The sequence below is a fragment of the uncultured Thiothrix sp. genome, from assembly GCF_937873765.1.
Lineage (GTDB): Bacteria > Pseudomonadota > Gammaproteobacteria > Thiotrichales > Thiotrichaceae > Thiolinea.
Window position 1 is genome coordinate 1 of record NZ_CALMZC010000058.1, and the last position, 57,671, is coordinate 57,671.

Here is a 57,671-nt window from a genome sequence, read left to right on the forward strand (position 1 = left end):
AAGGACTTTTGACACAGCATGGAACACCATGAAACACTTGGGCAATTGGTATCCGAGCAACGGTGTTCTGGTTTGGTTTTCTGGTCAGTACTTTAGTCTATGGTAGTTTTGTTCCTTTACTAGCTCTCTTATCTTATGAAAAGCGCTATCAGATTCTGGTGGGTTGGTGTCGCTTTAATGTCTGGTGGTTAGGGGTGACCTGTGGTGTTCACTATGAAATCAAAGGCTTAGATAATATTCCGACCGACCATGCGGCTATTTTAATGGCGAATCATCAGTCAACTTGGGAGACTTTAGCCTTCGCGACAATTTTTCCGCCACTGACTTGGGTTCTAAAGCAAGAATTAATGAAAATTCCTTTTTTTGGTTGGGGTTTACGTTTAATTAAGCCTGTTGCGATTGATCGTTCAGCTGGGAAAAGTGCGGTCAATCAAGTCAAAAATCAGGGTAAAGAGCGCTTAGATGAAGGTATTTGGTTGGTAGTATTTCCAGAAGGGACTCGGGTTAAACCGGGCGTTAAGGCTCGCTATAAAATTGGTGGCGCAGTGATGGCTGTCGATAGTGAATATCCGGTTGTACCCGTAGCGCATAATGCAGGTGCTAGTTGGCCGCGCCATGCTTATATTAAAAAACCGGGCACGATTACAGTCAGTATTGGTGAACCCATTCCCACTGTTGGTAAACAGCCTGAAGTTTTAATGCAAGAAGTAGAAACTTGGATTGAAACTGAAAAAACGAAATTAGTTTTTCATTGACCTAAGGTTCAGCCAATTAATCTCATTAATTGACTGATGATTTAACGACAGAAATTTTACTGATTGCGCATATGATCCGCGGTGCGCGCAAATGCCATTTTTAAAGCACGATTCAACGGTGAATCCGTAATTTGCTCATCGAGAGCCTGATTCATACACAGCAACCATTGGTCACGCATCTGAGAGTCAATAGCGAAGGGCAAGTGGCGTGCTCTTAAGCGTGGATGACCATAAGCGTTTTCATATAAAGGTGGGCCACCCAGCCAACCCGATAGAAACATAAACAATTTATCGCGTGAACTTTGTAAGTTTTCTGGGTGAAGTTTACGCAATTCCCAAGTTTCAGGTTGGGTATCCATCAGGTCGTAGAAGCGGTCGACTAAGCGACGTACTCCGGTTTCACCGCCCAATAAATCATAATGGGGATTAGTTAAATCAGTCATAGCGTGGTTAAATATGCAGATATGAAAAAATTCATGAATTTAACACATGCTATCGGTATAATCCGCATCCTTAATTTTCTTTGAGTAATTAGTTGTGATCCAAAATCTCCGCAATATAGCGATTATTGCGCACGTTGACCACGGCAAGACAACGCTGGTGGACAAATTGCTTCAACAATCGGGTACGCTAGATGCGCGTGCTGAAGTTTCCGAACGTATGATGGACTCTAATGCGTTGGAAAAAGAACGCGGGATCACCATTCTTGCGAAGAATACAGCTATCCGTTGGACTAACCCTAAGGATGGCGTGACTTATCGGATTAATATCGTCGACACTCCCGGTCATGCTGACTTCGGTGGCGAAGTCGAGCGTGTATTGTCGATGGTTGATTCGGTGTTATTGCTGGTGGATGCGGTTGATGGCCCGATGCCACAAACTCGCTTCGTTACTCAGAAAGCTTTCTCTCACGGTCTGCGCCCTATTTTGGTCGTGAATAAAATTGACCGTCCCGGTGCACGCCCGCATTGGGTCATGGATCAAGTGTTCGAGCTATTCGATAATTTAGGTGCAAGTGATGCCCAGCTAGATTTCCCGGTGGTGTATGCCTCTGCGCTGAATGGTTTTGCTGGTATGGATGAAACCGTCAATAGTGGTGATATGACGGCACTATTTGAAACGATTCTTGAGCATGTACCAGCACCCGATGTCGATGTCGAAGCGCCTTTCCAATTACAGGTCAGTCAGCTCGACTATAATCCCTACATGGGTATTATCGGGATTGGTCGGATTAAGCAAGGCAAGATTAAAACCAACACTCCAATTAAAGCCATTGATATTAATGGCAATATTCGCAGTGGCCGTATCTTAAAAATTCTTGGTTTTAATGGTTTAGAGCGGGTTGAAGTTCCAGAAGCACAAGCGGGCGATATTATCGCTTTCTCTGGGATGGATGAGCTGTATATCTCGGATACTTTATGTGACCCGAATAATGTTGTCGCATTGCCGCCGTTAAAAGTGGATGAGCCAACCATTAGCATGATTTTCCAAGTGAATGATTCACCATTTGCTGGGAAAGAAGTGAAAACTGGCACGTCTTCACGCCGCTTGAAAGAGCGTTTAGAGCAAGAACTGCTGCATAACGTTGCATTACGGGTTGAGCCAACCGATGACCCTGAGAAATTTAAAGTATCTGGGCGTGGCGAGCTGCATTTAGGCATTTTGCTGGAAAATATGCGCCGTGAGGGCTATGAATTAGCGGTTTCGCGTCCACAAGTCATTATTCGCGAAGTCGATGGCGAGAAATTAGAGCCTTACGAAACCGTGACGGTTGACCTTGAAGAGCAACATCAAGGCAAAATCATGGAGGCTTTGGGCTTGCGTCGTGGCGATCTGAAGGATATGTCTCCTGATGGTAAAGGTCGTGTGCGTTTACAATATATCGTACCTTCCCGTGGTTTGATTGGTTTCCAAAGTGATTTCATGACCATGACTTCCGGCACTGGTTTGATGTATCACACTTTTGATCATTATGGTCCATATAAGCCAGGTTCAATCGGTCAACGCATCAATGGCGTATTGATTTCTAATGCGACCGGCAAAGCATTAGCTTATGCCATCTTCAACCTGCAAGAGCGTGGACGGATGTTCATTGGTCATGCGGAGGAAGTCTACGAAGGCATGGTGATTGGTATTCATAGCCGTGATAATGATTTGATTGTCAATCCGCTCAAGGCTAAGCAATTAACCAATATTCGTGCCGCCGGTACCGATGAGAACTTGATTCTAACTCCACCGATTCGCATGACTTTAGAACAAGCCCTCGAGTTCATTGATGATGATGAGTTAGTAGAAATCACTCCGCAAAGTATTCGCGTGCGTAAACGTCATTTATTAGAGCATGAGCGCAAACGTGCAAATAAATCAGTAGAAGTTGCTTAAGTTTTTAAGCGGTAAGTTGATTGAAGAAAGCCTGCGAAAGCAGGCTTTTTTATTTTGTAAGTAATAAATACTCCTGATATAGGGCTGGCCGCATAGCCTTGCTATACTATTTTAATCTATTTATTTAGGTAAACTTGTATGAAAAATTTAGTTCTCTACACCAATCCCCAATCACGTGGGCGCATAGCCCATTGGATGATGGAATAGTTAGCTGAGCCATATGAAACGGTATGGCTGGACTATGCAACTAGCATGCAGGGACTTGAGTATTTAGCGATTAACCCGATGGGCAAAGTACCTGCTTTAACGCATGGCAAGGCAGTGGTTACTGAAACTGCGGCGATTTGCGCCTATTTAGCGAGTCAATTTCCTGAAAAGCAGCTAATGCCTGCTAACTCAGAAGGCCAGGCAGCTTTTTTCCGCTGGTTATTTTTTTGCAGCAGGTCCTTTAGAGCAAGCGGTCACTGCAAAATCACAAAATTGGTCGGTTGCACCTGAGCAAGAAGGATTTCTAGGGTTTGGTAATTACAGCAAAACGATTAGGGCGTTAGCGAATGCTTTGCAGCTCAGCCCTTATATTGCGGGTGAACACTTTAGTGCAGCGGATGTTTATGTGGGGTCACATCTGAGTTGGGGGATACTATTTAATTCGATTGAAGCGCAGCCTGTCTTTGAGGATTATGTAGCACGTTTAACGCTGCGTCCAGCTTTCATTCGAGCGAATCAAATCAATAATCAGTACATGCAAACCCAAAAAGTTTAATACTTTGTTTGCGGTGCTAGTGCATCGGCCTAGCACCTCATTTTATACTGATTTACTTGCGATTTAACTGCGCACTCAATTGCTTAATATCATTTTCAGATAAAGTCCCTGCGGCTTGGCGCAATTGCAAAGTACTTAACAAATAGTTATAGCGGGCAGTTGCATAATCACGGCGGGCTGCAAATACATCGCGTAAGGCGGTGAGCACATCGACCGCAGTGCGCGTACCCACTTCAAAGCCTACTTTAGTCGCATCAGCAGCCGTTTCTGCAGCCGCTAAAGCACGTTGTTGAGCTTTAACTTGGCTAACAGCAGACTCAATGCTCAAATAAGCACTGCGTACTTGTTGTTCGATTAAGCGTTCTTGATAATCATATTCTTGCTGAGTTTGGCGGAACTGATGTTGAGCTTGACGAATTTTCGAGTCTTCCGCACCACCTTGATACAGCGGAATATTTAATTCCACTCCCATCTGTGCACCTAAAGCACGTGGATCTAGGGCTGAGCTACTGCTTTCAGTAATACTGCCCGTCTGGCGTGCATAAATATTTACCACGGGATTGCGTGCACTAGTCCGCTGAATTTCGATTTCTTTTTGTGCGACTTCAATCGCTTGGCGAGCCGCTTGTAGGGATTTACTAGAACGCTTTGCCATTTCTACCCACGCTTCCATACTTTGCGGCTTAGGAATGGTTAAGGCGAGATTTGGCTGTGCACCTAATAAATCTTTATACGATTTCCCGGTTAACACGCGCAAATTTTCGCGTGCAATATCCAAGTTTTCTTTGGCTGCGATCTCACCTGCCAGCGCAAGGTTATAGCGTGAATCGGCCTCTTTGACATCGGTAATCGCTGAACGCCCGACATCAAAGAAGGCTTGAGCTTGAGCTAATTGACGCTTGATGGCATTTTTTTCAGTACTGGCAACCTGCAGATTTTCTTTCGCTAATAAATACGAAAAATAAGGTTGAGCTACCCGCAAAATTAACGCTTGGCGCTGAGCATCTAGTTGCATGCCAGCTTGAACGATTTGGGAGTCGATCTTATCAATCTGTGCATCTAAAGCACGGTTATAGACTGACTTGGTGACACCTAGAGTATAAGTACTTGTGAAGCCATTACTATTTTTGGTAAGACCATCGTAAGGCGTGTACTGCTCACTAAAATTAGCGTTCGCATTAAAATTAACTTGTGGCTTTTTTGAAGCCAAAATTTGTGGCTTATTTTCTAAAGTCGCTAAATAGCTGCTTTCTTGAGATTTGAGTTGAGCATCATAGGTTTTGGCTTGCTGATAGACTTGAAGGAGTGTCTCTGCTTGAGCAGGAAGCACCCCTAATAGATTCGCTGCTATTATTGTCGTCAAAAATACTCTGTTCATGGTCTTTCCCATCTTAAATAGGCTATAAGCCCTATTGCTCAGCATTATAACGGTTTAGCACGGGTTTGGTTTGATCTTTAATAAATAGGTATTGAAGGATCGATTTCGCGGGCCCAACGGTCAATCCCTCCAGTGAGGTTAATGGCTTGGAAGCCTAAGCGCTCTAATAAATAGCAAGCATGTGCACTGCGAATACCGTGATGACAAATGACTACGATGGGTAAATCCTTACTTAGTTCATGTAAGCCATAATTAGTGAGCTGACTTAGAGGCACTAACTGTGAGTTTTCAAGATGCACAATTTGGTATTCCCAAGGCTCACGCACATCCAATAACTGCACTGCATGTGCTGCAGTGTTTAATTGTTGGGCTAAGTCTCGGGGTGTCCAATTTTGCATAATTAAAACTGAAACTGTGCGGTTGGTTCAGTGCCATCTAAGGCTTTAAGGACGGTTTCAAATAAAACTTGTCGATTAAATTGGCTATGATCTTCGCGGGTAATCACCATAGCTTGCATGGTTGGGGCAAGGCCCACAATCACAAATAAGCGTCCCCCAATCTTTAACCGTTGTTCAAACCCGGTGTGATACTGTGGGATAGAGCCAGTCACGGCAATCACATCATACTGTTTGCCGGGATTTCCCTCCCATCCGTAACCTGCATCATCGATATAAAGATTAAAATTGTTAATATCTACTGAATAAAGGTTTTTTTCCGCTTGTTGGGAGAGATCCGCATACACATCAACACTATCAACGTGTTTGCCCATGTGTGCGAGACATGCTGTAACAAAGCCACTGCCGGTGCCAATTTCAAGGCATTCGTCATTGGGCTGAACATCAAGGTCTTGTAGCATACGTGCCTCAATACGCGGAAACATCATAGATTCACCGTGCCCGAGTGGAATCTCAATGTCGGAAAACGCCAGATTCTGCCATTGCGCGGGAACGAATTTTTCGCGAGGAAGAAACCTGAAGGTATTTAAAACGGTCTGATTTAATACAGCCCAGGGACGAATCTGCTGCTCCACCATATTAGTGCGTGCCCGATCCAGATTCAGGTTCATTAGAAACTCCCTAATGATGCAAATAATGAGCCGTTTAGAGTACGTGTTCCCTGTTGAGGCTGCAAGTGATCAATGTACGAAAATAGTAATGCTTTAGCGAGGTGAATCATGAACTGGGTTAGCTCTGGGGGGGCTGGTCTATGGTTGGGCTTATTCTTGAGCGTTAGCACCGCAGACCAAGCCTTATTGCTGCCAAAAGTCCCTACTGTAGTAGTGACTCATGCAAATTTTGTAGCCTGCAAGGAACCACGCCCAGAAATCTGCTATGAAGTTTACGCGCCAGTCTGTGCGGTACGCAAAGTCCAAAGGCAATGTACTTTAGCACCTTGCTTAAATACAGAGCAGAAGACCTATGCCAATGATTGCCAAGCTTGTTCTGACCACAAAGTCCTTGGTTTTGCACAGGGTGGTGAGTGTTCATAGCTTTAAGAATCTAGGATCACTACTGAAACGCTCAGCAGTCTGTCTTAAGGCTGTGCAGTATTCAGTGCTTGTCGCTCAGCTTCATTAAGTAACTTGCGTAAATTCCGCAAAGTAGTTGCTTGGCTATTTGGTAGCTTCAAGGCTTGTTCAGCAGTTGCTACTGCATGTTTATACTCACCTAAGCGTAAGCTACGTGAAGCATGATAAAAGCTAGCTTCGGCGGGTTGATTCGCCTGTTGGGCTAAGCGCTGTGCGGCTTCGAAAAATTCTAAACCAGTGGTTTCAGTGAGACGCAATTTGCTCAGGGTCTGCATCGCCAGTGCAGTTTTATTTTGTCCTAACTGACTTTCCGCCAACACTAGATTTAAAGCAGCATTCGTAGACACCTGACCAGCAAAGCTTTGTAAGCGTTGCTCTGCTTCAGTATAGCGATTTAAATCATTCAAAGCTTGAGCTTGTAGGACAGTAGTAGTGACTGAACTAGTATTAAGCGTAGTGGCTGCAGTAGGATTACCTGAACGCCACCTTTGATAAGCTTGGGCATAATTAGCGGCGCTACCTTTGAGATTATTGGCTGTTAAAGGTGCTGCATTTTGCCCCGTAATAATTCTTAGCTTCTCACGGGCAAACACATAATCAAAACTATCTTGTGGTTTACGCTTAGGGAGTTGATTGACTAGGCTACGCGTATCGCTCAAACGATCAATTGACATCGGGTGTGTATATAAATATTTGGTGAGATCACCATACGTATTGCTTTCACTACGTTCTAACTTTTCTAAGAAATAGGGCATCGCTTCTGTATTAAAGCCTGTATTTGCTAGTGTTCTTAAACCCACTCGATCTGCCTCCGCTTCCGCCCGTTGGCTAAAGACAATCTGCTGATGCGCTTGCATAGCTAAAGTGCCAGTGACAATGGCTTGGGCAGCATCTGGGCTTTGGCTTGCGACCGCTGCACCTGCTAGAACGCCTAGACCCGTCATTAAGGGGCTATTTTTGCCTTCCTCCTGCATTCGAGCGAGATGCCGTTGCGACACATGCGCTATTTCGTGAGCCATGACGGCGGCTAATTCGCTTTCAGATTGGCTGCTAAGAATAAGACCAGAATTGATCACAATCACACCACCTGTGAGTGTATAGGCATTCACCACATTATTTTTTTCAATCATAAAATATAATTTGCCGCTATTAGGACTACGATTGGCGAGACGTTGGCCGAGTTGATTAATCCAATCCACTAAAGCTGGATCTTCAACGAACGGACGCCGACTACGTAACTCCCGTAATAAACTTAGGCCAGCTTGTTGTTCTTGCGCAGTGCCTAAGTCACCAGCACTACCAACAATATCGGGCATTTCAATTTCAGGAATTTTTAAATTTAAATCAGCGGCATAGCTCGAAGTGGTCAAGACAACGCTACTGGCTAAGAGAACCGTTAAGAGCATAAGTCGGTTTAACATGATGGTGATTACCTAGATCGCTCGTTTGTATCATTACACTATAGATGACACTGCATATTTAGTTGCAAGCGGCTAGCTTAGCAGTGGGGCTTGACTTGACAAAAAACACCTATTATTAGAATATTATTATAATTTAATGTTTTGTTTTTCAGAGAGTCTTATGTACGGAATTAGTGAAGTTGATGCAGCAGAATTGAAAAACATGCTCAATAATGGCGAAAAATTGCGCTTGGTGGATGTGCGTTCTGAAGCGGAATTTCAGCAAGGTATCATTGAAGGTGCAGAGTTTTTACCTTTGCATGTCTTGCCGCTACGCATGAATGAGTTAGCAGGCGATGAGAAAGTTGTACTTTATTGCCGTAGTGGAGCACGCTCTGCACAAGCTTGCATGTACCTAAAGCAAAATACCGGCATTGATGCAATTAACCTACGCGGTGGCATTATTGGCTGGTACCAGTCGGGTTATCAGATTGTACGTCCTGCCGCTTAAAGCCTTGGGTTTTAATAGGTAGCTTGGAGAGGAGGGTTTCCGCAGCTAGCATGATCGGAAGCTCAAGGTGGAAATAAGAGGAATGAGTTATGGCAAAGAAATTAGCAATTATTGCAACGAAAGGTACTTTAGATTGGGGGTATCCTCCTTTCATTTTGGCTTCAACAGCCGCTGCACTCGGCTATGATGTGAAAATTTTCTTCACATTTTATGGCCTGCAATTATTGAAAAAGGATATGAAGCTTGCAGTGACTTCTCTCGGTAATCCTGCGATGCCGATGCCATTTCCTGTTCCAGTCATCCTGCAAACTTTACCCGGTATGCAATCGATGATGACCACCATGATGAAAAAGCAAATGGCCGGCAAGGGTGTGGTTGACCTGAGTGAATTACGCGAGCTGTGTGTTGAAGCTGATGTTAAATTTATTGCCTGTCAGATGACGGTGGATTTATTTGACATGGAGTATTCTGAATTTATGGATGGGGTTGAATACGCGGGCGCCGCCTCTTTCTTAGAATTTGCTGGTGATTCAGATATTTGCTTATTTATCTGATCGGCCTGCATTAGTTTTATTGTATTAGAGATAAGAAGCCGGGCTTGATGTCCGGTTTTTCTTTTTTAGCAGTCTTGCTGTTAAAGTATCTAGCTAAATCTGATCTGGGGTTATTCATGCAAATTACGATTATTAGCGGTAGTCATCGTCACCATTCTGAAAGCGAAAAAGTCGCTAAGCATGTGCAAACCGTGTTAACTGCACGAGGCATTCATGCTGAGATTTTTAGTTTAGCGGGAAATCCTTTGCCTCTTTGGGATGAATCGATTTGGGACAATAATCCAGCATGGAACCAAATTTTAGCACCTTTGTCAGTCCAGCTAGCAGCAAGTGATGCTTTTGTCATCATCACGCCTGAATGGCATGGACAAGTGCCCGCAGGATTAAAGAATTTTTTCCTACTCTGGGGGCAAAACGAGCTTGCGCATAAGCCAGCATTAATTATTGCTGTGTCATCCTCGACGGGTGGGGCTTATCCTGTAGCTGAGCTGAGAATGAGTAGTTATAAAAATAATCGTATTTGCTACCTTCCAGAGCATATTATTATACGTCAGGTTACCAACGTGTTGAATGAAGACGCCAGTACCAATGACCCAACAACTGATACTTATTATCGTAAGCGGATTGATTGGGCTTTAGGCATTTTAGAGCGTTATGCACAAGCCTTAGCACCTGTTAGAGCAGCAGACGGTTTATTTAATGAAGAATTTCGCAATGGGATGTAAACCATTGATTGCAGAGGCCTAGTTATGCTAAAAGCAGGTAAAACCCCTCAAATAGTGCTGAATAAGATCGGGAAATTTGATTATTTCCATGATGAGCATCATGCAGTACGGCGCAATGAAATTCGCTGGCTGGTTGAGGAATTTACCGAAATTCCCATTGCCCATTTGCCGCCTTCTTTAGAAGGTTTCACCATTGTGCAATTGACTGATCTGCATTTACGCCCTTTTACGCAATTAGAGCATATTGAACGTGCCGTGGTGCGTACCAATTTACTCAAGCCAGATTTAGTGGTTTTAACCGGTGATTATGTCTGGCATGACGAGCAAGATATTTTAGATTTAGCCCCAGCACTAGCTAAATTAAATGCACGCTTCGGTTTATTCGCGGTCTTAGGTAATCACGATATCAAAGCGAATGCTGCTTTAATTACCCAAGCTTTTGAGCGCAATGGTATTAAAGTACTGTGTAATCAAGGTTTGGATATTCAAGTTGGATATGATTGCTTGCATTTAGCGGGAATTGATGATGGTTGGCTCGGCAAGCCGGATATTAAGGCCACGTTAGCTGGGCATCGGGGTAAGATACCCGTTGTGCTGTTGGCGCACGAGCCGGATATGATTGATTGGTACGCAGATGATACAAGAATTTCACTGCAGCTTTCAGGCCATACGCATGGTGGGCAAGTACAGGTAAAGCCGGGGAAACCTTTTATCCGACCTTATTTGGGTAAAAAGTATGTTCAGGGTTTGTATCGGGTCAATCAGTCTTGGGTGTATACCAGTCGTGGTCTTGGGACAACTGGCTTACCGATAAGACGCAATTGTGCTCCAGAAATTACGCATCTCACTTTGGTGAGTGGGCCGACAACTACCATCCAGACAGCGGCTTGATGCGCTTGTCCGAAGAACCTTTGTGAGCGACAGGGGTTTCTTTAGACTGAGCATTAACCTTAATGGTCATGGTGCGAGTCAGCCAGAATCTGTCGGTAGATAGCAGTCTTAGATTATTCGTGGGCTTGCTAATGTGATTAGCTGACCTTTAAAAAACATAAATAAAAATAGATAAAGAGCGACGCGCGTGAATACGTCAGATCCAAACCAAGTTAATCCAGGTCGCGACCTGTCAGGCCTGAAGGTACTCATCATCGACGACAGCAAAACCATCTTGCGAACTGCAGAGGCTTTGCTATCTGAATGCCAATGCTGGGTAACAACCGCTTCTGATGGTTTTGAAGCCTTACCAATCATTGCTACCTTTAAGCCAGACGTCGTCTTCGTAGATATTATGATGCCGCGTTTAGATGGTTATCAGACTTGTGCCCTCATTAAAGCCAATCGTAATTATCGAGACATTCCAGTGATTATGCTTTCTAGTAAGGATGGTCTATTCGATTTAGCACGGGGGCGTTTGGCGGGTTCTGATAAGTATCTAACCAAGCCATTTACTCGCCAAGATTTGCTATCCACAATTTACAGTCATGTGCTGCCACATCTCCACGCTACTAAAGAGAAAGCTGGGGATGCAGCCACTACGCGGGAGTAGTCAAGAGTGGCCAAGCACGTGCTGATTATTGATGATTCTTTGACAGAGACTCGAGTTTTCAAGTCCCTGCTAGAACATCATGGTTATAAGGTCAGCATTGCATGTAATGGGCAAGAGGGTATTGAGGTTGCACGTGTTTGCAATCCAGATCTAATTTTAATGGATGTTGTTATGCCCTTAGTGAATGGGTTTCAGGCAACCCGTGAATTGAGTCGAAATCCAGATACTAAGCATATACCTATTATTGTATGCAGCTCTAAAGACACTGAAACAGATCGACTGTGGGCGCTACGGCAGGGTGCTAAGTCTTATCTGATTAAGCCGGTTAAATTACCGCTGCTTTTGGAGACAATCAATAAGTACTTGGCTGAAGGGTGAGATATGGCCAGTCCTTATGAGTTGCTGATTGGTTTGGCTTTATTAAGAGAGAGAAAGCGCCAGCTTGAGGCAGATCAACAACAAGGGCCGATTCAAGCGTGGTCAGCGTTAGTAGTAAAAATAGGCTCTTGGCGCTGTGTAATGCGTCAAGATGAAGTCGATGAAGTAATAGCACCCAGTAAGTTAACTAAAGTGCTAGGTACACCGAATTGGATGCTAGGTATTGGTTACTTTCGTAATCAGTTACTGAATGTTTTAGATGGGCGTATGTTGTTTCTCGGCCGTTCCAACGGTTCGGTCAATCAGTTATCAGCACGTATCTTAGTTGTACAAGGGCAAGAAGAATGGTTTGGGATTAAGGTGGACGAACTGATTGGAATTCGGCACATTTGGTCTGATAGTGCTGAAATCAAAGCCCTAACTGACAAATTAAGTATTTGGCGTTCTTTTGCGACTCAATGCATTGTAATGAATGGCGAAGTAATGCCGATCTTACAGGCAAGAGCTTTGATGCGTGGTTTAGAGCAGCAGTGTTCACCTGAACTCTCCGCTGTAGCAGTTTAATGAGCGAGCTTGAATATAAGAATTAAGAACAAATGAATCATTCAATGCAACTCTCAAATATCTTTTTTACTGGAAAAATGATTTGGGTTCCGATTGGCCTGCTGTTATTTAGCATCGTCGGCATGATCATTTTTTTTCTAGTCGCTTCATCTTGGTTTGATTATCAACAGACCATGCACATTGGCATTTTAGGCTGCTTTATTATTCTCTTGAATATTCTCTGGGTCACTTATCTGTTTTACCGCTTTTATACCCAACAAACCGCTTGGAGTAAGGTGGAGTCAGAACAGCAAGAGTCGATTATGTGTTTACTCGATGAAATGAGCACTCTAGCAGAAGGTGATTTAACTATTCGTGCTACTGTGTCAGAAAATATTACGGGTGCAGTGGCTGACTCAGTAAATTATGCAGTTGATGCACTGCGCGAACTGGTTATTAAAATCGATGATACCTCTGGGCGGTTGACACGTTTTGCACAAATTGCCGATAAGCGCATTTCACAGTTGTCTCAAGCCAGTACTCGGCAGTCTGAAGAAATTTCCATGGCATCTTCAGCGATTGCGGCGATGACCCATTCGATTCATAAGGTTTCGCGTAATGCCGCAGCCTCTACTGAAGTTGCACGGAAATCGCTGGAAATTTCTCAAGCTGGTGCGCACACAGTACGCAGTGCTATGAGCGACATGGTAACGGTACGTGAACAAATTCAAGCCACCTCTAAACGAATTAAGCGTCTGGGCGAAACCTCACAAGAGGTAGGCGATATTGTGCGTCTGATGAATGATATTGCTGAGCAAACCAATATCTTAGCTTTAAATGCTTCTATTCAAACCTCATCGATGTCTGGGGGGAGGCGCAGTTTTGAGCGTGTGACCGATGAAGTCCAACAATTGGCACAGCGTTCAGCCGAAGCGAGCCGCAAGATTGATTTATTAGTACGTGCAATTCAAACCGACACTCAAGAAGCAATTGCCTCGATGGAGCAAACTACTGCTCGTGTGGTGACCAGCTCGCGGAATGCTGAGTCAGCAGGAGCGGCTTTGGATGAAGTTGAAGAGGTTTCTACTAGTTTAGCACGCTTGATCGCGAATATTTCTGATGCTTCCTTTAAGCAAGCGGATATGGCGACACGAGTTACCAGTACCATGCAATCAATTCAGGAAGGTACTCTACAAACTGAACAGTTTAGTAAAGAAACCACCGAACTTGTTGCTAACTTGAACGAAACTGCGAATGAATTACGGCGTTCGATTGCCGACTTTACTTTGAATAAAGCCGGGTCGACCAAGTAGAAGGCAGAAAATGATGAGCAATAATAATGATTATAAAAAAATGCACAGACGTATGGGGGCGCAAGTCGCATGATTTCTGATAAATCGAGTCTAGCTAGTCGTCTGGGATGGGTACTCGGAGAAACTGAGAAAGTCTTAACCGAAACACGTCAATCATTTTCTACCTATGTGAGCGATACAGCTCTACCTAGTTTAGAGGCAGCTATTGGCAAAGCACGGCATGTCTTAGGTGTACTAGATATTCTAGATACCGAAGGCGCTTATATGTTGGGGCGTGAAATCGTCCTGTTGATGGAGGCGATCCGCCAAGAAAAAGTTAAGCACTGGCAAGAAGCCTGCACGATTACAGCGGATGGCTTGTTACAGCTTTCTGAATATTTGAAGCATTTGCGTGATGGCTATGCAGATTTGCCCGTGATTGTCTTGCCTATGATGAATAACTTGCGAGCTGCACGTGAAGCTGAGTTATTGTCTGAGCATTTGGTGTTCCTTCCAGCCGAAGGGGTGGTCACAAATGAGCAAATCGGTACTGATAAATATCTGTCTTTGCCGGCTGATAAATTAGATCAAGCCACTAAACGCTTACGTTTTTATATGCAAAAGGCGTTACTAGGCTGGTTTAACAATGATCGGCCTGCCTTCCATTTACAGGCCGCACGTAAAGTGGCTGTCAACATGATTACTCTGCATGAAAAAGAACGCTTGCGTGCTTTATGGTGGGTGACGAGTAGTTTATTGCAAGCCTTAGAGGAAAATAAGCTGGAAGACAGTGCTGCTGTTAAATTACTAATGGGGCGTATGGAGCGGGAAATTCGGCGCTTTGGTGATTTGCAAGAAACAGCCTATAACGCATCTTTACCTGACGAGCTACTAAAAAACCTACTGTATTACGTGGGGTTAGCTGAAGAAAGTGACGGTACTTTAGCTGCGGTGAAACAGGCTTATCATCTTGATTTGTATTTGCCTAAAGGTAGTACTCTTCAAGAGTTGCGCACTTATTATACTAAACCGGGTCGCGAACTCTGGCAGGCTGTTTCCGCCTCATTACAAGATGAGTTAGCTTTATTAATGTCACAAGTAGAAAGCTTGGGGCTGCGTGAACATCCGACGGCTCTACTCGGCGACATAGCGAAACGTACGGGTAGTTTAGCACAAACCTTAGGCATGTTAGGTTTAGGTACAGTGGCGGATCTCACTGATAAAATTGCTACTGAGCAACAGACGGTGGTCGCTGCTGATACACAGGTAAGCTCGGAGTTTTTAGAGCGCATGAGCGAGCACTACATTAAGTTGGAAAGTGTTCTGCGTGAATATGCTGAGACTGGCTATGATCTTACCGAAGAAATTTTCTTTGGAGAGGGGCAAAGTGGTAGTGAGTTGGGTGCAGCCCGTGAGGTTGTTCGCACTGCTTTAAGCTCTTTGGCTAAGGCTCAATCAGAATTAGCCGCTTTCCATCAAGAAGAAGGTAATTTTGCGCGTTTGGATGAGATTTCCAAGATACTACGTAATATTTCTGGAACTTTAGAGATTCTAAATCATCAAGAAGTACAGCCATTGGCTCAGGGTATAAAAGCTTATTTAGCTAAAGATCTGCAAGCTTCTAAGCGTAAACCTGCTGTAGAAGAAATCCACTGTGTTGCGGATATTATGACACTGCTGGAGGCAGCTCTATCTTGCATGAGTAATAATGAGGATCATTTACCTCTCTTACCAGTTGGCTTTGGCAAATTGCAGGAGTTAGATACTTACACTAAACTTGACCTAGTCCATGAGTCAGATTTGATACAAGCACAAGCTGAGTTCGATTATAAAAAAAAAGCGAAACAGCAAACCCCATCAACTCTTTACCAGAAGCTACGCAATCAGCGCCTGCTGACCGAGGTTTAGAGCTAACTGAACCGAATACCAAGCCCGTAACCTTAGAACCACCAAAAACTAACCACAGCAGTACGGGTTTATATGACTCGTCAACTTTACGTGAGAAAGTTGGCGACGACATTTACGAAATCTTCGTTGAAGAAATCACAGAAATCCAAGCGAATTTCCAAGAGTGGATTCCTAGTTGGATTGGACAACGCACACTTTCTGAATCCTTAAAAGAAATTCGCCGCGGCTATCACACTTGTAAAGGTAGTGGGCGCATGGCGGGTGCTTTAGCCCTAGGTGATTATGCTTGGGCATATGAACGCATGCTCAATCAGGTTTTAGAGAAAACTCTGCCTATCAATGATCGCTTATGTAATCTATTAAATCAGTCTACGCAATACCTAACTAAGCGCTTAGATTTCTTCTTAACCGCTGTGCAAATCGACGATGACGCCAAGGCTGAAATCAAAAAGGTTGAAGATTTCATCCGTGATCCAAATATGATGGTCAATGCTGATCCAGATTTGTTGCTATTTGACTCTATTATTCAACTGGAATCTAAAGATCCAGCGAATGAAAAAGAGCAGATAGTTTCTGAAATTGCCAATTCAGATTTTATTATTAAGGCAGACGAGGTAGTCGATGAAACACTATCAGCTCACCTAGAATATGATGATAATTTCTTAAGTACCAGCATTGATGATGGATCAGAGTCTAGCTTCTTAATAGCTGTTGATGCTAGCGCAGTTGATGAGGCCATACCCAACTTACCATTAGAGTTATTAGATAAATCAATAGAGTCAGAGCCTACAGCTACCCACAATCTAGATACCTTAGCGTGGCTCACACCGACTAATCCAAATGAATCTATTCCAGAGACGATAGAGACTGCTCCAATAGCTTTAGATACCTTTGATGATCAAAATGAAAATCAATTGGTCTGGGATTTGTTTCGTGAGGAGTTACCTGAGCAGTTGCAGAAGCTTGATCAATGGCTGCAGGTGTTGAATGCTAAGCCTACAGATTGGGAGGTCAGACGCTCTTTAGAGCGCGAGTTGCATACCTTGAAAGGCGGAGCACGCATGGCGCGCTTAATGGATTTAGGTGATTTAGCACATCAGTCGGAAACCTTATTAGAGAAATTAGGGCGGCATGCTAGCCCGGAAGAAGTAAAGGCTAAATTCCGCGTCTTACAAGATTTAGTGGATCAAATTAACAGCTTGGCCGAACATTATATGGCTTTGGATACGATGCCAACTGAGCAGAGTCCAGCTAAATTAGTGTCGACATTAGTTCAGCCAGATCAAACTGAGTCAGCTATAACATCGGCCGCTACTAAACTTGAGTCAACTAAACTACACACTTCGACTCCGGTAGAGTCACTGTCTAAAGCAGATGATACTCAAAGCCCCGACGCTTACTTGAATGCACCAAAACTTAGTGCGCCTGTTAAAACTTATGACAGCCTGCTAGAGCGTTTACTGGCTGAGAAAGCACAGACACTACCGGACTTGACGGTGTTGACTGATAAAAAGTCTGAAACCAAACAAGCTACACCTAGTTTAAATGAGGATGCCAATTCAGCCCTTGCTCAAGAGCAAATTCGTCTGCCTGCCGTTTTCTTAGATAAGATGATTGATCGAGCTGGCAGTTTGAACATGCAACAAAATGCTCTCAGCGAGCGCTTACAGATTATGACCGATGATGTAAGCGAATTTAGTCGTACTGCCGCACGTTTAAAGCAGTTGTTACGCTCTTTAGAGTTAGAGACAGAAGCACAAATTCATGCAGGTTATCGCCAGTCAGTCGCTGCGCAAAATAAAGGTGCCGATTTTGACCCACTGGAAATGGATCAGTATTCCGAGCTACAACGTCTGTCCCGTGCTTTGGCAGAAAGCTTAAATGACTTAGTGAATATCGAGGCTGACTTAGGAGTACAACTGCGCAATAGCAGTATGGTACTAAAAGATGCACTCAGCTCGAGCCGCTACTTGCACCAAGATTTATTGGAAACTCGCTTAGTAGAAGCAATGGTGATTGTGCCACGCTTAAAGCGAATTGTACGCCAGACCTCGACTGAGCTAGGGCGTGAAGTCAATTTAGACATTGACGGTGAAGCTTTTAAGCTAGACCGTCATTTATTACAGCGCATGACAGCACCGATTGAACACTTGTTACGCAATGCTGTTTCGCATGGGATCGAGACACCGCAAGAGCGGACAGTTGTAGGCAAGCCACTACAGGGACAAATAACCTTAAAAGTCTTCCGTGAAGATACAGAAATCATTTTCCAAGTCCAAGATGATGGACGTGGCTTAAATCGTAAGCGCTTAAGGGCTAAAGCTGAAGAACTCGGTTTAGTTAAGCCGCAAGATACCCTCTCTGATCAAGATACCATGCGTTTAATTCTACGCCCTGGTTTCTCGACCGCTAGTTCCTTAAGCCAAATTTCTGGGCGCGGGGTAGGTATGGATGTGGTGAGTTCTGAAGTGAAGGCTTTGGGTGGGCATCTACAAATCATCTCCACGGAAGGGCAGGGAACTTTATTTACTATGCGTTTACCCTTTGCGATGGCTGCCAATCCGGTTCTATTTGTGGGGACACAGAGCCAGACCTATGCACTACCCTTGGGCTATATACAGGGCTTAACACGTTTAGACTTGAACAAAGTACGTGAACATCTGGATCAAGCCGATAAATATATCGCCTTTAATGGACAGGACTATGTAGTACGCTATTTAGGGGCTGTTTTAGAGCCGGGTACGCAATTAGTCTTACAGGATGATCATGTTTATCCTGTAATTTTTGTGCGTACCAGTGGCAGTCATTGTATTGCATGGATTGTGGATAAAATTTTTGGGCGGCGTGAGGTCGTTTTACAGTCGTTAGGTAGGTTGTTCAAAGAAAGTCGTTTCTATTCTTCTGCAACGATTACCAGTGATGGTGAAGTAGTACTTTTACCAGATATGGCTGATTTGGCCTTACGTGTTAGTGGTTCAGCTAATCCTGCTCAGACAAGTGAGTCAATTTTTGTCACTCCTACTCCAGAACGCCATGAACGCCCACATATTTTAGTGGTGGATGATTCTATCACCGTACGTAAAGTCACCGAAAAGCTGTTAATTAGTGAAAATATGTTGGTAGGTACGGCTAAAGACGGTTTGGAGGCACTAGAAATTGTAGAAAAATTCGATCCTGATTTAATCCTCATGGATATCGAAATGCCACGTATGGATGGATTTGAAGTGCTAGAAACAGTTCGCCAGAACCCTGTTTGGAATCATGTGCCTATTATTATGATTAGTTCGCGTACTGCTGAAAAACATCAGCAGCGTGCTGAACAGTTAGGTGCAAATAGTTTCTTAGGCAAACCGTATCAAAATCAAGAGCTAATGGCTTTGATTCGGCGTTACTTAGCATTAAATCCTAATTGGACTGAGGAGATGGCCGCATGAATAGTAAAAAACCCATGATTAAATGTGCGGTCTTGCGCTTACAACATGGTAGTTTGATTGTGCCATTTAATTTGATTGCTGAAATGGTCACCGTTGATCATTTAGAAAACTCGGATATGCCGGGGATTTTGGGTTGGCTAAGTTGGCTGAATCGTCCCGTGCCGGTTGTTTCATTGGAGTCGCTGTGTTTGTTAGGTGAGGGGAATATTGAAACGGCTAGTAACTGCTTAATTCTACACACAGTATCAGACTGTGAGGATTTACCTTTTATTGCTTTGCAAGTACAAGGCGGCTTACAAACGGTTGAGATCAGCGAAGACACTTTGCGTGATGATTATAGTGGTAACACTCAACGCTGCCCCTATGTCGCACGCCAAGTACGGATTTCGCAATTAGTCTGTTTAATTCCAGATTTACCTGCGCTAGAGGCTTCGGTAGTAGAGATTTTGGCTTATACCTGATTCACTAATAACACTGACATGACTAAAGCCAGTACTACAACAATCACAAAGGCGGATTTCACGGGGCTGGCTTTGGTTTGTTGCTCCATATAGGCCACACGCTCAGCAGCATTACGCATGATTTCTATCCGTGATTTTACATGGAAAGTTTCTGCTTTCTCAAAGACGGCATTCCCACCACGTAAATTAATCAAGGGGATCAAAATATTAATATTAATATGCGCCATGATGGCATTTTGTGTTGGGCTATCAAAGTTAATCAGCATCGGTGGTTTGAACATAAACATCTGATCAATCACCGCCGCTTTCATTTGATCTTGAGCTTGACTAATCACAGTACGATTATGCTTAAGAGCACGCTCCAGTTCTTCAAGGCTAGCACTCATGGGTGGAGTACCCGTTTGGACATAGTAATCTTTGCCTAAGATATTAACTTTAAGAGTGCCCACATAATTAGAAGGTTGGGGCGCATTATCCTTTTTCTCGTCGCTCATACTCGTGACAAGCCTGCCCTATACTATTTTTAGTATCAATATTTAGCGCAGTTAACGTACCACCCCACACGCAGCCTGTATCTAGCGCTATAAAATCATGCTCCTGATAATACCCTAAAGTTGACCAGTGCCCAAAGCAAATTGTATAAGGAATAGGCAGACGACTAGGATATCGAAACCAAGGTATTAATTCTGGTTGAGACTGACTAACTGTTATAGGGTTCAATTTTTGTTGAAACTCTAAACTTGCATCTGGCAAGCAATAGCGCATCCGCGTAAAAGCATTGAGACTGTAACGGTCTTGTTCTTCCTGAGTATGACACGCGCGCCAAGCAGTCGGTTTATTACCATAAGCCAGCTCTAGCCAAGCTTTTGGATTTTCTTGCTGTAAAGCTTGTTCTAAACGACGCGCTTGAGTTTGTGCAGTCGCTAAATCCCATTCGGGGGAAATCCCCGCGTGAACTAAAATTGCTTGTTTTGCTTCATCAACATGCATAAAAGGGCGTTGGCGTAGCCAATCAATTAATTCGAATAAATCAGGCGCATCCATTAATTTGCGCAAGCTTTTATGTGGTTCTAACAAGCCATAAGCGGCAGCAATCAAGCTAATATCATGATTGCCTAATACACTAATTGCAGCATTTTCTAAAGAAAGCGAGCGCACAAAGCGCAGCGTTTCTAAAGAATGTTTACCTCGATTGACTAAATCACCTGCAAACCAAAGTTGATCTTGCTTGGGGTTGAAACGAATTTTGTCCAATAGGCGTCGCAAAGGTTCATAGCAACCTTGAATATCACCAATAACGTAAGTGCCCATTATCGAATTCTTAATAATTAAAGGTAGAAATGAAAAAGGCGCTACTGAGCAGCGCCTTCTTGCTTAAGAGACAGCTAAATTATTCGCTGCTGCCCAAGCTCATCAAGAACTGGACAATATACCAGAAAATTAAGGCAACGCTTGAGAACAAACCTAAAGACGCTGCGACATATTGTTCGCTATTATATTCATGGATAATTTGTGAAGTTTGATAGAGCATCACTACACCCGCAAAAATCACCATTGCACCAAAGAATACTAAGCCTAAACTAAAGCCGAAGATAATGCTGGCTAAGATTAAACCTAAAGCTACAAAGCCACCAACTGTGATGAACGGGGCTAGGAATGAGAAGTTCTTTTTAGTACTAAAGGCTGTAAAGGTAATCCCACCTGCAAGCATTAAGGTCATTAAGCCAGCACTCAATAGAACGTTTGAGCCAGTGGCAGCAGTAAATTTTAGTGCCATATAAATCAGCGGCATAAAGACAATTGCTTCAGCCACCACAAATAGACCTAAACCCGCATATTGCATGCCACGGGAAATGGCTGAATGTGCCCAACGATCAGCGATATAGGACACACCCATAAATAAAGCCATTACTACTAGCCATGACCATTTACTACCACTGAGCATGCCGACGAAGGATTCAGCGACACCAGAGCGAATCAATAAGGCTTCCAAAATCGTGAAAGCTAAAATAGCACCTCCCAAATGTAGATAGGTGCGACGGATAAAGCCAGCGCGTTCGGCTTCCGAAGCCTGTGCGACGACTAAACCAGTTCCTGTATCAAAATAAGCCATGTCTACTCCTTTAACTGTTGCCAATAGTTATTCTACTAAAATTATCAAAGACATTATTACAAGCGAATTTCCATTGCGCTAATTCCCATACCTGATAATGTCTGTTTCCAACGGTTAGCTATGTTTGGATCGTTGGTAGGGCCTAAACGTACCCGATACCAACGCTCACCTTTAATTTCCGTCGCTTCCACACGGGTATTTAAACCTTTCTGACTCGCTAGGCGTTGAATCTGATTGGCTTGCGCCTCAGATTTATAAGCACCGAGTTGGTACATCAACTTGCCACCTGTGGTGGCTGACTTTTCGATAGTAGCGACTTGCTCTGGCTTAGATGCTTCAATTTCAGCAAGTTTTTCTTTCGGTACAGGTTTTTTTTCTTCAGTTGATATTTTAGTAGTCGCTCCATCGGGATTATCTTCATGTATACTAATAGGCACTGACATTTCCAATTGTGGCAAGACTGCATGGTAGCTAAAGCCCGGACGATTATCTGTATTCGCTGGCTTATCTGCTAGGCTATTTAAAGCGTTGGCGTTGTTGGGTGTTGTGCTAGCCAGCGTGGGCGTTTGGCTAGTACCCGGCGCAGCTGCTGACACCACAGGTGTATTCGGACTCATTAATACATAAACTACTGCACCTGCTAATAAGCCGACCGCAATCCCACCTAAAACCCAGCTAATCCCATATTGTGAAGAAGCAGTGGCCTCTGTTATTTTGAAATCTTTAGTCATGATCATAATTAATCCATTAGTGGCGCAGTGAACTTACGCAATCCTGAGGTTTAGTTAATGTATTGTGGCAAAAAGTCCATCCAGCATTATGATAATTCTACAGGATCTATGTCTATAGACCAGCGAATGCTTTTTTGGTTTGGGCTGTTTTTTTCTTGGCTAGTTAAATAAGTTAAACAAATATGACGTAAATGACGGTTTTCTGCTTGAACCAACAGTTGTGCTCGATAGCGCTCTGCACGTTTTTCTAAGGGAGCAGGTACTGGTCCCATAATAGATACCCCTGTTTGGCTTGGAATCACTGCACGTAACTGCTCAAGATGCTGCAAAGCTTGCTCCATTTCAGCGGCTTCTGCGCGAATCAAAGCTTGGTAACTAAATGGTGGAAATTGCCAACGTTTACGTTCTTCAATTAATTGCTGCGCAAAAGCTAAATATCCACTTTGGAGTAAAGTGAGCAACATCGGATGCTGCGGCTGGGTGGTTTGTAAGATGACATGCCCCGGTTTGTCACTACGTCCTGAACGTCCAGCTACTTGCGTGAGCAATTGCCCGAAACGCTCCAAAGCGTGGTATTCCGAGCTTAACAAGGCTGCATCTACATCTAAAATAACTACGAGGGTTAAATTGGGAAAGTCATGCCCCTTTGCCAACATTTGTGTACCCACTAGTAGCAAGCGGTCAGTGGTACGTACAGTTTCTAAATGCCGCTCGAGTGCGCCTTTCCGACTAGTGGTATCTCGATCAATTCTCACAATGGGTGTTTCAGGAAAATATTGTTGTAAAACTAGCTCAATCCGTTCCGTGCCATGCCCTTGAGTCATCAACTGTGGATGATTGCAAGCAGGGCAGTGTGATTCTGCGTGTTCATCCGTGCCACAATGATGGCAAATTACGCGGCTCTTACGGGCATGATAAGTCATATTTGCACTACAAGCGGGGCAGTGTGCTAACCAACCACAGGCTGGGCACAGCAACATCGGCGCAAAGCCCCGCCGATTAATAAACAGCATCGCTTGCTCATTACGCTCTAAGGTGCGCTCTAGCGCTTGCAAGGTCAGCTTACTTAGACCTGAGTGCAAATGCTGTCCGCGAATATCTTGTACTTCTAAGCTTGGTTGGCGTGCTTTTCCCGGACGCTGTTCGAGGCGGAAATAGTGATAACGTCCCTGCTCAGCATTATGCAAAGTTTCTAAAGAAGGCGTGGCAGTACCCATTAAAATCGGAATATTCAGCATCTGCGCGCGCTTAATGGCTAAATCGCGGCCATGATAGCGAAAGCCTTCCTGCTGCTTCAAGGAGGTATCATGCTCTTCGTCAATGATGATCAGCCCTAAATGAGCAAAGGCTGTAAATACTGCTGAGCGTGTACCAATCACAATATCTGCTTGTCCGGAGCGCGCTTCCATCCATGCTTGCAGGCGTTCAGTGTCATTTAAGCCTGAATGTAAACAGCTAATGCGCTGCTCAGGGAAATGGTCTGTGAAGCGTTGTACTAATTGTGGGGTTAGACCAATTTCGGGAACGAGAATGAGAGTTTGTTTATGGCTAGCCAAAGCGTCTTCAATCAGGCGCAAATAGATTTCAGTTTTGCCGCTACCCGTCACTCCATGGAGCAAAGTCGGTTGGGGGTTAGGTGCTTTTATCCAAATCCGACATTGTTCAAGGCAGGTGTTTTGTTGCTGGCTGAGTTCAAGTTTAGGTGTCACTGTTCCCAAATAAGGTAAGCCAGCTTGTGACAGACTGAGCTGTTCTTGAACTAAGCCTTTGTCTATCAAGGCAGCTAATACTTGGCGCCACCCATCGCCTACATGGGTATGAATCGTACTAGCTGAACAGGGAACATTTTGCTGAATCAGCCACTGATACAAATCTGCTTGACGTTTAGCGCGCTTAAGTTGACTACTCGCTGCCGATTTATGGAGCGCTTGCCAAGTCATGGTTTGAGGTAACGGTTTGCCATCACGCAAGGCATTAGGGAGTGCAGTAAACACCACCTCACCAATCGTATGCTGATAATAGCGTGTAGCCCATTGAATAAGCTCTAGTAAATGAGCATCCAATAAAGGCTCTCGATCCAATAAGGTCTTAATCGCTTTGAGTTTGTATTGGTTAATTGCCTGTTCATCTGCTAAGCCTAAGACCACGCCAATACTACTACCATGCCCTAAGGGCACTGAGACGCGACAGCCTAAAAGGTCGATAGGGTTAGTAGTTGGATGAACATAAGTCAGTAAAGTCCGCAGCGGCCGAGGGACAGCGATGAGTAGTTTTGCTTCCATTAGCTTATTTTACAGGATTGCCTACGCTGTAGCGGAATATATTTTTTGGTGCATACCTTTGTGTCAAAACGATGACAAATCCTTGCTGTATAAAGAAAATTAAGGGTTATGCACAGAACCTGTGGATAAGTCTGTGGGTATCTTGCGGATAGTCTTTTGCACCGTAGGAGTATCATAGGTGTTAACAGATTGATTAAAAATTAATCAATTTATTTTTAATCATAAAATCAAATACTTATAAATATTCTTGTTCGATAATATTGGCTAGAGCTTTGATGTTAAAGAGCTTGACAAGTGGATAGTTTCTTCATAGTAGGGTGTGGAAAACTTTTAAAAAAGTACTTGCAATTTACTAGAACTGCTGTTCTAAGCTAGCAATCACTTGTAAGCAATCACCCATTTTTATTAAAGAAGGTACATGTCGAGCCATTATAATGCCACCACGTGGTGCATAATAAGACTGAGGTTTTTGATCCGTGCGCTCTATTACGTGAATGCGCGCAATTAATTGGTCAACCTCTACCTTTTCTCCTAAAGACACACAAGGTTCTAATAAACCCTGATGCTCAGAAAATACATAACTATTTTGATTCATCACTAAATGTTGGCTAGCGTTTGGTTGCGGAAGGGCTGATTGCCTGAGAATGCCTGTATGGATTAAGAAGTTTTCTACTCCTTGTTTGGCGATAGCAATTGAATAGGGATTAGTTGTACCGCCCCCACCTAATTCAGTAGAGACAAATACTTTTCCCATCGATTCAACTTGATGGTCATACATGCCACGCGTATCCTCTAACAACTTCAAGGCATAAGGTGCGCCAAAAGCTAGCATGGCGGCTTCACATTTAGCTTGCTGTTGTTTATCGGCTAATTCATGGCAAGTGGCAAAAGGTAAAAAGTCGAGTGTTTTGCCCCCTGAATGAATATCGAGCACATAATCCGCCATCGGTAATAAAATCCGACTGAAGTAATCTGCTAAAACCTGAGTGACTGAGCCATCGACTTTACCCGGAAAAATCCGATTCATATTTAACTGATCGAGTGGTGAAATGCGCGTGCCCGCTTGAAAAGCAGGATAATTCATCGCTGGAATAATAATAACTCGACCCTGAAAGCTAGCTAAATCAGTACGTTGTGTAAAATTATATAAAGCAATAGGGCCTTCATATTCATCCCCATGATTCGCACCAGTCATTAAAGCAGTGGGACCTGAGCCATGTTTAAACTGCACAATAGGGATTAGAAGTGCTCCCCAAGCAGAGTCATTACGTGAATAAGGTAAGCGCAGAAAACCGTGCTGAATGCCCTCTTTAGCAAAATCAATGCTGCTTTTAATGGGGTGATCAAGATTACTCATTTATTTTACTAATAATTGCCGTGGTACATTCGCCAAACATCGACCGCCTTGCTCAGTCACGGTAATGCTTTCAGTCATTTCAAAGCCCCAATCGTCAAACCACATGCCTGGCATAAAATGGAAACACATGCCTGCTTGTAAAACAGTTTGATCATTTGTGCGTAAGCTCATCGTGCGTTCACCCCAATCCGGTGGATAACTCATGCCGATTGAATAGCCACAGCGATTGTTTTTATCATAACCGTGCTTTTGTAAATGTGTAAAAAAGATTTGTGCTAGCTCACCACAGGTATTACCCGGCTTAAACAGTGGCAGAAGTAGCTCAATACTATCGCCGATGACTTTTTCAATATCGCGGTATTTAGCGGGTGGCTCGCCAAAATAAAGCGTGCGCGAAATCGGACAATGATAGCGATTATGTGCACCGGCTAATTCTAGGAACATACCATTGTCTTGCTCGAGGTGAGTGCCATCCCAAGTTAAATGGCAAGCAGACGCCTCTTCACCCATGCCCATCAGCGGCACAATCGCAGTGTAATCGCCATAATATTCTGGGGTTCCCCAAGTGCCTGCATGCAAAATCTCTGCAGCTAGCTCATTTTTACGCATACCCGACTCTGCGACTTGCATAATCCGCTGGTAAACTTGTTCAATCACTTGCCCCGCACGCTGCATATAAATGATTTCTTGTGGCGATTTAATGGCGCGCTGCCAATTAACTAAGCTGGTTGCATCTTGGAATTGAGCATCAGGCAGTGAGTGTGTAAGAGCTTCCATCGCACGTGCTGAGAAATAGTAATTATCCTTCTCGACACCGATTTTTCCTGTATGTAACTGACGTTGCTTAAGTATGTCGGCTAGGTATTCCATCGGATGAATATCCGGCGACTGTACATAATGATCAGGGTAAGGAATCACTTCACTCTGCGGCAGATCAGTCGTTAGATAGGCTGTTGGCGCATCAATCCCGCGCCCAAACCAAAACAGCTCACCATGACTGCCAATCACTACACATTGGTGTACGTAAAACGACCAGCCATCAAAACCAGTGAGCCAGCACATATTGGAAGGGTCAGAGACAATCAGCAAATCAAACCCTTGTTGTTCCATGGCAGAGCGGGTTTTGTTTTGGCGAGCTGCGTATTCATCCTTCTCAAAGCGACGGCGGCTTTCTTTCATGATGTGATCCATGTTGTATACATATAATATTTTTAACGGATTAAATTCTAGTTTTCAAGTCTATTTTTCCATGTTATTAATATATTTGTATACAATTTAAGAGTGATCAATTTTATGACTGAAATGCCCAGTACCACTTCTGAAGCAGAGCAGCGCTTTCAATGGATTTACCAGTCACTACGCTCGCGGATTATCTTGCTTGACTATGAGCCGGGTACACGCCTGTCAGAAGAGCAACTGGCCAAAGAGTTCAAAGTAAGCCGCACACCGATTCGACGTGTGTTAAATCGGTTAGAAGTAGAGGGTTTGTTAGAAATTCGCCACGGTGCGGGTAACTTTGTCACTGAATTGAGCATGCCGGAATTATTGGAAGTGTTTGAGTTACGTATGGAGTTGGTGCGCTTAATGGATGTACTGGCACCAAAAGCTGCGACGGAAGGTTTGATTCAGCGTTTACATAACTTACAAACCGCTTGCTTAAGTATTGCTAATGATTCTAACCCGAAGCGACGCTTTGCAGAGGTGAATGTCGAAGTATTCTTAAGTTTTATGGATTTGGTGGGGAATCAAGCGCTACGTGAAGTCCAAGAACAGTTATTTTACCGTACCGCACGCATGTGGCCGTATTGGTTGGATGAGAAAAATGTCCGCCATGAAGCGGAGTTCTTACATGCTGAAATCAGCGAAGCCTTGCGCTTATTAGCAAACAATCATTACCCCTCATTTGGGCATCTTTATCGTTGCCATTTAGCGATGGCTTGCCAGCGGCTCGCAACAATGCAAACCACAGGAGTTTAATTATGGATCAACAGCTACACGCCGAACTGTCGGCTTTAGATCGCGCTTATACAATGCATCCGTCCACACATTTAGCGCAATTTGCGCGTGGGGAAGCACCGAATCGGATTATGGTCGGTGGGCAGGGCGTATATGTGGAAGATAATACCGGCAAGTGTAGTCTCGATGGTTTTGCGGGTCTCTACTGTGTGAATATTGGCTATGGTCGCCAAGAGGTGGCTGAAGCAATTGCCCACCAAGCCCAACAACTCGCTTATTACCATGCTTATGTCGGCCATTCGCACGAACCACTGATTCGCTTATCCGAGCGCATTGTGCGCCAAGCAGGGATGGGTATGCAGCGGGTCTATTATGGCTTGTCCGGTTCGGATGCGAATGAAACTAATATCAAACTGGTTTGGTATTACAATAATATCCTCGGTCGCCCACAGAAGAAAAAGATTATTTCCCGCCAGCGCGGTTATCATGGTTCTGGCTTAATGACCGGTAGTTTAACGGGCTTGCCAGTGTTTCATAATGCCTTTGATTTGCCTTTAGATCGAGTGTTGCACACGATTTGCCCACATTATTATTGGAATGCGCAAGAGGGTGAAACTGAAGAGGAGTTTTCGGAGCGCTGTGCAGCCGATTTGGAGCGCTTAATTCTTGCTGAAGGTGCAGAAACGATAGCGGCATTTATTGCCGAGCCTGTGATGGGCACAGGTGGCATTATTCCACCTCCTAAAGGTTACTGGGAAGCGATTCAGCCGATCTTACAGAAGTATGAGGTGCTGTTGATTGCAGATGAGGTCGTGACCGCTTTTGGGCGCACTGGACGCTATTTCGGCTCACATACTTATAATATCCAACCCGATTTAATCACCATTGCTAAGGGGCTAACTTCTGCGTATCTACCACTGTCTGGAGTGATTGTTGGTGAAAAAGTTTGGAAGGTGTTGGAGCAGGGCACTGATCAACTCGGTGCTTTAGGGCATGGCTGGACGTATTCAGCGCATCCGGTTTGCGTCGCGGCGGCGCATGCGAATTTAGATATTGTTGAGCGCGAGGATTTAACGGGTAATGCACGTGAGGTCGGTGCTTATTTGCAAGCCCAGCTACGCGAGCAGTTTGCTGATCATCCTTTAGTGGGGGACGTGCGTGGTGTGGGTTTATTAGCGGCTTTGGAGTTTGTGGCTGATAAGAAAGCTAAACAGCGCTTTGCTACTACTCAGGGCATTGGTGCGAAAGTATCAGCCGCCTGTTTGCAAGAGGGCTTAATTGCTCGTGCTATGCCGCATGGAGATATTTTGGGTTTAGCCCCGCCTTTGATTATCACCCGTGATGAAGTGGATTTAGTCGTGAGCATGGTCAAACGTGCAGTGGATCAGGTGTATAGCAGTTTATGAACTTTAAGTCTCATTTGCAGATTGCCTAGCAGAATTGCTTAATTCTAAGGCACTCCATTATTTAACGAATACGCAGACAAGCTAGGCCTGTCTTGCGCTTCAGGCTATAGTGACTGCCGTTTCTATCTAATCTTCTAGGATTTTGGCATGAGTACGGCAACTGATATTTCCCCTATCCAACAACTATTAAACATCATGGCGCAATTACGTGACCCAGAGCTTGGCTGCTCTTGGGATCGTAAGCAGACTTGGCAAAGTTTGCTGCCCTATACCTTAGAAGAAACTTATGAAGTAGTCGATGCAGTGGATCGCAATGATGCACCAGCAGTCTGTGATGAGCTGGGTGATTTGCTGCTACAAGTTGTATTCATGGCACAAATTGCCGAAGAGCAGGGCTTGTTTAATTTTAATGATATCGCGCGCGGAATTAGCGAAAAGCTCATTCGTCGTCATCCGCATGTATTTGATAGCACGGTGTATGCATCTGAAGCCGAGCAAAAGCAGGCTTGGGAAGCGATTAAGCAAGCTGAGCGTGCAGAAAAAGAGCAAAAAGGTTTGTTTGCGGGCATTCCAGCCGCAATGCCCGCTTTACGCCGCGCGCAAAAAGTACAGAAGCGGGCGGCGCAAGTCGGATTTGATTGGGCGAATTGGCAGCAAGTGGTGCCGAAAGTGCATGAAGAGTTGGATGAGGTTGCAGAAGCCGTCGCTAATAACGAATCATTCACTCGCATTGAAGAAGAGATGGGCGATGTACTGCTAGCTGCAAGTAATATGGCGCGTATGCTTGGTGTAGATGCAGAGAATGCACTGCGCTTATCGAGTCGTAAATTCGAGAAACGCTTTGAGCGAGTAGAAGAGTTACTAGCCCAAGATCAGCTTAGTTTAGAAGCAGCCTCCTTGGCACAAATGGATGCGGCTTGGGAGACTGCTAAGCTCGAAGAAAAAACTAAAACTTAAGAGAAAATCACCGAACGCATTGAAATCGCACTACCTGCATAAGCACTGTTAAAGAAGCGTACTTGATCATCCTCATGTTTCGCACCCAGCGCATAGAATAAAGGCCATAAGTGGTCAACCGTTGGGTGTGCGAGCTTAATGAGCTTATCTTTATCCGCAAATTGAATCAGTGCTTGATCATCATGTTTTTGCAGCAGTTGCGCGATTTTTTGATCGACCGCTTGATTCCATTCATAAGGTTTGCCAGAAGCAAGACGCTCTGCTTCTAAATTATGCACAATATTCCCGCTACCTATAATCAGCACACCACGTTCCCGTAGTGCTGCAAGTTGTTTACCCAAAGCATAGTGATAAGCAGCAGGTTTGAAATAGTCAATGCTGATTTGGAACACGGGAATATTTGCTTGTGGAAACATCGGTAACAGTACACTCCAAGTGCCATGATCATAGCCTTGGCGCATATCAAAAGCCGTTTTAATTTGCGTGCCGTTCGCTAACGGTTTTTTAAGTAATTCAGCAGTTAACTTAGCCGCTGGTGGCGAGCCATTTGCAGGATATTGTTGTGCAAATAACTCCTCAGGGAAGCCGCCAAAATCATGAATGGTTGCAGGTTTGCTGGTCGCCATAATCGCGGTATGGCCATCACTTAACCAATGCGCCGATACCATCAAAATCGCGCTAGGCTTGGGTAATTCTTTGCCAATTTTTTGCCAACTCTGCCGGAACGCATTATCTTCAATCGCATTCATCGGGCTGCCATGACCGACAAAGAGCACTGGCATTTTGGGTGTTGGTGGTAGGTCTTTTAGATCGGCTGGTGTGCCTAAAGCGTGTGCAAGCATGGGGTTAAGGCTTAAAGCTACTAAACTGGAGGCGCGAAGAAAGTCACGGCGTTGCATAGCGAATCGTCCTAGCTGATTTTATGAGTCGTCGATCAACTATGCCGTAAATGCCTAGGTAGAACTAGGTGTGAAAAGTTAACAGAGTGTTAGCGTAAGGCTAAATTTTCAGAAGGCTGTACAGTTAAGCTCATCACCGACCGCAATTTGTAACGATCTCCCGGATGCGTCAGTACTGCAAAGCTAATCAAACGCTCACCTGACCAAGTACGCCGACTGACTTGCAGACAAGGTAAATGTGCGTCCAGTTTCAAATAATCTTTGGCATGCTGACTGGGTAAAACGGCTTCGACAATATGCTCCATTGAGCTTAATGCATAGTGTTCGGATAAATATTGATTCGGGGTTTTTTGGGTAAAATCTTGCTGTAGATAGTGAGGTAAAACACTCGCGGCTAAATAACGCTCTTCGAGTTGAATCGGTAATTGATTCTCCAAATGCACAATCAGCGAATGAAATACGCGGCTATGCAACGGAATACCCAATTGCATCGCCACAAATTCGGACGCTGCTTGCTCATTCAAGGCTAAGACTTGGCTGGTATATTGATGACCGCGCTCCCGCACTTCTTCGGCGATATTGCGTACTTCTGCCAAAGGTGATTCGGCTTTCGGTGGAGTAACAAAAGTCCCAAGTCCCGGGTAGCGGATTAACCAACCCTCTTGCACCAAATCACGCAAAGCCTTATTCACGGTCATGCGGCTCACACTAAATTGCTCGACTAATTCAGCTTCAGTAGGGATTTTATCGCCCGCTGCATACTGCTGATTACGAATAGCGTCGCTAATGAATTGCTTGATTTGTTGGTAACGGGGTCGATGGTTCACCCAAAACTCCTGAGAATAATTCTGAGTGATCATCTTAGCAGTTTTATGTACTGGGCAGTAACTCAGGCGGCATATAATGCCTCAAAGCCCCACTACTAACCCATTGCTTGGCGCGTTCAATATCGGGCGCGAAGTAGCGATCCTTATCATAAAATGCTACTCGCTCGCGTAACTCTGCTTTCGCTGCTTCCAAACGCTCAGTCGTTTTTAAGGGTGCACGAAAATCCAAGCCTTGTGCTGCAGAAAGCAGTTCAATCGCCACAATCCCACACGTATTATCCGCCATTTCTAGTAAGCGCCGTGCGGCAAAGGTTGCCATCGACACATGGTCTTCCTGATTCGCAGAAGTGGGCATACTGTCCACTGAAGCGGGATGAGCAAAGGTTTTATTCTCGGAAGCTAAAGCGGCTGCGGTCACTTGCGCAATCATAAAGCCGGAATTTACCCCACCATTGTTCACCAAAAACGGTGGCAATTTACTCAAGCTTGAATCAATCAATAAAGCCATGCGCCGCTCCGAAAGTGCACCAATCTCAGCAATCGCTAAGGCTAAATTATCTGCTGCGAATGCAATGGGTTCGGCATGGAAATTACCGCCGGAGATAAATTCATTTTCCTCTGCAAACACTAAAGGATTATCCGAAACCGCATTGGCTTCAGTAAGGATGACCTCGGCTGCTTGGCGAATTTGCTGCAAACACGCACCCATCACTTGCGGCTGACAACGTAGCGAATAAGGATCTTGTACCTTGCCACAGTTTTGATGTGAACTGCCTAGTTCTGAACCAGTACCCAATAAATGTCGATAGGTTGCCGCTACATCGATTTGGGTTTGATGACCACGCACGGCATGTACACGTGCATCAAAGGGCTTGCGGCTACCGAGTGCTGCTTCGACGGAAAACGCCCCTGCAACCGTTGCTGCTGCGAATAAGTCTTCCGCCGCAAATAAGCCTTGCAAGGCAAAAGCGGTAGAAGCTTGGGTGCCATTTAACAGGGCTAAACCTTCTTTGGGTGCAAGGGTAAGCGGGCTTAATTCCGCCTGCTTTAAGCCTTCGGAAGCGTGCAGTCGTTTGCCATCAATCATGACTTCGCCTTCACCTAAGAGCACCGTACTCATATGGGCTAACGGGGCTAAATCCCCTGATGCTCCCACTGAACCCTTTTGTGGTACACAAGGATAGACTTGCTTATTGAGCAATTGCATCAAAGACTCAATCACTGCGTAGCGAATGCCTGAAAAGCCGCGCGCGAGGGAATTGATTTTTAATACTATCATCAAGCGCACGGTGGCTTCTTCCATGAGCGCTCCCGTACCTGCTGCATGCGAAAGCACAATACTACGTTGCAGCAGCTCTAAATCATGTGGCTCAATGCAGGTATTGGCGAGCAGACCAAAGCCGGTATTAATTCCATACACCACACGATTTTCGGTAATGACTTTGGCAACCGCTGCCGCACTGGCCTCGATTGCCGCACGGCAACTTGGATCAAGACTTACGTGAACGGGTTGTAAGGCGATTTGGCGTAGCTCGGCGAGGGTCAACTCCCCCGGCTTAATGACTAATTCAAACATCTTAAGCCCCCGACATGGGTAAATCTAAGCCATGCTCACGTGCACAAGTTTGTGCAAGCTCATAACCTGCATCTGCATGGCGCATCACCCCGGTAGCTGGATCATTGCGTAAGACGCGCGCTAAACGCTTAGTGGCTGCCTCGGTACCATCGGCAACAATTACCACACCTGCATGTTGGCTAAAGCCCATCCCTACACCCCCACCATGATGCAGGGAGACCCAAGTTGCGCCGCCTGCAGTATTCAACAGGGCATTCAATAAAGGCCAATCCGACACCGCATCTGAGCCATCTCGCATACTTTCGGTTTCACGATTGGGGCTAGCCACCGAACCCGAGTCTAAATGATCGCGTCCGATGACAATGGGTGCTTTCAATTCACCCGATTTGACCATCTCATTAAAGGCTAAACCTAAGCGCGCTCGATCTTTTAAACCCACCCAACAAATACGCGCGGGTAACCCTTGGAAGGCAATGCGTTCACGCGCCATATCCAGCCACTGATGCAAATGAGCATCGTCTGGAATCAGTTCTTTGACCTTCTGGTCAGTTTTATAAATATCTTCGGGATCACCCGACAAAGCAGCCCAACGGAAGGGACCAATACCTTGACAGAACAGGGGGCGAATATAAGCAGGTACGAAACCGGGGAAATCAAAAGCGTTTTCTACGCCTTTTTCCAAAGCCATCTGCCGAATATTATTGCCATAATCAGTAGTAGGAGCGCCGCGTTCTTGTAGGGTCAACATGGCACGTACTTGAATCGCCATCGACTCTTTCGCTGCATGCACGACCGCATTTGGATCGGTTTCGCGCCTAGCTTTAGCTTGCTCCAAAGTCCAATCTTTGGGTAAATAACCATTTAAAGGATCGTGCGCACTCGTTTGATCAGTGACGACATCCGGCAAAATATTCCGGGCGACAATTTCGGGGTAAATATCCGCGCAATTACCTAAGAGACCTACTGAAATTGCTTGGCCTTCGGCCTTAGCCGTGGCAATCATGTCTAAAGCCTCATCAAGGCTAGAAGCTTTTTTATCCACATAACGGGTGCGTAGACGAAAGTCGATGCGCGTTTCATCACATTCGACCGCGATACAAGAAAACCCTGCCATCGTTGCCGCTAAAGGTTGAGCACCACCCATGCCGCCTAAGCCGCCGGTGAGAATCCAACGTCCTCTAGTATCGCCGTGATAATGCTGCTTCGCCATCGCTACGAAGGTTTCATAAGTACCTTGCACAATGCCCTGCGAACCAATGTAAATCCATGAGCCAGCGGTCATTTGTCCATACATCATTAGACCTTGCTTATCCAGTTCATTGAAGTGCTCCCAAGTCGCCCAATGGGGTACGAGATTAGAGTTGGCTAATAACACCCGCGGTGCATCCGCATGGGTTTGGAAGACACCGACGGGTTTTCCGGATTGAATTAATAAGGTTTGGTCGTCTTCAAGGCGTTTGAGTACTTCGATAATTTTGTCATAGCAAGCCCAATCGCGTGCCGCTCGCCCAATGCCACCGTAGACTACTAAGTCTTCAGGGCGCTCCGCGACATCGGGGTGCAGGTTATTCATTAACATGCGCATCGGGGCTTCGGTGAGCCAAGATTTACAGCTTAGGGTTGTACCCGTGGGGGCGATAATGCGACGGTATGCGTCATGACGCTTATTCATGCTGTCCTCCAGTGATGCTATAAAACAGTCGTGCAGCGACACGGGCTGTCTGTAAATCTTGATCGTAGTTAGGGTTATATTCTGCAATATCGGCGAGGCGCAATTTTTGGCTGGCGCGAATCAATTCAATGACAGGCTCTAACACTTCTAAATTCACCCCTCGTGCGGCTGGTGCGCTCACACCGGGGGCGACACCTGCCGGCAAAACATCCAAATCAATCGTGAGATAAAGGTGATCACAGCCTGCGATGAAGTTTTTCACTTGTAATAAGGTGTCGGCTGAATCCAGCAAGCTCATCTGCTTATCCAAGCGATAAGACACTTGCCAATTCTGAGCGCGTTGGAATAAAGCTTGAGTATTTGCCATTTCACTCACACCCAAACAGCAATACTGAAACGGCCAGCCCCGCTTCTTGCAGCTTTGCGCAATTTGATAAAAGGGTGTCCCTGAGTTGCAGCCATTCGCATCCGTGCGAAGATCAAAATGTGCATCGAAATTGATGATACCGATCTTGGGGGCTGGTGTACGAGCTAAGTGATTGGCTAAACCCAACCAAGACCCATAAGCTACTTCATGTCCACCCCCGAGGGTAATCGGGAAATGATTTTGTTCAAGTAGCTGAGTAATTTGGTTAGCAAGATTGATCTGTGCGCTTTCCAAATCGCCTTCTAAACAACACACATTACCTGCATCATAAACTACTTGCTTGATACTCCATGGAATACCCGCCAAGAGTTTGCGAATTTGGTTCGGCGCTTGGGCTGCACCGACCCTTCCTTGATTACGGCGCACGCCTTCATCCGAGCAAAAGCCAACAATTGCTAAACCGCTGGAGTTCGCCCTAGCAAGCGGTTTGATCAACTGATGCAATCGCTGGGAGAGTTCAGGAATTTCACCCTGATCAATTCGCCCTGTCCAAATACCCTTAAAATCAAACTCAGACATAGGTAATCTCTCCTGCAAATACACGCTGTTTAATCGGATTAATCCCCACTTGATAAGCTAGTTCGGCGGGATGTTGGATATCCCAAACGATAAAATCTGCTGCAAAACCATTGCGTAATTGCCCGATTTGGTTTTGCAGACCTAAGGCTTGTGCTGCATGGCGAGTCACACCCATTAAGGCTTCCTCTGGTGTTAAGCGAAATAAAGTACAAGCCATGTTCATCGCCAAACGAATTGAAGCCAAAGGCGCCGTACCGGGATTAAAGTCCGTTGCTACCGCCATCGGCACTTGATAGCGACGTAATAGCTCAATCGGTGGAACTTTAGTTTCGCGTAGGAAATAAAATGCAGTGGGCAATAGGGTTGCAACCGTGCCAGACTCCGCCATTGCCGCGACACCGGTTTCATCCAACCATTCCAAATGATCGGCTGACCATGCGTGATAGCGTACCGCTAAAGTAGCTGCCTGTTGATTACTCAGTTGTTCGGCGTGGACATGAATGCCTAAACTGTGGGCTTGTGCTGTCTGCAAAATACGCTCGGTTTGTGTAGGGTTAAAGGCAAAATGCTCACAAAATACATCGACTGCATCGGCTAGATGTTCTGCCACAGCCGCAGGAAGCAGTTCTGCACAAATCCAATCCACATACGCATCAGCACGATGTTTGTATTCTGGAGGTAAAGCATGTGCACCTAATAAGGTGGTGGATACGCGTACTGGAAAACGCTTGGCTAATTCACGTGCTGCCTGCAGCATTTTGAGTTCAGTGCCTAAATCCAAACCATAGCCAGATTTTATTTCAATAGTGGTGATACCTTCGGTAATCAGTGCTTTTAAGCGTGGAACTGCTAATTCAATCAACTGCTCAACACTGGTATTGCGGGTCGCTCGAACCGTAGAAAGGATACCACCACCTTGTTGGGCGATTTGTTCGTAACTTGTACCTAATAAGCGCTGTTCAAATTCTTGGGCACGGTTGCCTGCATGGATGAGGTGAGTGTGGCAGTCAATTAGACCGGGGGTGAGGAGAGCACCTTGGACGTCGAGGATTTGAGAGTGCGTTAACTGTGAAGATTCTTGTTCAAAGGTCGCCATCGGTGCAATGCAATGAATTACACCTTGGCTAACGCCTAAAGCTTGGTTAGGTAATAATCCATAGGCTAGCGTTGAGATGGGGTCAAAGCTTGCCAGTTGAACGTTAATCCAAATTTTCTCACAGAGTTGAAACACAACTCCTCCTCAGGTATTTGTATATATATGTATATACGTTAACAGCCTGAAAGCAAAAGTCAAGTTACTATCTTGTTTAATAGACTTGAGGATTTTCCTCTATTAATTCCGCTTATCTGAAAAAACAAAACCCCCGGCTAGCGGGGGCAGAGGTTGCAGGTTTACACCTGTATAATTATTCTTATTGTAGTTCTGATCGAAGTTCTCAGGACACTCTGTTTTAAATCCCCCCTGCGCTGTTAACACAGGGGGTATCAGGAGTCGAGGCATGGCAGGCTACTTATTTTTATTATGTATTAAGCCTAACTCGCTACCTCTTAGGGCTTGCTGTTGAACTTCTAACTTCTCCTAAAGTCCCCCCCACTTACGCAGGGGGTATCAGGAGTCGAGGTCTTACAGGCAACTTATTTTTGTTGTTGTTTTATGCCTGCTTTCTACCTCTTGGGGCTTGTTGTCTTTATTCCGTTAACCCTTTCTTTTTTTATTCTCGTCCCTTGTGATCTGTATACTGCAACGGCTGTGCCAACTTGATTGGTAGCGACTTAACTACATGATCTGTAAGGTGTTCAAAGAAATTAAGTTTATTTAATCGACAAAGCTAATCAGTATGAAACTGTCAAGAAGTGACAGAACTGACAGTAGCAATTGACACAAAACAGCCAGAAGTCGGCTTTGTGTCACTGATTGTCAGATTATGAGCGGTAGAAAGGAGCGTTAGCTGAGGCTAGAGCGTAAAGCTTGGCGAATCATTTCTTCAACATTGAGATTTTGATTTTCTAAAGGCGCAATCATTTTGCTGGCTTGAGCAGGTTTATAGCCTAAAGCTAATAACGCATTGAGCGCCTCTTCAACAGGGGAAATAATTGTGAAAGGAGTGTTTGACTGTTTATGGTTGCCTATAAGTGGCTGGCTAGTATCGACTCTTGGTAAGCGATCACGCATTTCGATAATTAAGCGCTCAGCGGTTTTTTTACCTACGCCCGGAATGCGACTCAGGGCATTGGCATCGGCTGCATGAATTAGTTGGGCAAATTCAGTGGGAGTCATACCTGAAACGATGGCTAGAGCCATCTTTGGGCCTATGCCTGTGACCTTCAGAAGATGACGGAAGAGGGCGCGTTCATCTTGTGAGCTAAAGCCAAATAAGGTTTGAGCATCTTCGCGCACGACGAAATGCGTATAAATTGTCACTTCAGTTTGCTGATCAAGCGGCAGATTATAGAAGGTATTCATGGAAGCTTGTAGCTCATAGCCTACACCATGCACTTCAAGTAAAAGTTCGGGAGGCTGCTTATAAATAACTTTGCCGCGCAATAAGCCGATCATGGTCTTTCCTTTGAATGAAGCGAATCTTTAGCGGATCAGGCGCACCGCTTGAGCAATGCGATTATTTAAATGACTGGTATGAGCATGGCACAAGGCGACAGCTAAGGCATCCGCAGTGTCCGCTTGTAATTGGCCTTGGAGATTGAGTAAGACTTTTACCATATGCTGCACTTGCGCCTTATCTGCAGCGCCTTTACCGACGGTTGCTTGTTTAACTTGCTTGGCGCTGTATTCATGCACGGGCAACAGCAAAGTCACCCCCGCACAAATCGCTGCACCCCGTGCTTGGCCTAATTTTAATGCGCCACCGGCATTAGTGGCCACGAACACATCTTCCACACTCATTTCATCAGGATGCCAAGCGCGAATGATTTGTGAGATTTCAGCAAAAATAATCCCCAAACGTTCAGGTAAAGGACGATCACCTAAGCGGATACAGGTACTATAGATATGCTTGATTTTTTGTCCATCGGTCTCAATGACACCGATTCCGGTAATCCGAGAACCGGGGTCAATACCGATGATGCGCCGAGTCATCTTAATTTTCGCTTATTCAGCCGTTAAAGCGGTCATTACAGATTCTGAAATATCTGCATTGGAATAGACCTCTTGAACATCATCTAAGTCCTCTAAGAGATCAATCATTTTTAACAGCTTCTCGGCGACTTCTAAATCAGTAATTTCAGTCAAATTATCCGCCCGCATAGTGACTTCAGAGCTATCAGGAGTAAAGCCTGCTTCTACTAAAGCTGTTTGCACGGCTGCGAAATCTTCTGGAGTAGTGATAACTTCAATAGTGCCATCATCTTCAGTGACGACATCACTCGCACCGGCTTCTAGAGCAGCTTCCATCAGGGCATCTTCATTCACACCCGCAGCGAAACTCATCACGCCTAGGTTTTTGAACATATAAGCCACTGAACCATTCGTACCTAAGTTACCGCCATTCTTACTAAAGGCATGTCGCACTTCAGCAACCGTGCGATTGAGGTTATCGGTTGAAGTTTCCACTAAAACCGCAATCCCACCAGGGCCATAACCTTCATAAGTGACATCGGTATAATTGTCTGCACCTAATTCACCAGCCCCGCGTTTGCAGGCTTTTTCAATCGTATCTTTCGGCATATTTGCGCCGAGTGCTTTGGCAACCGCTAAACGTAAACGTGGATAAGCATTCGGATCAGCGGTTTTGCCTTCACGGGCGGCAACGGTGATTTCCCGAATCAGTTTCGTCCAAACTTTGCCACGTTTTTTATCCACTGCGGCTTTCTGGTGTTTAATATTTGCCCACTTACTATGGCCAGCCATAACTCAATCTCATCTACTAACTTCAAAAAATGGCAGGTAGTCTATCACAGCCTATTTATGCTTGGGCGGGTTTCAAATCTCGACCATCACAAAATCGGCTTTAGTGACCCCACATTCTGGGCAAACCCAATCATTAGGTACATCATCCCAGCGCGTACCAGGAACGATACCTTCATCAGGTAAACCCAGTTCTTCATCATACATAAAGCCACAGACAAGGCACATCCAAGCTTTCATCTAATCTACTCCAAGCAAATTACAATCAGGTATCTGGCTGGTGATTATCAGAAATGAACCTGAATAATTCAAATAAAGCTGGTGGGCAAAGTAAGAAGTAACTGGGGAAGAAAGGAGCAGTAGAAGACAGATCCACTCAAACGAGTCTAAGTAGAGGAGGAGTTACTTAAACTCGCTGAGCTGGAGGAAAATACTTAAACTTAAGCAACATGACGCTGTTCATCGTCGATGCCTTTACGGCCATGGCGAACAGCATATTCGATTTCACTACGTACTAAACCCATATCGCTTAAATCACGGTCACTTAAGGAATGCAGGTCACGGATTGCTTGACGAATTTCAGAGCCGCTATGTTCGCTGTCATTAGCGGCAGCTTCTGGGTGCACTAAACTACTAAAAAAATTAAATAAACTTTTCATTTTATCTCCGCTAAAAGTTATTTTGTTTTGACCAGTGTAGCTTAAGAATTTTGTTGCATTGCAGCAAGCAAGGCTTTTTCAAGGGGAGGGTGAGATAAGTTAACCTTACAATGCATTTAAGTCGGGAACTTTTAGCGCTTTTGCTAACACCAAGCTTTCTTGGTTTTCAGGTATACTCGCCGCCATTTATAGAGCTAACCTAATATTTAAGCAGCATGATTGTTTTTTCTGAACTCTCTTTACGTCGTGGCCCCAAGGCTTTACTCGAAAGTACTTCTTTTAGCATTCACCCGGGACAAAAAGTCGGTTTGACCGGTGCTAATGGTGTAGGCAAGTCGAGCTTATTCGCTCTGATTCGCGGTGAACTGGGGCAAGACAGTGGTGTTTTTTCCATGCCCCCCGCTTGGGTGTTAGCGCATGTCAAGCAAGAAACCCCTTCTAGTACGCAAACCGCCTTAGAGTATGCCCTGCAAGGCGACGCGGAATATGTGAACTTACAAGTTCAGATCGCAGAGGCAGAGGGCGCACGCTTAGGTGAACTACATGCGCGCTTAGATGCCATTGATGGTTACACGGCTGAAAGTCGTGCGGCGACCTTGCTACATGGTTTAGGGTTTAAACCTGAAGAGATGCAGCGTCCGGTTTCGAGTTTTTCCGGTGGTTGGCGGATGCGTTTGAATCTGGCACAGGCTTTAATGTGTCGTTCCGATTTATTGCTGCTTGATGAGCCGACTAATCATCTGGATTTGGATGCGGTGATTTGGCTGCAAGATTGGTTAAAAAGCTATCGTGGCACTTTGTTACTGATTTCGCATGACCGTGAGTTTCTGGATGCGATTTGTACGCAAATTGCGCATATTGAACAAGCACGTTTGACTTTATACGGCGGTAATTATTCGACTTTTGAAATTACCCGTGCAGAAAAGCTTGCTCAGCAACAATCTGCTTATGAAAAGCAAAAGCGTGAACGTGAGCATATGCAGCGCTATGTCGATCGTTTCCGTGCCCAAGCCACCAAAGCTCGTCAAGCTCAAAGCCGCTTAAAAGCCCTTGAGCGTATGGAGGTGATTGCTCCAGCGCATGTGGATTCACCCTTCAGTTTTAGCTTTCGTGACCCTGAAAAAATGCCAGATCGTTTACTCAATCTGAGTGGGGTGAGCGTCGGCTACGGTGATAAAACCATTATTGCCCATGTGCGCTTACAGATTTTACCCGGTGAACGCATTGGTTTGATTGGCCCGAACGGTGCGGGCAAATCCACTTTAATTAAATTCCTTGCGGGTCAATTACCCGCTCAAGCAGGTGAATGCTGGCAAGCACAAGATTTAAAAGTGGGTTATTTTGCTCAGCATCAATTAGAGCAGCTCAAAATTGATCAATCACCTTTACAGCATTTGCGTGCCTTAGATAAGCAAGCACGTGAACAGGATTTGCGCAATTATCTCGGTGGCTTTGCCTTTCATGGCGAACGAGTGGATGAAGCGGTTGAGCCGTTTTCGGGTGGGGAAAAAGCGCGTCTCGCTTTAGCTTTATTGATTTATCAGCGTCCTAACTTGCTGTTGCTTGACGAACCTACCAACCATCTTGATTTAGACATGCGCCTAGCCCTAAGCATGGCTTTGCAGGAGTTTAATGGCGCGATGGTGATTGTTTCGCATGATCGCCACATGTTGAAAACCGTCACTGATCAACTCATCTTAGTCGATAGTGGTAAGGCGACTGAGTTTGATGGTGATTTAGACGATTATGCAACATGGCTACAAAACCGCTTTCGCGACGAAGAAGCAGCTAGTAAACCGGCTGCAACCACTACGACAGCCCATAGTGCGGCTGGACGCAAAGATCAACGTCGTGAGTCAGCAGAAAAGCGTAAGCAACTGCAGCCACTCAAGCGTAAAGTCGATCAACTTGAGCAAGAAATGAATAAGCTCCATCAGCAGAAAGTCAAATTGGAAGCCGTTTTAGCTGCTCCTGAAAGCTACACTGACACGAATAAAGCCAATTTAAAGCAATGGCTACTGGATAAAAGTGCCTTGGAAGAACGTTTAGAAACCGTTGAGCTGGAATGGATGACCTTAAGCGAGGAGTATGAAACCGCTTTAGCGGAGTAGTGGTTATGCTTACAGGGTCGCGTGAGTGTAAGCAGGCTGCTGATGAACAACCCCTACAAGACCCCACAGGCTATCCTTCAGGATTTAAGCTATCAACCTTTACCCCCGGCCTTAAAGACTTTGTATTGGCTAATGGGTTTGGCTTTTAGCTGTTCATTTATTTCTACCACGATAGGTTTTGTCAATGTCGTCAAAGCCGCTTCGTGGATTTTCCTTTTACCTTGGACGCAGCAATTGATGCTGTTAGGCTTAGCCGGTTCTGGGTATGCCTTATTATTCGCTTTCTATTACTTTTTAGTGTTTCGACCTTTGCAATTACGTAGGCGCACGACTAGCCGCTGGTGGTTGATTGCAGTTTTGATTTTAGCGCTTTTGTGGTTATGGTTTGTGCTACTGCCTGATGATAATCCGCAGGTAGTAAGCTCTATGGTTGATGTAAGCTTAGCCGCTGCAGAAATTGGTTTATTGATACTCGGTGGTTTATTAGCAGCTCGACCGGCTGCTTTAGAGCATTTAACGAACTAGTGATGTCGTGTACTTGAGTAATGGGCTATGCTTGATTAATCACTTAGCATAATTGATCAGCATGAATAGTCTCTATGAACCCCCGCGCTCTAAAGTTAAAGACTTAAATTACCGGCCATTGCCCTATTCTTTAAAACTACTGTACGGATTGATGAGCTTAGCTGTGCTATATTCCGTCTTGTTTACAACAATTAGCTTTATTGTAACCCTACAAAAAGAGCCTTGGATTCTAAGCTTATCGTGGGATGGTCTGTTCCTTTTTATAATAGCTCTTCTTGCATCTTATAGTTTCATTTTTGTTTTTTACTATTTTTTAGTATTTCGTCCTTTATATAAGCGCCGACGATCAACATACAAATGGTGGTTAAGTGCACTGTTAATCTTGTTAGGGCTTTGGATAGTTGTTTTATTATTCACTGCTGGGGTTAGTTCTGAAAAAGGCTTATTAATACAAAAGATATTAAGTGGTTTAGAGCCGATATTTTTAGGCTTAGGCGTTATTCTTGCTGCTCGCCCGACTACTTTAGCGAATTTACCGAATTAAACCGCTGCCCATAATTCATATTGTTCAGATGAGAGCTTGAGCAGTGCGCATAACGCTTGTAAACGCGCTAAATCTTTGGGTTTGCGCGTTAAATCGGTGGGTGCTTCTGGGACTTGACAATTAATCGTGGTGAGTTGTCGAGCTAAGCGAATGGTATCCTGATGTTGAGTGACGAGCTGCTGCAAACGCTTTGCACCTAAAACTTGCATACTGCCAATTTGCTCAAGATTTGCCAGCATATTATCCAAAGAACCGAAGCGCTTCAGCAGCTTAGCCGCAGTTGACATACCCACTCCCGGCACACCCGGAATATTATCGGCTTTGTCGCCAGCAATCGCGAGTTGGTCAGCAATTTGCTCAGGCCAAACTCCAAAGCTATCTTTGACCCCACCCGCATGCAGAGCACCACGCCGGTTATAATCCCACCAAATATCTTCCGCTTTTAGTAATTGTGCGAGATCTTTATCACCACTAACAATGATGATTTGTCGGTGTGGATTGCGGTTTTGTGCTGCCCAAGTGCCGATTAGATCATCGGCCTCATGCGTGGTGCTTGCTGCTTGCGTAATGCCTAAGGCATCTAAAAAATCACGGCAACACTGAAATTGATATTTCAATTCATCAGGTGCTGAGCTGCGGTTGGCCTTGTATTCTGGGTAAATCGTTTTACGCTCTGAGCTTTGCAGGCTAGTGTCAAAAGCGAACCCAATCTGCTGTGGTTTTTGTTCATGCAATAGGTGATATACAAAACGCAAAAAGCCATGTACTGCATTGACAGGATTACCAGCCTTATCCTTAGGAAAGGGGTTACGGATAAACCAAGCACGGAAAACAAAAATACTCGCATCAATGAGCCAAATGCGCTCGAGTGAAACCTGTAAAGAGTTGGGCATACTGAGGTATAGTTTATAAAAGCTTAAGCATAGCAAACCACCGTAAACATACGGTGGTTTAATGAAAGAAATCCTTTACCTTAAAAGCCTTGGCTTGGGAGCATCCGCTGTTGGTATGAGGCTGAAACGTTTTTTTATAATTCCGGTAAAGGATTCGGGCATTTTCCGGTTGTTGAACTTCACTTGAACTAGCTAGTCCTTTAGGTTCAAGCCTCGTTCATCATCTGTTCAGTATTGTATATAGCCGCTTTACCTTTAAGCTGGGCAGTTGCTGTAATATAAGGTGGTAGTTAACCGACGAACGGTAAGCATGTTGATTTAATTCGCAATTTTTTTAAGTTATTTTTAGTTTTAAGGCTATGCTTTAAAAATGGACAGCAGACTGCTTCAGAACAGGGTATTTTGATAGCTGGCAGGAATCAAAAGGGCAAGGAGCTTGCAGTATGAAGGTTAAATCGCTGTATCACTTAGCTGCGTTAATGTTAGGAGCGAGTCATTTGGCTGCCTGTAGCAGTCGTGAGGATGTGCAGGCTTCCATCGTTGAAAATGTACCGACGCCCGCGTTTATGCTCTCAGAAGACGGTGTTGGACCCTTAAATGCCGATACGCCGTTTAATCTAGTGCGCATTGGTGATGCTTTCCAAAACTATAATGTGGCCGAAGAAACTCCACTGAATGGTGGTGAAGACAATCGCATCATTACGGTTAAGGAACAAGTTAAGCCTGTCTTAACTATTAATCCAGACTTCCAACAAAAACGCATTTTCTCAGTGATCGTGCATGACAACTTGGTGGGCAATAAACTAGGCCATACTTTGGGCACTAGATTCTCTGAAATTTATACGCCACAAACCCTTGAACAATGTGCGCCGGGTGTCGATGACTGGGCAGGGAAAGTAATGTGTTATGCACCGAAAAATACCCGCATTTTGTATTTATTCAGCGGGACTAGCCCTAAGATAACGGACAAAGTACCGACTCCTGCAGAAATGCAAGATTGGGTTTTAGAAGAGTTTGTTTGGAAAGCACCCACAAAACAACCCTAGCGGCTTGCTCCTAAGCTGAACTTAGGAGCAAATAACTCTAGATATGTCTTAAGCTGGTTTGTAATTATCGATCTTAGTCGCACCTGCACCGAAGAAGAATTTTTCCATTTCTTCTTCAAGAAACTTACGATCTTTTGGATTAATTGGGCTTAAGCGATATTCATTTAAGAGCATAGTTTGTTGACGTAACCATTGTTGCCAAGCCTCCTTCGAGACATTTTCATAAACACGCTTGCCTAAATCTCCGGGATAGGTTAGGCGATCTAAACCTTCTGCTTCGCGGCCTAAGAGTACGCAATTTACCATTCGAGTCATACTTCCTCCGTTAAGTGCTTTAAAAGACGTTGAGCTGCGCTAGACAGCCCACCGCTAAATTCAGTACCGGCTTTATACCAAAGCCAGCTATCCCTATCCATTATTCTATCAGTGGCTGCGTGTAAATCCTGCACATCGACTAACAAAGGCTTTAAGTGCAAAGTAAAATGTGAAAAGCTATGTGTGATGGTAGGTAAGCTGGCAATTGCTAAGGGTTGGGTCGTCACAGTGGCTAAAGCGGTTTGTTCGTCAGGAAACTCTGGAAAACTCCATAATCCACCCCAAATGCCAGTGGGTGGACGTTTCTCTAAAGCAATTTCGCCCTCAGCATTTCTGAGCATTAAAGCCACGGCTTGTTTTTCAGGTAAGTCTTTAGCAGGGTGTGGGGCAGGATAGGCTTCAGGCCTACCTAGCTTAAAGGCTTGGCAATCGGTTTGAATCGGGCATAGTAAACAGGCAGGATTGCTGCGCGTACACAAGGTTGCGCCCAGATCCATCATTGCTTGAGTATAAGCGGCATTCCGTTCTGGTGGTACATGCTGTTCTGCATGAGCCCAGAGTTGCTTCTGTACCGCTGACTGCCCCGGATAACCTTCCACCGCATGATAGCGTGCTAACACGCGCTTCACATTGCCATCTAAAATCGCCTGTGCCTGATTAAATGCTAAGGAGAGAATTGCACCTGCTGTAGAGCGTCCAATGCCCGGTAAAGCTTCAACTCCCGCTAAAGTAGTGGGAAATTCACCAGCATGCTGAGTACAAATAAGTTGGGCTGCTTTGTGTAAATTGCGAGCACGGGTGTAATAGCCTAAGCCTTCCCAATGCTTGAGCACCGCATCAGACGAAGCATTCGCTAAACTTTGAATATCAGGAAAGCTTTGCATAAAGCGCTGATAGTAGGGAATAACCGTAGTCACTTGCGTCTGCTGCAGCATGATCTCAGAAATCCAGACGCGATACGGCGTGGGATTATGTTGCCAAGGCAAATGCCTGCGACCGTTCTGATCAAACCACGTCAATACTTTATCTGCAAAGCTTTCAAGCACTGATACTACCCATCTAAAGATGCAAAAACCTAGGATAGTGAAATTCTGGGCAGATGTATAAATCCCCTAAGCTCTCCATCAGCTTTCCGTGAAACTAAGCGGTTCTTAGCCTAGATGATTGTTGTCTGTAGAAAAACACTCTACAATAGCGCTCCTACTCACACGAGTGCGGGTGTAGTTCAATGGTAGAACGGCAGCTTCCCAAGCTTCATACGAGGGTTCGATTCCCTTCACCCGCTCCAAATACTCATTTCAAGCCTTACCTTATCAGTGAAAACCTTCAGCCGCAGTGTAGGGATGGAGTGTGGTTTATTCGATGAGCTTGTTGATGTTTTGGCTCAAGCGGAAGCGGCTAAGAAGAAATGTGGCCGTCCGAGTTTAAGTCTAGAGAATCAACTGTGCCTGACATTGAGCTATTGGCGCGAATGTTGAACACGCTGTGTCCTATGAGACTGTGCGTAATGACTTAATAGTACTAGCTAATAAGTTGAAGCTGCTGGATAAGTTCAAGAGTGGGCATGAGTATGTGTTGATATCATCGGCTCATTTACTAGAGCGAATTCAACAGTAAGCAGGTTAAAAAGGGTAGATTAGCGGGTACATTATTAAATTTCTATTTCTATAATTTAATCAATATCTTATGTTTATGTGTTGATTTTCTTCACTGTCTTAGCCATGAATTTTACACAAGCCTTTATTACTAGTTTAGTATTGATTAATCTAATAGCTTGCTCTAGTCAAGTAAGCCCCATAAAGGCTTGGGCTGAGTTCTGGCATCCTATGCCTCAGCGCTATGTAAACACAGTTATTCAGCGTTTAACAGCCACTGGTTTACCTATGCAGTCATTAGGTAGTGTGCACTATGCACAACAAACCTTTCCGTTAAAAGTTGTGCGGGTGCAACGAGTGGCCAAACAAGCGCCCGTTTGTATTTTTGCGGGGGTGCATGGCAATGAAATTGCGGGTACTGAAGCGGCCTTATCGTTAATTGATGATCTAGCTAGAGATAGCAGCCTTTATCCGCAAACGAATTTTGCCATTCTACCACTCGTCAATCCTTGGGGTTGGGAGCATGGCTTTCGTTATAACTATGAGGGGCAGGATATAGCCCGTAATTTTGCATTGCAAGGCACGCAAGAAACTGTTTTGGTAAAGCAATTATTGGCCAAAGAGAGTTGCCGTTTGGTCGTGGATTTGCATGAAGATAGCCAGCACTCGGGCTTTTATTTGCTCACTTATGCGAACCCTGATCCTAGTTTTACGCCAAGGTTAGTACAACAGCTAGCTAAGGCATTAGGGGTGGAGGTCGCAAAACAAGTACCGCAAGGGGTGTATCAAGTAGCGGCGGAGGATTTTGCTACTAACCCACGTCCGACTCTTTCCCAATATGCCCGTGAACAAGGTGTGGAGCAGACTTATATTATTGAGACGCCCATGCAATTAGCCCTTGAGCAACGGGTGAGTATCCATCGAAAGGTTTTAGATAAATTACTCACTCAGCTACCTTCTCATACAAGGCATTTAGCTCCTTGTGAAAATAGAGGCGCGCTGCTTGAAACCTTCTGAGCTCTAAAAGCGCAAGTGCTTAACTGACAGGCCGTTATTAATCAATTCGTTGAGTGAGTCGATACCAATACGTAAATGCTGCTCAACAAAATCGGCACTTACTTTTTTATCGCTGGCTTCAGTTTTAACACCTTCGGGTTCCATTGGGCGATCTGAAACTAGCAATAAAGCCCCAACAGGAATTTCATTGAAGAATCCAGCACTAAAAATAGTCGCGGTTTCCATATCAATCGCCATACAGCGGATACTTTTTAAATAGGCTTTGAAAGTATCGTCATGTTCCCAAACGCGGCGATTCGTGGTGTACACCGTTCCTGTCCAATATTCGCGTTGGTATTTGCGCGAAATGGTGGTGGAAACGGCTTTTTGCAAACTAAACGCCGGTAAGGCGGGTACTTCGCTTGGGAAGTAATCGCTAGAAGTACCTTCACCGCGAATCGCAGCAATCGGCAGGATTAAATCACCGAGCTGATTCTTCTTTTTTAGGCCGCCACATTTGCCTAAGAACAGTACTGCTTTAGGGTGTACCGCACTTAATAAATCCAGAATCGTGGCTGCATTGGGGCTACCCATGCCAAAATTAATAATCGTAATATTATTCGCGGTCGCATTCGGCATACTGCGGTCAGCCCCAAGCATGGGCACATTATGCCAGCGAGCAAAAATTTCCACGTATTGATTGAAATTGACCAACAGAATATATTGCCCAATGCTTTCTGGAGTTAAGCCGGTATAGCGAGGTAGCCAATTAGCCACAATCTCTTGTTTAGTGCGCATACGATGTTCGTCCTTATTGTTATTAGCGGAACCTGTCTGTGATGCAGGCTTTTAAATAGAGGAAGGAGATAATAATCTTCTTAGAAAGTTCCTATCTTTCTAGCCTCAAAGTCTAAATTTAAGCAGCTTGCATGAGTTTGGCAAGTAATGTTTGTCCTTGCTCCCAAGCACCTAAACCGCTGCTGGCATTAATATGCCCATAGTCACCGATCACGGCTAACTCACTACCCCAAGCCTGTGCGCAGTGCTGCATGTATGCTGCTGAACCATAAGGATCATTCGTACTGCAAACTATAATACTTTTGAATGGCAGAGGCTGCATCGGTGTCTGTTCATAACCTTTAGCATCCTTGGGAAAATTGGTTCCTTGTGGATCAGGCACAGAGACTAATAAAGCGCCTTGAAGGTGTTGCTGTGTTTGTGCTGACCAATGAGCGACTGTTAAACAGCCTAAGCTGTGAGCAACTAGAATCACAGGTTGAGTTTGTTGTTGGACAGCTTGTTCAAGCGTTGCTACCCATTCAGTGCAACTGGGGTGATCCCAGTCACGTTGTTGTACGCGGGTGGCATTAGGGAAGATTGCTTCCCAACGAGTTTGCCAGTGATCTGCATCGGAATTGTAGATGCCGGGGAGGACGAGAAGCTGGGGAGTACGGGTTTGCATGATTGGTATCCGCTTAACTTTTCAGAGTAGTCTAACTGAAAGCTTGTAAAAGTAGTTATGCTATTATAGTTCAATGAGCTTATGTATTTTTTAGGTGGTTGTTCATGGAGTGGTCGGAAGTAATTCATAATCCTTTCTTGAAGGATTTACCTTTTAAAATTGAGCTAAATAAATTTGGTAAGTTGTTAATGAGTCCCGCCTCAAATAGTCATGGGCGTTTTCAAGGGCGGATTGCGGGCTTGCTGTGGCAAGGTTTACCAGATGGTGAAGTGATTACCGAGTGCTCTGTTCAAACCTCAGAAGGTGTTAAAGTGGCGGATGTTGCGTGGGCTTCTGCGGAGTTTATCGCTGAGTTTGCTTATGCCACACCATATCTTAAAGCGCCGGAGATTTGTGTTGAGATCGTGTCACCGTCCAATTCTAAGCTGGAGATTAGCGAAAAGGTTGATTTGTATTTAGCTAAGGGTGCTAAAGAGGTTTGGGTGGTTTATTTGGATAACCGCTTAGAGATTTTTTCACATGTCGGTTTAGTCGAACAAAGTATTTTTTTAGGGGATTTTAAGGAAAAATTTTTTAATTCAATAGGATGACTTGTCAGTAAACGACGTTAAATATTACAGCCATTAGGTTAAGAAAATAAGAGTTATTATATTTCTAGCGGGTCAGCTAATCCGTATATTTTACAAAGACAATTGTTTTTTATGATAATTGGAGCTTGATAGTTAGACCTCCCTATAAGATGCATACCCCCATCAATCAAGTCAGCCCAAGGCATTTTGGAGTGATAAGCATTATGCATGATAGAGAACTCTATTCTTTCGCGTTTTCTCTTTTCAACTACAGAAGCTATAAAAAGCCGATAAGCATTAAGTTCTTTATGAATAGCACTAACAAGATAGTCTTTATTCTCATAGAATAACTGCATATTTTCTCTAGCATAGCTCCACCCATGCCAAAGTTCTTGGCGAATGCCTTGTTTTGCGAGGTCAATATCAAGAATAGTATAAGACCCATTCATATATGCACGCGTATGCTGGTAAATACGTTTTTTTGTTGAGCTAGTTACACCAACAGAACGCAAAATATAACCATCTCGGTATTCAAATGTTAGCAAGTAAACGCCTGCAATATCTGGAAGAGACGGTAGTCGATTCACCTGTTCGTATTTAGGCCAAGAAAACGGGCCTGACCATTGAAGCTCTTCAGTCAAAATTAGTTCGCTATCTCTGGAGCGATTAAAGCTCCAGAATTTGGGTAAATCTTGCATGTTTATAAATAAGAATTTACTGCTAGACCTAAATCTTACCCCCCATCACCTGCATTAAGAATGGAGGGTAAGAAGTAGTTTTACTCCATCTCCACCACTAAATCCCCTTGCTCCACCAACTCACCTTGATGCAGATGAATTTGTTTCACTTTACCTGCAGTGGGTGCAGTAATCGTTGTTTCCATTTTCATGGCTTCGATGACAAATAGCGGGGTATTTTGCTCCACTTCTTGGCCGGGTTTGACCATGATTGCGGAGAGTTTACCTTGTAGTGAAGTACCGATTTCTTTTTCACCCACCGCTTTACGATTGCTCGCTTTGGTCGGTTTGACAGAAAGATCACGCACTTGTACTGAACGAATCTGGCCGTTGAAGTCGAAAGTGACGATACAATTGCCGTTTTCATCTGCATCCGAGCGATACAACAAGCGGATGATTAAGACTTTACCTTGACCTAATTCAACTAAGACTTCTTCATTGAGCTTCAGGCCGTAGAAGAATAGTGGCGTGGGTAAATGGCTTACATCCCCGTATTCCTGCTGGTGTTTATAAAACTCTTTATAAACAGCGGGATACATTTTGTAGGATAAGAAATCGAGGAAGCTACGATCCACATCAAATTCTTGTTTGAAGGCCGCGAATTCAGCGTCCAAATCAACCGGTTGCAGGTGATCATTCGGGCGACCTGCATTCGGCTTGTCACCTTTTAGCACAATGTCACTGAGTTGAGTCGGGAAACCGCCGGGGACTTGCCCCAAACCACCTTTGAACAGATCAATCACTGAATCAGGGAAGGCGAGGGTGCTACCACGTTCCATCACATCTTGTTCGGTCAGGCTATTCGAGGTCATGTAAATCGCCATGTCACCGACCACTTTGGAAGAGGGGGTCACTTTGACAATATCACCGAACATACGATTCACTACCGCATAGTTTTCTTTCACTTCCTCAAACTTATGCTCCAAACCTAGTGCTATCGCTTGGGGACGTAGGTTCGAGTATTGACCGCCCGGAATTTCGTGATTGTAAACTTCCGCCGTTCCAGCTTTTAAGCCCGATTCAAACGGATAGTACATTTCACGCACATCTTCCCAGTAGTTTGCATAATCATTCAGTGAGCGCAGATCAAATTTCTGTTCACGCGGATGGCCTTCCATTGCCGCAATCAGTGAGTTTAAGTTCACTTGCGAAGTTAAGCCAGACATGGAACTCATACAACCATCGACCACATCAACACCACATTCAATCGCTTTGAGTAAGGTCGCGGCTTGGATTGAAGCGGTATCGTGGGTATGCAGATGAATCGGAATGCTCACCGCTTCTTTCAAAGCAGGGATGAGCTTCGCCGCCGCATACGGCTTCAATAGACCCGCCATATCCTTGACTGCGAGCATATGTGCACCCGCATCTTCGAGCTGTTTAGCCAGATCGAGATAATATTGCAGGTTGTATTTATAGCCGGGGTCAGTACGCAGCACATCGCCGGTATAGCAAATCGTTCCTTCCGCAATCCCGCCAGTGCGCTCGCGTACCACTTGAATGGATTTACGCATACCTTCAATCCAGTTCAGGGAATCGAAAATACGGAAGACATCAATGCCTTGTTCCCATGACTTTTCGATGAAGGCTTGAATTAGATTATCAGGGTAAGCGGTATAACCGACCGCGTTTGAGCCACGGAAGAGCATTTGGAATAGAATATTCGGCACGGCTTCGCGCAATAATTTCAAGCGATCCCACGGGCATTCATGTAGGAAGCGCATGGAGACGTCAAAAGTCGCGCCGCCCCACATTTCCAAAGAGAATAGCTGCGGATGGTTTTTCGCAAAGCCTTCAGCGACGCGCAACATATCATCCGTCCGCACGCGGGTGGCGAGTAAAGACTGATGCGCATCGCGCATGGTCGTGTCGGTGTAGAAAATATTCGGCTGCTCTTTCACCCATTGGCAGAATTTCTCTGCACCCATTTCCGTTAGTAGATTTTTTGTACCTTTTGGATACTCACCAACCACAGGGAAATCAGGAATAATTGGCTTGCGGAAATGCTTATTCGGATTCGGATTTTTAACATCCGGATTACCATTCACGGTGACATTCGCCACGAACTTGAGCGTTTTTGTGCCACGGTCAAAACGTTGTGGGGTGTGGAATAGTTCTGGATGTTGGTCAATAAAAGTAACGGTACATTTGCCATCCGCAAACACGGGATGCTCTAGAACATTTTCTAAGAAGCCAATATTGGTTTTGACCCCGCGAATCCGAAACTCTTTTAAACCGCGCAGGTTACGGCTAATCGCGCCATCTAAAGTCCGACCCCATGAGGTGACTTTAACTAGCATCGAGTCAAAGAATGGCGATACTTTTGCCCCCGGATAAGCTGCACCCACATCTAAGCGAATCCCGAAACCACCCGTGGAGCGGTAAGCGATAATCGTACCGTAATCCGGTTTGAAACCATTTTCAGGGTCTTCAGTCGTAATCCGACATTGCACCGCATAGCCATTGCAGCGAATTTCATCCTGCGAATTAATATTAATGCCGTTGTCGCTGAGTTTGCGCCCATCCGCCACTAAAATTTGGCTACGCACAATATCGATGCCAGTAATTTGTTCAGTGATGGTGTGCTCGACTTGCACCCGTGGATTCACTTCAATGAAGTAAATATTTTCCTCAGCATCGACTAAAAACTCGACCGTACCGGCACAGGAATAATTAACATAGCGGGTAATCGCTAAGGCATAGTCATAGAGTTTCTGGCGAGTTTCATCTTTTAAACCCGTGCTTGGAGCGACTTCCACCACTTTCTGGAAGCGGCGTTGCACAGAGCAATCACGTTCATACAAGTGGATTAAGTTGCCGTGCGTATCGCCAAGGATTTGTACTTCGATGTGCTTGGGCGAGTCGATATATTTTTCTAAGAAAACAGTGTTATCGCCGAAGGCTTTGAGGGCTTCATTGCGTGCATCATTATAGGCTTTCTCTAATTCATGGGGTTTACGTAAGACGCGCATTCCACGCCCACCACCACCAGCCGCCGCTTTCATCATCAGCGGATAACCAATGCGATCTGCTTCTTTACGCGCAATCTCTAAACTATTCAAGGGCTCTTGGCTGTCTTGAATAATAGGCAGACCAGCAGCGATGGCGATTTCTTTAGCAGCGACTTTATCGCCAAGTTTTTCCATGGCTTCTGGGCTAGGGCCCACGAAAACAATGCCCTCTTCACGGCAGCGGCGGGCAAAGCGCACATTTTCCGATAAGAAGCCATAGCCGGGGTGAATCGCCGACACGCCATGACGTTTAGCAATCTGAATAATGCCTTCGATATCGAGATAAGGCTTCAATGGCTCATCATCTGCACCAATTTGGTAAGCTTCGTCTGCCTTATAACGGTGCGGCGAAAAGCGATCTTCGTAGGTATAAATTGAGACAGTTTTAAGCCCAAGCTCTGCCGCAGCACGCAAAATCCGAATGGCAATCTCGCCACGATTGGCGATGAGCAGCTTTTTAATCTTCAAACCCATGTAAACTTAACCTCGTAACTAAGATGTAAACCCAGCCTAACAGGGTGTAGCACAGTTTTTATGTGCGGCTAGTATAGCGATTTTAAGAAAGCGAGGCAGGATTCATGCCAGTTTTTGCATACATGTGGCTAGGTATTTAGAGAACTCTTGATCCATATAGACGCACCACCGCCCAGCGTCGTTGCCACCGCCGACTTTTCACAAAGAAGCGCTTAATACTTTGCCAAGCTGTCAAACGAAAGCCTTGATAGCGTCCCGGAATATCAGAATCGCCACGAGTTTGCTCAATCAAAGGTTGGCTTAAGAATGCTTGTCTCAGCAATCCATCGCTATAACGCCAAACTAAATCGATAGGAAAATACAATTTGTCGCTTTGTGCTAAAAAGGCTTTCGCCGCCTCTAAAGAGACAATATATCCGCTACCCAAGGCGGGTGCAGGGTCACATTCACATAAAATCATCGCTGGGTTGATTGGATTTAGTTTGAAAATCCGCCAACGTCGGCGCCATTCAAGTTTGCGCCATAAGCTACGAGCACTTTGCCAAAGTAAGGGGCGCTCCAAAATTTGCTGATTCAGCAAGCTATTTAAAGCACTTACTTCTAAAGGATAAGGTTCGGCTGAAGATAAATTCACAAAATCATAAGCTGTATAGACTTTAGTGTTTAGAAATTCAATCAGTTTAGGATTAAGGCTAATATCGTCTTCTAATATCAGAGCAAATGGCATATTGTGTACAATCATTTGTTTCCAAATCAGGCGATGTGACTCTGCACAACCGATTTCACCCATCACCGCCGGTTTCTTTTGTTCTAAGAGGAAGCGCTCTTTTTGTAGCAAGGGGTAGTCAGCAGGTAATTGGTTACCATCGACTGCACTAATACGCTGAAACTCAAGACCTAATTGCTCTAATTGAGTTTTAACCTGTTCCAAACGATCAGGGCGACGATCTAAATTAATGAGGAAAATCTGCATGGCGTTAAAGCATAGGTGTGTTGGCAGGAGTGGTTTGAGCTAAGTATTGTTCGGCAGCATAACTAGGCGCAAATTCTGGCCTTAATGCAACTTGGAAGGCTGCTGGATTTTGGTTTAAAGCTTGAAGTTTGTCAGCAAAACCTTGTAGATCATCAATTGCGACCAAATTAGCCGCTGGCAGAATTTCATTCGGGCCAGAAGGGCAGTCCGTGCTAATGACCGAAACTTTGAGGGCTAGTGCTTCTAAAATTACCAGCCCTAGTCCTTCAAAATCAGAGGAAAGCAACAAACCCTTAGCGCCTGCAATCAGTGGATAAGGATTAGAATGAAAGCCTTCAAAGATTACTCGCTCACTAATCCCCAATTCTTTAGCCAGTTCTTGGGTGGTAGCGAGTAACTCACCTTGACCAACTAGTACTAGCGGCGTTTGTACCGAACTTAGTGCATAAGCACGCAAGAGTCGATCATGGCGTTTAGCCTGCTTAAATTTACCCACGTGAATAAAATACTCAGGCAGTTTAATGGGATTAGGCTCTTGAGCTGCTTCAGCAATTAACTCTAAATCGACGGGATTATAAATACACAAGGCTTGTTTTTGTTGCGGCACAAGCTGCTGTAAGTCTTCAAGCACGCCACGGCTCACTGCAATGCAAGATTTACGTGCGTAAATCGAAGCAAGCATTGAGCGTAATTCGCTTTGTTTTGCAGGTTTAGCCGTCGCTAATAGTTCTTGCGAGAGCGTGTTGTGTACGACGAGCTGCACATTTGGCAATTGGCTATGGCTCAGAATGCGGTCAGCAGGTAGGAGATTGGATAAAACTAAATCAGGTGTCCCCGTTTTGAGGCGAATAAACCGATCCAATAAAGGTGCAACGACTCGCCCTCGAATTGAACGCGGTAGCCAGCGTAAAAATTGCAAAGGGAAGATATGCGTCTGAATGGTCTGTTTGCTACGCAACTCTTGGAAGCGCTTGAAGCAAATAATATGACAAGTTTGCCCGTAGGCTTGTAGCTCATCGGCTAAGGTCAAAACCACCCGTTCAGCCCCATTGCCTTTGAGGTTTGGAATAACAAAGACAAAGGTCTTGACGGGTTTTGTCTGAGCGTTCAGACAAAATCCTCCGGCCTGAGTTGAATAGATCGTTTTTGGGCTTTACTCATCACCGATAAATGCCGCAAGCCCATTTTAGTTTGCGAGGCTAAGCGCCTGAATTTGAAGCGTACTTGCTCAATGGGGTTTGCATAGGTCGGTTTAGGTTTAGCTTCCGCCAAAATGGAGGATACGGTTGGAATTGTATTGGTGACTTCGTAGGCTTCGCATTGGTCCAATTGAATCGCGGCTGCAGGCTCCAGTTGGTACATGTTCAATTCATAAGTGCTGGAGATGAAAGCATCAGCCAAAGCGGCTGGGCTAGCGCTCGCTTTATCCAATAGGACACGGGCAGCTTGCGGCCAGAGGATATAAGCCGCTGCTCCAGTACGATCTTGATAAAGAGGCAAGAGCTTAAATTCATCGATTAGGGTTTCCCCTTCACCGACAATTTTTTGTCGCCCCCGTACTTCGAGGGTAATCAAATCACAGTCATCACGCTTTTCTAATAAGTTGAGCAGAATCGGGGTAT

At 44.9% G+C, this 57,671-nt stretch carries 58 protein-coding genes, 1 tRNA gene and 1 pseudogene (1 of these 60 running past the window's edge); 27 read left to right on the top strand and 33 right to left on the bottom strand.

What is annotated here, in order from left to right:
• The first annotated feature begins 62 nt into the window (after positions 1 to 62).
• A complete protein-coding gene (locus tag Q0307_RS17080; protein WP_298662266.1) occupies positions 63 to 755 on the top strand; it encodes a 1-acyl-sn-glycerol-3-phosphate acyltransferase in 693 nt (230 codons plus the stop codon).
• Between the two features lie 56 nt (positions 756 to 811).
• Here the strand turns inward: Q0307_RS17080 and Q0307_RS17085 are convergent, their stop codons facing one another.
• Positions 812 to 1,198: a group II truncated hemoglobin gene (locus tag Q0307_RS17085; RefSeq protein WP_298662267.1), complete on the bottom strand. Its 387-nt coding sequence runs from the start codon at positions 1,196 to 1,198 to the stop codon at positions 812 to 814.
• Between the two features lie 94 nt (positions 1,199 to 1,292).
• Between Q0307_RS17085 and typA the strand changes: the two genes are divergently transcribed.
• The 3 genes and pseudogenes from typA (at position 1,293) to Q0307_RS17095 (ending at position 3,900) form a co-directional block, all read left to right on the top strand.
• A complete protein-coding gene (gene typA / locus Q0307_RS17090) occupies positions 1,293 to 3,137 on the top strand; it encodes a translational GTPase TypA (RefSeq protein WP_298662268.1) in 1,845 nt (614 codons plus the stop codon).
• A gap of 228 nt (positions 3,138 to 3,365) precedes the next feature.
• Positions 3,366 to 3,635: pseudogene (locus tag Q0307_RS19110) on the top strand (glutathione S-transferase N-terminal domain-containing protein); the annotation flags it as partial.
• Between the two features lie 61 nt (positions 3,636 to 3,696).
• On the top strand, positions 3,697 to 3,900 hold the full coding sequence (locus Q0307_RS17095; RefSeq protein WP_298662269.1) for a hypothetical protein: 204 nt from the start codon (positions 3,697 to 3,699) through the stop codon (positions 3,898 to 3,900).
• Positions 3,901 to 3,952: 52 nt separating this feature from the next.
• On the opposite strand, the gene Q0307_RS17100 is transcribed toward Q0307_RS17095, so the two are convergent.
• From Q0307_RS17100 to Q0307_RS17110, 3 genes are all read right to left on the bottom strand, one after another.
• Complete coding sequence (locus Q0307_RS17100) at positions 3,953 to 5,278, bottom strand: TolC family outer membrane protein (protein ID WP_298662270.1); 1,326 nt, start codon at positions 5,276 to 5,278, stop codon at positions 3,953 to 3,955.
• Positions 5,279 to 5,355: 77 nt separating this feature from the next.
• Entirely contained in the window at positions 5,356 to 5,676 is a 321-nt protein-coding gene (locus Q0307_RS17105; RefSeq protein ID WP_298662271.1) for a rhodanese-like domain-containing protein, read from the bottom strand.
• A gap of 2 nt (positions 5,677 to 5,678) precedes the next feature.
• Entirely contained in the window at positions 5,679 to 6,344 is a 666-nt protein-coding gene (locus Q0307_RS17110) for a protein-L-isoaspartate O-methyltransferase (protein WP_298662273.1), read from the bottom strand.
• Between the two features lie 108 nt (positions 6,345 to 6,452).
• Here Q0307_RS17110 and Q0307_RS17115 point away from each other — a divergent pair, with 108 nt between their 5' ends.
• Positions 6,453 to 6,767: a hypothetical protein gene (locus tag Q0307_RS17115; RefSeq protein ID WP_298662275.1), complete on the top strand. Its 315-nt coding sequence runs from the start codon at positions 6,453 to 6,455 to the stop codon at positions 6,765 to 6,767.
• A gap of 44 nt (positions 6,768 to 6,811) precedes the next feature.
• Here the strand turns inward: Q0307_RS17115 and Q0307_RS17120 are convergent, their stop codons facing one another.
• Positions 6,812 to 8,227, bottom strand: coding sequence for a M48 family metalloprotease (locus tag Q0307_RS17120; RefSeq protein ID WP_298662277.1), 1,416 nt, complete (start codon positions 8,225 to 8,227; stop codon positions 6,812 to 6,814).
• 160 nt (positions 8,228 to 8,387) lie between these two features.
• Here Q0307_RS17120 and Q0307_RS17125 point away from each other — a divergent pair, with 160 nt between their 5' ends.
• The 11 genes from Q0307_RS17125 (at position 8,388) to Q0307_RS17175 (ending at position 19,555) form a co-directional block, all read left to right on the top strand.
• Positions 8,388 to 8,717: a rhodanese-like domain-containing protein gene (locus Q0307_RS17125; protein ID WP_298662279.1), complete on the top strand. Its 330-nt coding sequence runs from the start codon at positions 8,388 to 8,390 to the stop codon at positions 8,715 to 8,717.
• Between the two features lie 89 nt (positions 8,718 to 8,806).
• Positions 8,807 to 9,271: a DsrE/DsrF/DrsH-like family protein gene (locus Q0307_RS17130; RefSeq protein ID WP_298662280.1), complete on the top strand. Its 465-nt coding sequence runs from the start codon at positions 8,807 to 8,809 to the stop codon at positions 9,269 to 9,271.
• Positions 9,272 to 9,387: 116 nt separating this feature from the next.
• Complete coding sequence (locus tag Q0307_RS17135; RefSeq protein WP_298662282.1) at positions 9,388 to 9,996, top strand: NAD(P)H-dependent oxidoreductase; 609 nt, start codon at positions 9,388 to 9,390, stop codon at positions 9,994 to 9,996.
• 24 nt (positions 9,997 to 10,020) lie between these two features.
• On the top strand, positions 10,021 to 10,887 hold the full coding sequence (locus Q0307_RS17140) for a metallophosphoesterase (protein WP_298662284.1): 867 nt from the start codon (positions 10,021 to 10,023) through the stop codon (positions 10,885 to 10,887).
• A 187-nt stretch (positions 10,888 to 11,074) separates the two neighbouring features.
• Positions 11,075 to 11,539, top strand: coding sequence for a response regulator (locus tag Q0307_RS17145; protein ID WP_366936792.1), 465 nt, complete (start codon positions 11,075 to 11,077; stop codon positions 11,537 to 11,539).
• A gap of 6 nt (positions 11,540 to 11,545) precedes the next feature.
• On the top strand, positions 11,546 to 11,917 hold the full coding sequence (locus tag Q0307_RS17150; RefSeq protein ID WP_298662286.1) for a response regulator: 372 nt from the start codon (positions 11,546 to 11,548) through the stop codon (positions 11,915 to 11,917).
• 3 nt (positions 11,918 to 11,920) lie between these two features.
• A complete protein-coding gene (locus Q0307_RS17155; RefSeq protein WP_298662287.1) occupies positions 11,921 to 12,481 on the top strand; it encodes a chemotaxis protein CheW in 561 nt (186 codons plus the stop codon).
• 44 nt (positions 12,482 to 12,525) lie between these two features.
• On the top strand, positions 12,526 to 13,773 hold the full coding sequence (locus tag Q0307_RS17160; protein ID WP_298662288.1) for a methyl-accepting chemotaxis protein: 1,248 nt from the start codon (positions 12,526 to 12,528) through the stop codon (positions 13,771 to 13,773).
• Positions 13,774 to 13,842: 69 nt separating this feature from the next.
• A complete protein-coding gene (locus Q0307_RS17165; RefSeq protein ID WP_298662289.1) occupies positions 13,843 to 15,660 on the top strand; it encodes a hypothetical protein in 1,818 nt (605 codons plus the stop codon).
• A gap of 119 nt (positions 15,661 to 15,779) precedes the next feature.
• Positions 15,780 to 19,094: a response regulator gene (locus Q0307_RS17170; protein WP_298662387.1), complete on the top strand. Its 3,315-nt coding sequence runs from the start codon at positions 15,780 to 15,782 to the stop codon at positions 19,092 to 19,094.
• Positions 19,091 to 19,555, top strand: a complete 465-nt coding sequence (locus Q0307_RS17175; protein WP_298662291.1) for a chemotaxis protein CheW — start codon at positions 19,091 to 19,093, stop codon at positions 19,553 to 19,555. The genes Q0307_RS17170 and Q0307_RS17175 overlap by 4 nt, the downstream gene beginning before the upstream one ends.
• On the opposite strand, the gene Q0307_RS17180 is transcribed toward Q0307_RS17175, so the two are convergent.
• The 7 genes from Q0307_RS17180 to Q0307_RS17210 all read right to left on the bottom strand — a co-directional run bounded on the left by Q0307_RS17180 (position 19,546) and on the right by Q0307_RS17210 (position 27,217).
• A complete protein-coding gene (locus Q0307_RS17180) occupies positions 19,546 to 20,049 on the bottom strand; it encodes a hypothetical protein (protein WP_298662292.1) in 504 nt (167 codons plus the stop codon). The two genes, Q0307_RS17175 and Q0307_RS17180, sit on opposite strands and share 10 nt — an antisense overlap.
• Complete coding sequence (locus tag Q0307_RS17185) at positions 20,027 to 20,866, bottom strand: symmetrical bis(5'-nucleosyl)-tetraphosphatase (protein ID WP_298662293.1); 840 nt, start codon at positions 20,864 to 20,866, stop codon at positions 20,027 to 20,029. The genes Q0307_RS17180 and Q0307_RS17185 overlap by 23 nt, the downstream gene beginning before the upstream one ends.
• Positions 20,867 to 20,945: 79 nt before the next feature.
• Entirely contained in the window at positions 20,946 to 21,668 is a 723-nt protein-coding gene (locus tag Q0307_RS17190) for a Bax inhibitor-1 family protein (RefSeq protein ID WP_298662294.1), read from the bottom strand.
• A gap of 56 nt (positions 21,669 to 21,724) precedes the next feature.
• Positions 21,725 to 22,399 (bottom strand): SPOR domain-containing protein, encoded by a 675-nt coding sequence (locus Q0307_RS17195; protein WP_298662296.1) that lies wholly within the window; start codon positions 22,397 to 22,399, stop codon positions 21,725 to 21,727.
• Positions 22,400 to 22,485: 86 nt separating this feature from the next.
• Complete coding sequence (locus Q0307_RS17200) at positions 22,486 to 24,681, bottom strand: primosomal protein N' (protein ID WP_298662300.1); 2,196 nt, start codon at positions 24,679 to 24,681, stop codon at positions 22,486 to 22,488.
• A gap of 352 nt (positions 24,682 to 25,033) precedes the next feature.
• On the bottom strand, positions 25,034 to 26,038 hold the full coding sequence (gene doeB, locus Q0307_RS17205) for a N(2)-acetyl-L-2,4-diaminobutanoate deacetylase DoeB (RefSeq protein ID WP_298662302.1): 1,005 nt from the start codon (positions 26,036 to 26,038) through the stop codon (positions 25,034 to 25,036).
• Positions 26,039 to 27,217: a M24 family metallopeptidase gene (locus Q0307_RS17210; protein ID WP_298662304.1), complete on the bottom strand. Its 1,179-nt coding sequence runs from the start codon at positions 27,215 to 27,217 to the stop codon at positions 26,039 to 26,041.
• 114 nt (positions 27,218 to 27,331) lie between these two features.
• On the opposite strand from Q0307_RS17210, the gene Q0307_RS17215 reads away from it, so the two are divergent.
• From Q0307_RS17215 to mazG, 3 genes are all read left to right on the top strand, one after another.
• A complete protein-coding gene (locus Q0307_RS17215) occupies positions 27,332 to 28,015 on the top strand; it encodes a GntR family transcriptional regulator (protein WP_298662307.1) in 684 nt (227 codons plus the stop codon).
• 2 nt (positions 28,016 to 28,017) lie between these two features.
• Complete coding sequence (locus tag Q0307_RS17220; protein WP_298662308.1) at positions 28,018 to 29,400, top strand: aminotransferase; 1,383 nt, start codon at positions 28,018 to 28,020, stop codon at positions 29,398 to 29,400.
• A 147-nt stretch (positions 29,401 to 29,547) separates the two neighbouring features.
• On the top strand, positions 29,548 to 30,357 hold the full coding sequence (mazG, locus tag Q0307_RS17225; RefSeq protein WP_298662310.1) for a nucleoside triphosphate pyrophosphohydrolase: 810 nt from the start codon (positions 29,548 to 29,550) through the stop codon (positions 30,355 to 30,357).
• Here mazG and ygiD read toward each other — a convergent pair.
• From ygiD to Q0307_RS17280, 11 genes are all read right to left on the bottom strand, one after another.
• Entirely contained in the window at positions 30,354 to 31,256 is a 903-nt protein-coding gene (ygiD, locus tag Q0307_RS17230) for a 4,5-DOPA dioxygenase extradiol (protein WP_298662312.1), read from the bottom strand. The genes mazG and ygiD overlap by 4 nt on opposite strands.
• 89 nt (positions 31,257 to 31,345) lie before the next feature.
• Entirely contained in the window at positions 31,346 to 32,083 is a 738-nt protein-coding gene (hutC, locus tag Q0307_RS17235; RefSeq protein WP_298662314.1) for a histidine utilization repressor, read from the bottom strand.
• 43 nt (positions 32,084 to 32,126) lie between these two features.
• Positions 32,127 to 33,659: a histidine ammonia-lyase gene (gene hutH, locus Q0307_RS17240; RefSeq protein ID WP_298662316.1), complete on the bottom strand. Its 1,533-nt coding sequence runs from the start codon at positions 33,657 to 33,659 to the stop codon at positions 32,127 to 32,129.
• A gap of 1 nt (position 33,660) precedes the next feature.
• Positions 33,661 to 35,331 (bottom strand): urocanate hydratase, encoded by a 1,671-nt coding sequence (gene hutU / locus Q0307_RS17245; RefSeq protein WP_298662318.1) that lies wholly within the window; start codon positions 35,329 to 35,331, stop codon positions 33,661 to 33,663.
• Positions 35,324 to 36,277 carry a formimidoylglutamase gene (gene hutG, locus Q0307_RS17250; RefSeq protein ID WP_298662320.1) on the bottom strand — a complete coding sequence of 318 codons (954 nt, stop codon included), beginning with the start codon at positions 36,275 to 36,277 and terminating at the stop codon, positions 35,324 to 35,326. Before hutG ends, hutU begins: the two co-directional genes overlap by 8 nt.
• Positions 36,270 to 37,508 carry an imidazolonepropionase gene (gene hutI, locus Q0307_RS17255; RefSeq protein ID WP_298662322.1) on the bottom strand — a complete coding sequence of 413 codons (1,239 nt, stop codon included), beginning with the start codon at positions 37,506 to 37,508 and terminating at the stop codon, positions 36,270 to 36,272. Before hutI ends, hutG begins: the two co-directional genes overlap by 8 nt.
• A 714-nt stretch (positions 37,509 to 38,222) precedes the next feature.
• Positions 38,223 to 38,834 carry a Holliday junction branch migration protein RuvA gene (gene ruvA / locus Q0307_RS17260; RefSeq protein WP_298662324.1) on the bottom strand — a complete coding sequence of 204 codons (612 nt, stop codon included), beginning with the start codon at positions 38,832 to 38,834 and terminating at the stop codon, positions 38,223 to 38,225.
• Between the two features lie 27 nt (positions 38,835 to 38,861).
• Entirely contained in the window at positions 38,862 to 39,371 is a 510-nt protein-coding gene (ruvC, locus tag Q0307_RS17265; RefSeq protein ID WP_298662326.1) for a crossover junction endodeoxyribonuclease RuvC, read from the bottom strand.
• A gap of 12 nt (positions 39,372 to 39,383) precedes the next feature.
• Positions 39,384 to 40,142: a YebC/PmpR family DNA-binding transcriptional regulator gene (locus Q0307_RS17270; RefSeq protein WP_298662328.1), complete on the bottom strand. Its 759-nt coding sequence runs from the start codon at positions 40,140 to 40,142 to the stop codon at positions 39,384 to 39,386.
• Between the two features lie 72 nt (positions 40,143 to 40,214).
• Positions 40,215 to 40,379 (bottom strand): rubredoxin, encoded by a 165-nt coding sequence (locus Q0307_RS17275; RefSeq protein ID WP_298662330.1) that lies wholly within the window; start codon positions 40,377 to 40,379, stop codon positions 40,215 to 40,217.
• Positions 40,380 to 40,579: 200 nt separating this feature from the next.
• Positions 40,580 to 40,798: a DUF1127 domain-containing protein gene (locus tag Q0307_RS17280; RefSeq protein ID WP_298662331.1), complete on the bottom strand. Its 219-nt coding sequence runs from the start codon at positions 40,796 to 40,798 to the stop codon at positions 40,580 to 40,582.
• Positions 40,799 to 41,013: 215 nt separating this feature from the next.
• Between Q0307_RS17280 and Q0307_RS17285 the strand changes: the two genes are divergently transcribed.
• From Q0307_RS17285 to Q0307_RS17295, 3 genes are all read left to right on the top strand, one after another.
• Positions 41,014 to 42,909, top strand: a complete 1,896-nt coding sequence (locus Q0307_RS17285; protein WP_298662332.1) for an ATP-binding cassette domain-containing protein — start codon at positions 41,014 to 41,016, stop codon at positions 42,907 to 42,909.
• A 42-nt stretch (positions 42,910 to 42,951) separates the two neighbouring features.
• Entirely contained in the window at positions 42,952 to 43,434 is a 483-nt protein-coding gene (locus Q0307_RS17290) for a hypothetical protein (RefSeq protein ID WP_298662334.1), read from the top strand.
• Positions 43,435 to 43,495: 61 nt separating this feature from the next.
• Positions 43,496 to 43,978, top strand: a complete 483-nt coding sequence (locus Q0307_RS17295; RefSeq protein ID WP_298662335.1) for a hypothetical protein — start codon at positions 43,496 to 43,498, stop codon at positions 43,976 to 43,978.
• On the opposite strand, the gene Q0307_RS17300 is transcribed toward Q0307_RS17295, so the two are convergent.
• Positions 43,975 to 44,871 carry a 5'-3' exonuclease H3TH domain-containing protein gene (locus tag Q0307_RS17300; RefSeq protein ID WP_298662337.1) on the bottom strand — a complete coding sequence of 299 codons (897 nt, stop codon included), beginning with the start codon at positions 44,869 to 44,871 and terminating at the stop codon, positions 43,975 to 43,977. The genes Q0307_RS17295 and Q0307_RS17300 overlap by 4 nt on opposite strands.
• A gap of 443 nt (positions 44,872 to 45,314) precedes the next feature.
• Between Q0307_RS17300 and Q0307_RS17305 the strand changes: the two genes are divergently transcribed.
• Entirely contained in the window at positions 45,315 to 45,917 is a 603-nt protein-coding gene (locus tag Q0307_RS17305) for a DUF1131 family protein (RefSeq protein WP_298662339.1), read from the top strand.
• Positions 45,918 to 45,965: 48 nt separating this feature from the next.
• Here Q0307_RS17305 and Q0307_RS17310 read toward each other — a convergent pair whose 3' ends face one another.
• Together Q0307_RS17310 and mutY are read right to left on the bottom strand one after the other, a co-directional pair.
• Positions 45,966 to 46,232, bottom strand: a complete 267-nt coding sequence (locus Q0307_RS17310) for an oxidative damage protection protein (RefSeq protein ID WP_298662341.1) — start codon at positions 46,230 to 46,232, stop codon at positions 45,966 to 45,968.
• Positions 46,229 to 47,278, bottom strand: coding sequence for an A/G-specific adenine glycosylase (gene mutY / locus Q0307_RS17315; RefSeq protein WP_298662343.1), 1,050 nt, complete (start codon positions 47,276 to 47,278; stop codon positions 46,229 to 46,231). The genes Q0307_RS17310 and mutY overlap by 4 nt, the downstream gene beginning before the upstream one ends.
• A 168-nt stretch (positions 47,279 to 47,446) precedes the next feature.
• Here mutY and Q0307_RS17320 point away from each other — a divergent pair.
• From Q0307_RS17320 to Q0307_RS17330, 3 genes are all read left to right on the top strand, one after another.
• Positions 47,447 to 47,520 (top strand) — tRNA-Gly (locus Q0307_RS17320).
• 28 nt (positions 47,521 to 47,548) lie between these two features.
• Positions 47,549 to 47,710 (top strand): hypothetical protein, encoded by a 162-nt coding sequence (locus tag Q0307_RS17325; RefSeq protein WP_298662344.1) that lies wholly within the window; start codon positions 47,549 to 47,551, stop codon positions 47,708 to 47,710.
• 243 nt (positions 47,711 to 47,953) lie between these two features.
• Entirely contained in the window at positions 47,954 to 48,844 is an 891-nt protein-coding gene (locus Q0307_RS17330) for a DUF2817 domain-containing protein (RefSeq protein ID WP_298662345.1), read from the top strand.
• Positions 48,845 to 48,847: 3 nt separating this feature from the next.
• Here the strand turns inward: Q0307_RS17330 and Q0307_RS17335 are convergent, their stop codons facing one another.
• Both Q0307_RS17335 and Q0307_RS17340 read right to left on the bottom strand, forming a co-directional pair.
• A complete protein-coding gene (locus Q0307_RS17335; RefSeq protein ID WP_298662346.1) occupies positions 48,848 to 49,621 on the bottom strand; it encodes an AMP nucleosidase in 774 nt (257 codons plus the stop codon).
• Positions 49,622 to 49,739: 118 nt separating this feature from the next.
• Entirely contained in the window at positions 49,740 to 50,285 is a 546-nt protein-coding gene (locus Q0307_RS17340) for an alpha/beta hydrolase (RefSeq protein ID WP_298662347.1), read from the bottom strand.
• A gap of 104 nt (positions 50,286 to 50,389) precedes the next feature.
• Here Q0307_RS17340 and Q0307_RS17345 point away from each other — a divergent pair, with 104 nt between their 5' ends.
• Positions 50,390 to 50,875 carry a Uma2 family endonuclease gene (locus Q0307_RS17345; RefSeq protein WP_298662350.1) on the top strand — a complete coding sequence of 162 codons (486 nt, stop codon included), beginning with the start codon at positions 50,390 to 50,392 and terminating at the stop codon, positions 50,873 to 50,875.
• A gap of 56 nt (positions 50,876 to 50,931) precedes the next feature.
• Here the strand turns inward: Q0307_RS17345 and Q0307_RS17350 are convergent, their stop codons facing one another.
• The 5 genes from Q0307_RS17350 to Q0307_RS17370 all read right to left on the bottom strand — a co-directional run.
• The gene (locus Q0307_RS17350) at positions 50,932 to 51,552 is read right to left on the bottom strand and encodes a hypothetical protein (protein ID WP_298662351.1); all 621 of its coding nucleotides are present in this window, start codon (positions 51,550 to 51,552) and stop codon (positions 50,932 to 50,934) included.
• Between the two features lie 80 nt (positions 51,553 to 51,632).
• Positions 51,633 to 55,076, bottom strand: coding sequence for a pyruvate carboxylase (locus tag Q0307_RS17355; protein WP_298662353.1), 3,444 nt, complete (start codon positions 55,074 to 55,076; stop codon positions 51,633 to 51,635).
• A 136-nt stretch (positions 55,077 to 55,212) separates the two neighbouring features.
• The gene (locus Q0307_RS17360) at positions 55,213 to 56,049 is read right to left on the bottom strand and encodes a glycosyltransferase family 25 protein (protein ID WP_298662355.1); all 837 of its coding nucleotides are present in this window, start codon (positions 56,047 to 56,049) and stop codon (positions 55,213 to 55,215) included.
• Between the two features lie 4 nt (positions 56,050 to 56,053).
• On the bottom strand, positions 56,054 to 57,190 hold the full coding sequence (locus Q0307_RS17365) for a glycosyltransferase (protein ID WP_366936793.1): 1,137 nt from the start codon (positions 57,188 to 57,190) through the stop codon (positions 56,054 to 56,056).
• Positions 57,157 to 57,671, bottom strand: the 3' portion of a protein-coding gene (locus Q0307_RS17370) for a glycosyltransferase family 25 protein (protein ID WP_298662357.1). 277 nt of this gene lie beyond the right edge of the window; 515 of the gene's 792 nt are visible here — the last part of the coding sequence; the start codon falls outside the window, past its right edge; it ends in the stop codon at positions 57,157 to 57,159. Before Q0307_RS17370 ends, Q0307_RS17365 begins: the two co-directional genes overlap by 34 nt.

Bases quoted from the DNA above. Each gene is read 5' to 3' on its own strand.
- Q0307_RS17085 (WP_298662267.1), bottom strand. From the start codon at position 1,198: ATGACTGATTTAACTAATCCCCATTATGATTTATTGGGCGGTGAAACC.
- Q0307_RS17100 (WP_298662270.1), bottom strand. From the start codon at position 5,278: ATGAACAGAGTATTTTTGACGACAATAATAGCAGCGAATCTATTAGGG.
- Q0307_RS17105 (WP_298662271.1), bottom strand. From the start codon at position 5,676: ATGCAAAATTGGACACCCCGAGACTTAGCCCAACAATTAAACACTGCA.
- Q0307_RS17110 (WP_298662273.1), bottom strand. From the start codon at position 6,344: ATGAACCTGAATCTGGATCGGGCACGCACTAATATGGTGGAGCAGCAG.
- Q0307_RS17115 (WP_298662275.1), top strand. From the start codon at position 6,453: ATGAACTGGGTTAGCTCTGGGGGGGCTGGTCTATGGTTGGGCTTATTC.
- Q0307_RS17120 (WP_298662277.1), bottom strand. From the start codon at position 8,227: ATGTTAAACCGACTTATGCTCTTAACGGTTCTCTTAGCCAGTAGCGTT.
- Q0307_RS17125 (WP_298662279.1), top strand. From the start codon at position 8,388: ATGTACGGAATTAGTGAAGTTGATGCAGCAGAATTGAAAAACATGCTC.
- Q0307_RS17130 (WP_298662280.1), top strand. From the start codon at position 8,807: ATGGCAAAGAAATTAGCAATTATTGCAACGAAAGGTACTTTAGATTGG.
- Q0307_RS17135 (WP_298662282.1), top strand. From the start codon at position 9,388: ATGCAAATTACGATTATTAGCGGTAGTCATCGTCACCATTCTGAAAGC.
- Q0307_RS17140 (WP_298662284.1), top strand. From the start codon at position 10,021: ATGCTAAAAGCAGGTAAAACCCCTCAAATAGTGCTGAATAAGATCGGG.
- Q0307_RS17155 (WP_298662287.1), top strand. From the start codon at position 11,921: ATGGCCAGTCCTTATGAGTTGCTGATTGGTTTGGCTTTATTAAGAGAG.
- Q0307_RS17160 (WP_298662288.1), top strand. From the start codon at position 12,526: ATGCAACTCTCAAATATCTTTTTTACTGGAAAAATGATTTGGGTTCCG.
- Q0307_RS17165 (WP_298662289.1), top strand. From the start codon at position 13,843: ATGATTTCTGATAAATCGAGTCTAGCTAGTCGTCTGGGATGGGTACTC.
- Q0307_RS17175 (WP_298662291.1), top strand. From the start codon at position 19,091: ATGAATAGTAAAAAACCCATGATTAAATGTGCGGTCTTGCGCTTACAA.
- Q0307_RS17180 (WP_298662292.1), bottom strand. From the start codon at position 20,049: ATGAGCGACGAGAAAAAGGATAATGCGCCCCAACCTTCTAATTATGTG.
- Q0307_RS17185 (WP_298662293.1), bottom strand. From the start codon at position 20,866: ATGGGCACTTACGTTATTGGTGATATTCAAGGTTGCTATGAACCTTTG.
- Q0307_RS17190 (WP_298662294.1), bottom strand. From the start codon at position 21,668: ATGGCTTATTTTGATACAGGAACTGGTTTAGTCGTCGCACAGGCTTCG.
- Q0307_RS17195 (WP_298662296.1), bottom strand. From the start codon at position 22,399: ATGACTAAAGATTTCAAAATAACAGAGGCCACTGCTTCTTCACAATAT.
- Q0307_RS17200 (WP_298662300.1), bottom strand. From the start codon at position 24,681: ATGGAAGCAAAACTACTCATCGCTGTCCCTCGGCCGCTGCGGACTTTA.
- doeB (WP_298662302.1), bottom strand. From the start codon at position 26,038: ATGAGTAATCTTGATCACCCCATTAAAAGCAGCATTGATTTTGCTAAA.
- Q0307_RS17210 (WP_298662304.1), bottom strand. From the start codon at position 27,217: ATGAAAGAAAGCCGCCGTCGCTTTGAGAAGGATGAATACGCAGCTCGC.
- Q0307_RS17215 (WP_298662307.1), top strand. From the start codon at position 27,332: ATGACTGAAATGCCCAGTACCACTTCTGAAGCAGAGCAGCGCTTTCAA.
- Q0307_RS17220 (WP_298662308.1), top strand. From the start codon at position 28,018: ATGGATCAACAGCTACACGCCGAACTGTCGGCTTTAGATCGCGCTTAT.
- mazG (WP_298662310.1), top strand. From the start codon at position 29,548: ATGAGTACGGCAACTGATATTTCCCCTATCCAACAACTATTAAACATC.
- ygiD (WP_298662312.1), bottom strand. From the start codon at position 31,256: ATGCAACGCCGTGACTTTCTTCGCGCCTCCAGTTTAGTAGCTTTAAGC.
- hutH (WP_298662316.1), bottom strand. From the start codon at position 33,659: ATGTTTGAATTAGTCATTAAGCCGGGGGAGTTGACCCTCGCCGAGCTA.
- hutU (WP_298662318.1), bottom strand. From the start codon at position 35,331: ATGAATAAGCGTCATGACGCATACCGTCGCATTATCGCCCCCACGGGT.
- hutG (WP_298662320.1), bottom strand. From the start codon at position 36,277: ATGTCTGAGTTTGATTTTAAGGGTATTTGGACAGGGCGAATTGATCAG.
- ruvA (WP_298662324.1), bottom strand. From the start codon at position 38,834: ATGATCGGCTTATTGCGCGGCAAAGTTATTTATAAGCAGCCTCCCGAA.
- ruvC (WP_298662326.1), bottom strand. From the start codon at position 39,371: ATGACTCGGCGCATCATCGGTATTGACCCCGGTTCTCGGATTACCGGA.
- Q0307_RS17270 (WP_298662328.1), bottom strand. From the start codon at position 40,142: ATGGCTGGCCATAGTAAGTGGGCAAATATTAAACACCAGAAAGCCGCA.
- Q0307_RS17275 (WP_298662330.1), bottom strand. From the start codon at position 40,379: ATGAAAGCTTGGATGTGCCTTGTCTGTGGCTTTATGTATGATGAAGAA.
- Q0307_RS17280 (WP_298662331.1), bottom strand. From the start codon at position 40,798: ATGAAAAGTTTATTTAATTTTTTTAGTAGTTTAGTGCACCCAGAAGCT.
- Q0307_RS17285 (WP_298662332.1), top strand. From the start codon at position 41,014: ATGATTGTTTTTTCTGAACTCTCTTTACGTCGTGGCCCCAAGGCTTTA.
- Q0307_RS17290 (WP_298662334.1), top strand. From the start codon at position 42,952: ATGAACAACCCCTACAAGACCCCACAGGCTATCCTTCAGGATTTAAGC.
- Q0307_RS17295 (WP_298662335.1), top strand. From the start codon at position 43,496: ATGAATAGTCTCTATGAACCCCCGCGCTCTAAAGTTAAAGACTTAAAT.
- Q0307_RS17300 (WP_298662337.1), bottom strand. From the start codon at position 44,871: ATGCCCAACTCTTTACAGGTTTCACTCGAGCGCATTTGGCTCATTGAT.
- Q0307_RS17305 (WP_298662339.1), top strand. From the start codon at position 45,315: ATGAAGGTTAAATCGCTGTATCACTTAGCTGCGTTAATGTTAGGAGCG.
- Q0307_RS17310 (WP_298662341.1), bottom strand. From the start codon at position 46,232: ATGACTCGAATGGTAAATTGCGTACTCTTAGGCCGCGAAGCAGAAGGT.
- Q0307_RS17330 (WP_298662345.1), top strand. From the start codon at position 47,954: ATGAATTTTACACAAGCCTTTATTACTAGTTTAGTATTGATTAATCTA.
- Q0307_RS17335 (WP_298662346.1), bottom strand. From the start codon at position 49,621: ATGCGCACTAAACAAGAGATTGTGGCTAATTGGCTACCTCGCTATACC.
- Q0307_RS17340 (WP_298662347.1), bottom strand. From the start codon at position 50,285: ATGCAAACCCGTACTCCCCAGCTTCTCGTCCTCCCCGGCATCTACAAT.
- Q0307_RS17345 (WP_298662350.1), top strand. From the start codon at position 50,390: ATGGAGTGGTCGGAAGTAATTCATAATCCTTTCTTGAAGGATTTACCT.
- Q0307_RS17350 (WP_298662351.1), bottom strand. From the start codon at position 51,552: ATGCAAGATTTACCCAAATTCTGGAGCTTTAATCGCTCCAGAGATAGC.
- Q0307_RS17355 (WP_298662353.1), bottom strand. From the start codon at position 55,076: ATGGGTTTGAAGATTAAAAAGCTGCTCATCGCCAATCGTGGCGAGATT.
- Q0307_RS17360 (WP_298662355.1), bottom strand. From the start codon at position 56,049: ATGCAGATTTTCCTCATTAATTTAGATCGTCGCCCTGATCGTTTGGAA.